Origin of the sequence: Mesorhizobium sp. M1423, from assembly GCF_040317575.1 — a bacterium.
Taxonomy (GTDB): Bacteria; Pseudomonadota; Alphaproteobacteria; order Rhizobiales; family Rhizobiaceae; genus Mesorhizobium.
Window position 1 is genome coordinate 278,425 of record NZ_JAMYKU010000003.1, and the last position, 57,671, is coordinate 336,095.

General features: G+C 60.2%; 51 protein-coding genes (2 of these 51 only partly in view). 18 read left to right on the top strand and 33 right to left on the bottom strand.

Features of this window, described 5'->3' with window-relative positions; genetic code table 11:
• The 6 genes from NKG95_RS06135 to NKG95_RS06160 form a co-directional block, all read right to left on the bottom strand.
• On the bottom strand, window positions 1-346 hold the start of the coding sequence (locus NKG95_RS06135) for an ABC transporter substrate-binding protein (protein WP_352856504.1). Its footprint begins 863 nt before the window's first position; the window shows 346 of its 1,209 coding nt (coding positions 1-346); it begins with the start codon at window positions 344-346; the stop codon falls past the left edge of the window.
• 345 nt (window positions 347-691) lie between these two features.
• Complete coding sequence (locus NKG95_RS06140) at window positions 692-1,678, bottom strand: ABC transporter ATP-binding protein (protein WP_352639398.1); 987 nt, start codon at window positions 1,676-1,678, stop codon at window positions 692-694.
• Window positions 1,675-2,697, bottom strand: coding sequence for an ABC transporter ATP-binding protein (locus NKG95_RS06145; protein WP_353040194.1), 1,023 nt, complete (start codon window positions 2,695-2,697; stop codon window positions 1,675-1,677). The genes NKG95_RS06140 and NKG95_RS06145 overlap by 4 nt, the downstream gene beginning before the upstream one ends.
• Window positions 2,687-3,661 (bottom strand): ABC transporter permease, encoded by a 975-nt coding sequence (locus tag NKG95_RS06150; RefSeq protein WP_023718540.1) that lies wholly within the window; start codon window positions 3,659-3,661, stop codon window positions 2,687-2,689. Before NKG95_RS06150 ends, NKG95_RS06145 begins: the two co-directional genes overlap by 11 nt.
• The gene (locus NKG95_RS06155; RefSeq protein WP_352484598.1) at window positions 3,661-4,689 is read right to left on the bottom strand and encodes an ABC transporter permease; all 1,029 of its coding nucleotides are present in this window, start codon (window positions 4,687-4,689) and stop codon (window positions 3,661-3,663) included. Before NKG95_RS06155 ends, NKG95_RS06150 begins: the two co-directional genes overlap by 1 nt.
• Window positions 4,690-4,796: 107 nt before the next feature.
• Complete coding sequence (locus tag NKG95_RS06160) at window positions 4,797-6,470, bottom strand: ABC transporter substrate-binding protein (RefSeq protein WP_353040195.1); 1,674 nt, start codon at window positions 6,468-6,470, stop codon at window positions 4,797-4,799.
• 301 nt (window positions 6,471-6,771) lie between these two features.
• Here NKG95_RS06160 and NKG95_RS06165 point away from each other — a divergent pair, with 301 nt between their 5' ends.
• From NKG95_RS06165 to NKG95_RS06200, 8 genes are all read left to right on the top strand, one after another.
• Window positions 6,772-7,497, top strand: a complete 726-nt coding sequence (locus tag NKG95_RS06165) for a helix-turn-helix transcriptional regulator (protein WP_353040196.1) — start codon at window positions 6,772-6,774, stop codon at window positions 7,495-7,497.
• Between the two features lie 172 nt (window positions 7,498-7,669).
• Window positions 7,670-8,569, top strand: a complete 900-nt coding sequence (locus NKG95_RS06170) for a proline iminopeptidase-family hydrolase (protein ID WP_353040197.1) — start codon at window positions 7,670-7,672, stop codon at window positions 8,567-8,569.
• A gap of 545 nt (window positions 8,570-9,114) precedes the next feature.
• A complete protein-coding gene (locus tag NKG95_RS06175; RefSeq protein ID WP_353040198.1) occupies window positions 9,115-9,363 on the top strand; it encodes a hypothetical protein in 249 nt (82 codons plus the stop codon).
• 265 nt (window positions 9,364-9,628) lie between these two features.
• Complete coding sequence (locus tag NKG95_RS06180; protein ID WP_353040199.1) at window positions 9,629-12,367, top strand: AMP-binding protein; 2,739 nt, start codon at window positions 9,629-9,631, stop codon at window positions 12,365-12,367.
• The gene (gene nadE, locus NKG95_RS06185; RefSeq protein WP_031193946.1) at window positions 12,364-13,347 is read left to right on the top strand and encodes an NAD(+) synthase; all 984 of its coding nucleotides are present in this window, start codon (window positions 12,364-12,366) and stop codon (window positions 13,345-13,347) included. The genes NKG95_RS06180 and nadE overlap by 4 nt, the downstream gene beginning before the upstream one ends.
• A 3-nt stretch (window positions 13,348-13,350) precedes the next feature.
• A complete protein-coding gene (asnB, locus tag NKG95_RS06190; RefSeq protein ID WP_023718548.1) occupies window positions 13,351-15,372 on the top strand; it encodes an asparagine synthase (glutamine-hydrolyzing) in 2,022 nt (673 codons plus the stop codon).
• A complete protein-coding gene (locus NKG95_RS06195) occupies window positions 15,369-16,925 on the top strand; it encodes a class I adenylate-forming enzyme family protein (RefSeq protein ID WP_353040200.1) in 1,557 nt (518 codons plus the stop codon). Before asnB (NKG95_RS06190) ends, NKG95_RS06195 begins: the two co-directional genes overlap by 4 nt.
• Before the next feature lie 56 nt (window positions 16,926-16,981).
• Window positions 16,982-17,248: an acyl carrier protein gene (locus NKG95_RS06200; protein ID WP_023718550.1), complete on the top strand. Its 267-nt coding sequence runs from the start codon at window positions 16,982-16,984 to the stop codon at window positions 17,246-17,248.
• Window positions 17,249-17,335: 87 nt separating this feature from the next.
• Here the strand turns inward: NKG95_RS06200 and NKG95_RS06205 are convergent, their stop codons facing one another.
• Window positions 17,336-18,028, bottom strand: coding sequence for a N5-glutamine methyltransferase family protein (locus NKG95_RS06205; RefSeq protein WP_023718551.1), 693 nt, complete (start codon window positions 18,026-18,028; stop codon window positions 17,336-17,338).
• A gap of 408 nt (window positions 18,029-18,436) precedes the next feature.
• Here NKG95_RS06205 and NKG95_RS06210 point away from each other — a divergent pair, with 408 nt between their 5' ends.
• Window positions 18,437-20,188, top strand: coding sequence for a type I secretion system permease/ATPase (locus NKG95_RS06210; protein ID WP_023718552.1), 1,752 nt, complete (start codon window positions 18,437-18,439; stop codon window positions 20,186-20,188).
• A 242-nt stretch (window positions 20,189-20,430) separates the two neighbouring features.
• On the top strand, window positions 20,431-21,729 hold the full coding sequence (locus NKG95_RS06215; protein ID WP_352589441.1) for an HlyD family type I secretion periplasmic adaptor subunit: 1,299 nt from the start codon (window positions 20,431-20,433) through the stop codon (window positions 21,727-21,729).
• 47 nt (window positions 21,730-21,776) lie between these two features.
• Here the strand turns inward: NKG95_RS06215 and NKG95_RS06220 are convergent, their stop codons facing one another.
• The 5 genes from NKG95_RS06220 to NKG95_RS06240 all read right to left on the bottom strand — a co-directional run bounded on the left by NKG95_RS06220 (window position 21,777) and on the right by NKG95_RS06240 (window position 26,762).
• Entirely contained in the window at window positions 21,777-23,039 is a 1,263-nt protein-coding gene (locus tag NKG95_RS06220) for a polysaccharide biosynthesis/export family protein (RefSeq protein WP_352964319.1), read from the bottom strand.
• A gap of 66 nt (window positions 23,040-23,105) precedes the next feature.
• Window positions 23,106-24,110 carry an SDR family NAD(P)-dependent oxidoreductase gene (locus NKG95_RS06225; RefSeq protein ID WP_353040201.1) on the bottom strand — a complete coding sequence of 335 codons (1,005 nt, stop codon included), beginning with the start codon at window positions 24,108-24,110 and terminating at the stop codon, window positions 23,106-23,108.
• Window positions 24,111-24,184: 74 nt separating this feature from the next.
• Window positions 24,185-24,859: a sugar transferase gene (locus NKG95_RS06230; RefSeq protein WP_031193846.1), complete on the bottom strand. Its 675-nt coding sequence runs from the start codon at window positions 24,857-24,859 to the stop codon at window positions 24,185-24,187.
• Window positions 24,856-25,992 (bottom strand): DegT/DnrJ/EryC1/StrS family aminotransferase, encoded by a 1,137-nt coding sequence (locus NKG95_RS06235; protein WP_023718557.1) that lies wholly within the window; start codon window positions 25,990-25,992, stop codon window positions 24,856-24,858. The genes NKG95_RS06230 and NKG95_RS06235 overlap by 4 nt, the downstream gene beginning before the upstream one ends.
• Before the next feature lie 47 nt (window positions 25,993-26,039).
• Window positions 26,040-26,762 (bottom strand): nucleotidyltransferase family protein, encoded by a 723-nt coding sequence (locus NKG95_RS06240; protein WP_031193847.1) that lies wholly within the window; start codon window positions 26,760-26,762, stop codon window positions 26,040-26,042.
• Window positions 26,763-27,273: 511 nt separating this feature from the next.
• Here NKG95_RS06240 and NKG95_RS06245 point away from each other — a divergent pair.
• The gene (locus NKG95_RS06245) at window positions 27,274-27,948 is read left to right on the top strand and encodes a LuxR C-terminal-related transcriptional regulator (RefSeq protein ID WP_353040202.1); all 675 of its coding nucleotides are present in this window, start codon (window positions 27,274-27,276) and stop codon (window positions 27,946-27,948) included.
• A gap of 182 nt (window positions 27,949-28,130) precedes the next feature.
• Here the strand turns inward: NKG95_RS06245 and NKG95_RS06250 are convergent, their stop codons facing one another.
• Complete coding sequence (locus tag NKG95_RS06250) at window positions 28,131-29,870, bottom strand: sensor histidine kinase (RefSeq protein ID WP_353040203.1); 1,740 nt, start codon at window positions 29,868-29,870, stop codon at window positions 28,131-28,133.
• Between the two features lie 289 nt (window positions 29,871-30,159).
• Between NKG95_RS06250 and NKG95_RS06255 the strand changes: the two genes are divergently transcribed.
• A complete protein-coding gene (locus NKG95_RS06255; RefSeq protein ID WP_031193850.1) occupies window positions 30,160-30,870 on the top strand; it encodes a helix-turn-helix transcriptional regulator in 711 nt (236 codons plus the stop codon).
• A gap of 305 nt (window positions 30,871-31,175) precedes the next feature.
• On the top strand, window positions 31,176-32,258 hold the full coding sequence (locus tag NKG95_RS06260) for an NAD-dependent epimerase/dehydratase family protein (RefSeq protein WP_353040240.1): 1,083 nt from the start codon (window positions 31,176-31,178) through the stop codon (window positions 32,256-32,258).
• A 182-nt stretch (window positions 32,259-32,440) separates the two neighbouring features.
• On the opposite strand, the gene NKG95_RS06265 is transcribed toward NKG95_RS06260, so the two are convergent.
• The 9 genes from NKG95_RS06265 to NKG95_RS06305 all read right to left on the bottom strand — a co-directional run bounded on the left by NKG95_RS06265 (window position 32,441) and on the right by NKG95_RS06305 (window position 43,611).
• On the bottom strand, window positions 32,441-33,982 hold the full coding sequence (locus tag NKG95_RS06265; protein ID WP_352484590.1) for a lipopolysaccharide biosynthesis protein: 1,542 nt from the start codon (window positions 33,980-33,982) through the stop codon (window positions 32,441-32,443).
• Window positions 33,979-36,201, bottom strand: a complete 2,223-nt coding sequence (locus NKG95_RS06270; protein ID WP_353040204.1) for a GumC family protein — start codon at window positions 36,199-36,201, stop codon at window positions 33,979-33,981. Before NKG95_RS06270 ends, NKG95_RS06265 begins: the two co-directional genes overlap by 4 nt.
• A 1-nt stretch (window position 36,202) precedes the next feature.
• A complete protein-coding gene (gene asnB / locus NKG95_RS06275) occupies window positions 36,203-38,200 on the bottom strand; it encodes an asparagine synthase (glutamine-hydrolyzing) (RefSeq protein ID WP_353040205.1) in 1,998 nt (665 codons plus the stop codon).
• Between the two features lie 4 nt (window positions 38,201-38,204).
• Window positions 38,205-39,461: an O-antigen ligase family protein gene (locus NKG95_RS06280; RefSeq protein ID WP_352844749.1), complete on the bottom strand. Its 1,257-nt coding sequence runs from the start codon at window positions 39,459-39,461 to the stop codon at window positions 38,205-38,207.
• Window positions 39,458-40,681, bottom strand: coding sequence for a glycosyltransferase family 4 protein (locus NKG95_RS06285; protein ID WP_031193856.1), 1,224 nt, complete (start codon window positions 40,679-40,681; stop codon window positions 39,458-39,460). The genes NKG95_RS06280 and NKG95_RS06285 overlap by 4 nt, the downstream gene beginning before the upstream one ends.
• Window positions 40,682-40,762: 81 nt before the next feature.
• A complete protein-coding gene (locus NKG95_RS06290; RefSeq protein WP_353039221.1) occupies window positions 40,763-40,924 on the bottom strand; it encodes a hypothetical protein in 162 nt (53 codons plus the stop codon).
• A 94-nt stretch (window positions 40,925-41,018) separates the two neighbouring features.
• Window positions 41,019-41,252: a Trm112 family protein gene (locus NKG95_RS06295; protein ID WP_352844750.1), complete on the bottom strand. Its 234-nt coding sequence runs from the start codon at window positions 41,250-41,252 to the stop codon at window positions 41,019-41,021.
• 278 nt (window positions 41,253-41,530) lie between these two features.
• A complete protein-coding gene (locus tag NKG95_RS06300; protein ID WP_352844751.1) occupies window positions 41,531-42,811 on the bottom strand; it encodes a hypothetical protein in 1,281 nt (426 codons plus the stop codon).
• Window positions 42,812-42,900: 89 nt separating this feature from the next.
• On the bottom strand, window positions 42,901-43,611 hold the full coding sequence (locus NKG95_RS06305) for an AAA family ATPase (RefSeq protein WP_353040206.1): 711 nt from the start codon (window positions 43,609-43,611) through the stop codon (window positions 42,901-42,903).
• Window positions 43,612-44,039: 428 nt separating this feature from the next.
• Between NKG95_RS06305 and NKG95_RS06310 the strand changes: the two genes are divergently transcribed.
• The 3 genes from NKG95_RS06310 (at window position 44,040) to NKG95_RS06320 (ending at window position 48,701) form a co-directional block, all read left to right on the top strand.
• Entirely contained in the window at window positions 44,040-44,888 is an 849-nt protein-coding gene (locus NKG95_RS06310; RefSeq protein ID WP_353040207.1) for a class I SAM-dependent methyltransferase, read from the top strand.
• 27 nt (window positions 44,889-44,915) lie between these two features.
• Window positions 44,916-46,061, top strand: a complete 1,146-nt coding sequence (locus tag NKG95_RS06315) for an acyltransferase family protein (protein ID WP_353040208.1) — start codon at window positions 44,916-44,918, stop codon at window positions 46,059-46,061.
• Window positions 46,062-46,631: 570 nt separating this feature from the next.
• Entirely contained in the window at window positions 46,632-48,701 is a 2,070-nt protein-coding gene (locus NKG95_RS06320; RefSeq protein WP_353040209.1) for a serine-rich family protein, read from the top strand.
• 167 nt (window positions 48,702-48,868) lie between these two features.
• Here the strand turns inward: NKG95_RS06320 and NKG95_RS06325 are convergent, their stop codons facing one another.
• Together NKG95_RS06325 and NKG95_RS06330 are read right to left on the bottom strand one after the other, a co-directional pair.
• Entirely contained in the window at window positions 48,869-49,852 is a 984-nt protein-coding gene (locus NKG95_RS06325) for an aldo/keto reductase (RefSeq protein ID WP_353040210.1), read from the bottom strand.
• Window positions 49,853-49,862: 10 nt separating this feature from the next.
• The gene (locus NKG95_RS06330; protein WP_352494508.1) at window positions 49,863-50,018 is read right to left on the bottom strand and encodes a YjiS-like domain-containing protein; all 156 of its coding nucleotides are present in this window, start codon (window positions 50,016-50,018) and stop codon (window positions 49,863-49,865) included.
• Between the two features lie 235 nt (window positions 50,019-50,253).
• Here NKG95_RS06330 and NKG95_RS06335 point away from each other — a divergent pair, with 235 nt between their 5' ends.
• Window positions 50,254-51,123, top strand: a complete 870-nt coding sequence (locus NKG95_RS06335; RefSeq protein ID WP_353040211.1) for a LysR family transcriptional regulator — start codon at window positions 50,254-50,256, stop codon at window positions 51,121-51,123.
• 98 nt (window positions 51,124-51,221) lie between these two features.
• Window positions 51,222-51,323: a DUF2274 domain-containing protein gene (locus NKG95_RS34250; RefSeq protein ID WP_156948055.1), complete on the top strand. Its 102-nt coding sequence runs from the start codon at window positions 51,222-51,224 to the stop codon at window positions 51,321-51,323.
• 82 nt (window positions 51,324-51,405) lie between these two features.
• Here NKG95_RS34250 and NKG95_RS06340 read toward each other — a convergent pair whose 3' ends face one another.
• From NKG95_RS06340 to NKG95_RS06380, 9 genes are all read right to left on the bottom strand, one after another.
• Window positions 51,406-52,221, bottom strand: coding sequence for an MBL fold metallo-hydrolase (locus NKG95_RS06340; RefSeq protein ID WP_353040212.1), 816 nt, complete (start codon window positions 52,219-52,221; stop codon window positions 51,406-51,408).
• A 184-nt stretch (window positions 52,222-52,405) separates the two neighbouring features.
• Entirely contained in the window at window positions 52,406-52,597 is a 192-nt protein-coding gene (locus NKG95_RS06345) for a YdeI/OmpD-associated family protein (RefSeq protein ID WP_352856643.1), read from the bottom strand.
• Between the two features lie 70 nt (window positions 52,598-52,667).
• On the bottom strand, window positions 52,668-53,462 hold the full coding sequence (locus NKG95_RS06350) for a helix-turn-helix domain-containing protein (RefSeq protein ID WP_353021270.1): 795 nt from the start codon (window positions 53,460-53,462) through the stop codon (window positions 52,668-52,670).
• 75 nt (window positions 53,463-53,537) lie between these two features.
• Window positions 53,538-53,882, bottom strand: coding sequence for a hypothetical protein (locus NKG95_RS06355; RefSeq protein ID WP_023718579.1), 345 nt, complete (start codon window positions 53,880-53,882; stop codon window positions 53,538-53,540).
• 144 nt (window positions 53,883-54,026) lie between these two features.
• On the bottom strand, window positions 54,027-54,797 hold the full coding sequence (locus NKG95_RS06360; RefSeq protein WP_352639351.1) for a type 1 glutamine amidotransferase domain-containing protein: 771 nt from the start codon (window positions 54,795-54,797) through the stop codon (window positions 54,027-54,029).
• Window positions 54,794-56,293, bottom strand: coding sequence for an aldehyde dehydrogenase family protein (locus tag NKG95_RS06365; protein WP_353040213.1), 1,500 nt, complete (start codon window positions 56,291-56,293; stop codon window positions 54,794-54,796). The genes NKG95_RS06360 and NKG95_RS06365 overlap by 4 nt, the downstream gene beginning before the upstream one ends.
• Window positions 56,290-56,931, bottom strand: coding sequence for an NADPH-dependent F420 reductase (locus NKG95_RS06370; protein WP_353040214.1), 642 nt, complete (start codon window positions 56,929-56,931; stop codon window positions 56,290-56,292). Before NKG95_RS06370 ends, NKG95_RS06365 begins: the two co-directional genes overlap by 4 nt.
• Window positions 56,932-57,228: 297 nt before the next feature.
• Window positions 57,229-57,435, bottom strand: a complete 207-nt coding sequence (locus NKG95_RS06375; RefSeq protein ID WP_352589407.1) for a hypothetical protein — start codon at window positions 57,433-57,435, stop codon at window positions 57,229-57,231.
• A protein-coding gene (locus tag NKG95_RS06380) for an NAD(P)/FAD-dependent oxidoreductase (RefSeq protein ID WP_353021258.1) crosses the window boundary here: on the bottom strand, window positions 57,422-57,671 show its 3' portion. The gene runs 1,073 nt beyond the window's last position; the window shows 250 of its 1,323 coding nt (coding positions 1,074-1,323); the start codon falls outside the window, past its right edge; its stop codon occupies window positions 57,422-57,424. Before NKG95_RS06380 ends, NKG95_RS06375 begins: the two co-directional genes overlap by 14 nt.

A 57,671-nucleotide genomic window follows, 5' to 3' on the forward strand; every position in this document is an offset into this window, starting at 1 on the left:
TGGAAATCCCCTGGACGGCCAGCGCCACCGAGGAGGTGGTCAGTTCCATGATGGAATCGACCTGTTCGGTATCATACCACTGCCGCGCAATGTTGGAGGCGATGTCCGGCTTGTTCTGGTGGTCGGCGCTGACGATCTCGATCGGCGCGCCTTGTACCTTGCCGCCGAAATCCTCGACCGCCATCTTGGCGGCCTCGACCGACCACTTGCCGCCGAAATCGGCATAGACGCCCGACTGGTCGTTGAGAATGCCGATCTTGACCTTGCCGTCAGAAATCTCGGCGGCTGCGGCAGGCATCGCAGTCGCTGCAAGAAGCGCGGCCGAGGCCAGGTACGATATCTTCATTGGTGACTTCCTCCCTTATGGTCGACAACCGAGCAACATGTCGGCGGCTGCCTGCTGCGGCACGAAGAGTGGCCTCCCATATTCCGTCCTCTCCGGCGGAAAATCGCAGCGCTGTACGGCCGCCTATGCCCGTCCCTCAAATCGTAGCATCGCGCGGCAACGCGAGAACAGTTACTTTAGTATTAGGCTCGCGGTGCCCATGCCGCGGACGTCGAAGCGCAACATAGGGCCGGATCGTGCAGGGTCCAGATGGCGTCTGATCTCTCTGAAGCCGACGTGCCGTGATGAAATCCCGGCCCGAGCGGTCGTGATCAGATGATGCAGCTGAACGAGAAACGTGTGTTCTCAACCGCCGGCTGGATGATGGCATGCAACCAGGCGGCCATCGCCGATGCTTTGAAGAAGCGGACGCTCGCTGCGGCAGAGGGAGGTGGCGGCTGGGCAGCGGGTGTGGAACCGGCATCCCGAAGGTGGGTTCATCGGGCTGGGCAGGTCGCCCTTGAGTACCAACCGCCCGCGCCGCGCCCGGTCGATGCTGGGTATCGGCACGGCGGAACGCAGCGCCGCGGTGTAATGGTGTCTGGGCGCCGCAAAGACCTCGTCGGTCGGCCCACTCTCCACGATCGATCCCAGATACATTACCGCCACACGGCTCGAGATCTGACGCACCACGGAAAGGTCGTGAGCGATGAACACATAGGTCAGGTTGAACTCCTCGCGCAGATCGGCGAGCAGATTGACGATCTGCGCCTGGATCGACACGTCGAGCGCCGAGACCGGCTCGTCGGCCACGATCAGCCGTGGCCGCAGCGCCAGCGCACGGGCGATGCCGATACGCTGGCGCTGGCCGCCGGAGAATTCGTGCGGATAGCGCGATGCGTGCTGGGGCGACAAGTCGACCCGGCGCAGAAGGTCGGCCACGCGATCCGCCATTTCCGATGCCGAGAGGCGTTCATGGATACGGAATGGATCGGCCAGCAGATCGCCGACCCGCCGGCGCGGATTGAGCGAAGCGCTGGGATCCTGAAAGACCATCTGCATCTGCCGCCGCAACGGACGAAGCTGGCGCTGGGAGGCATCGCTGATGTCGCGGCCCTCGAATTCCAGCGACCCCGAGCTGATTTCGGTCAGACGCACCAGACACCGGCCAAGCGTGGATTTGCCGCAACCGGACTCACCGACGATGCCGAGCGTTTCCCCGGGCCAGATGTCGAGAGACACCTTATCGACCGCATGTACGGTCCGGCGCTGTGCCGGGAAGATCGAGCGGCCGACGCTATAACGTTTCGACAGATCGCCGGCGCGAAGCAGCGGGCGCGGCACGGCATTCATCGTTGCATCTCCACGCCGCCAGCCTTCTGGACAGCGGATTGTCTGCGCATGGACTCCGGCAACACGCAGGCGGCGCGATGGCTCTCGCCTTGCATGATCGGCAGCTGGACCAGACAGGCGTCGTGGCGAAAGGCACACCGGGGGCCGAAGGCGCAGCCTTTCGGCAGGTTGGAGAGCGAGGGCGGAATCCCCGGGATAGCGGCAAGCCGGGCCGGACGTGGTCCCCCCATCGGCGGGATCGAGCCGAACAAGCCCCATGTGTAGGGATGCAGCGGCGCCCGGAACACGCTGCTCTTGCCGCCCTCCTCGACAAAGCGTCCGCCATACATCACCAGCACCCGGTCCGCGACTTCGGCAACGACGCCAAGATCATGCGTGACCAGGATCACCGCCGAGCCGAACTGGTCGCGCAATCGTCCGATCAGCTCGAGGATCTGCGCCTGCACGGTAACATCGAGGGCTGTGGTCGGTTCATCCGCGACGAGCAGCGCCGGGTTGCAGGAGAGTGCCATGGCAATCACCGCGCGCTGGCGCATGCCGCCGGAAAGCTGGTGCGGGTAGCTGTCGACGACCCGATCCGGATTTGCGATGCCGACCGCATCCAGCAATTGCACGGCCCGCGCCCGCGCGGCTTTCGCCGACACTTTTTCATGCGCGCGCACCTGCTCGCCGATCTGGTTGCCGATCGTATGCACAGGAGTGAGCGCCGACATCGGATCCTGGAAGATCATCGCGATCTGGCGGCCGCGAATGGCATCGAGCGCACGCCGGCTGAGCCCGATCAGCTCCTGTCCCATGAAACGGATGGAACCGGAGACGATAGCGTTGGGGCTGTCGATCAGCCCCATGATGGCGAGCAAGGTCTGGCTTTTGCCCGAACCGGATTCGCCGACCACCCCGATGATCTCGCGCTGCTCGACGGCAAACGAGACGCCTCCCACCGCCCGCACCAGGCCCTCGTCGCTGCGGAAGGAGACGGTGAGGTCCTTGACCACCAGAAGAGGAGCATCAGCCGACATTGCGTGCCCTCGGGTCGATGATGACGAAGACGACGTCGACGATGAAGTTTGCCATCACCACGAAGAAGGCGGCGTAGATCACCGTGGCCAGGATCATCGGCAGATCGAGGGTCTGCAGTGCCTCATAGGTCAGTTTCCCGACACCCTGCAATCCGAAGACCACTTCGGTCAACAGTGCGCCGCCGCCGACCAGGGCACCAAAATCGAGGCCGAACATGGTAACGAACGCGACCAGCGAGGTCCTGAGGCCATGATGCAGCAACACCCGGCGCTCGCCGATCCCCTTGGCCCGGGCGGTGCGGATGAAATCCTCCTGCATCATCTCGATCAGGCTTGCGCGCAGCACCCGTCCATAGAGGCCGACATAGAGGGTTGCCAGCGTGAACCACGGAATGACGAGCGCCTTGAACCAGCCCCAGGGATTCTCGGTCAGGGGGATGTAGCCGAGCGGAGGAACCCAGGAAAACAGCCAGCTGTCGTGCCAGCGGCTTTGTGTCAGCAGGTTGGCGACCTCGCCCAGCCAGAAGACCGGGATCGACACGCCGACCAGGCTCAGGATCATCAGCGCGCGATCAACGAATGTACCGCGCGTTGCGCCTGCGATCACCCCGACAATCAGTCCACCCAGCACCCACAGCACTGCCGCGCCGCCGACCAGCGACAGCGTCACCGGAATGGCGCTTATCACGGTCGGGATGACGCGCTGCCCGCGATTGACGAAGGAGGTGAGATCACGGCTGACAAAAAGCCGGTTCATCATCAGCCCATATTGCACAGGCAATGGCCGGTCGAGACCGAAATCGTGGCGCACCTGGATCAACGTCTCTTGCGAAGCATTGCGGCCGGCAATGCGCGCCGACGGATCGGCGCCCGGCGTCGCAAAGAAAATCAGGAAAGCAACGACACTTATGCCGAACATGACCAGCACCATCTGGCCAAGCCGGAAGCCGAGCGCGGCAACCACTAGACGCCCCTCGGCGAGGATTTCGGATCGAGCGCGTCGCGTACGCCGTCGCCCAGAATGTTGAGGGCCAGGACCGTGATGACGATGGCCAGCCCCGGCGCCAGTGCAACGACCGGCCGCGAATAGAGCAGGCCCTGGCCGTCCTGGATGATGGTGCCCCAGCTGGCATCCGGCGGCTGCACGCCGATCGACAGGAACGACAGCGAGGATTCCGTCATCATGTTGAGCGCCAGGATCAACGGCACGAAAACGATGATCCGGGTCACCACATTGGGCATGATGTCGCGCAAAAGGATGCGCCAGGGCGACGCGCCCAGGCCGATCGCAGCGGTCACGAATTCGGCATGCATCAAGGTCAGGACATGGCCACGGATCGGCCGCGCCACATAGGGCACATAGACGATGCCGATGATGAAGACCGGTAGCCACAGGCTGCCGGAGCGGATTTCGAATGGACCGATCTGGATACTCTGCGCAATCAGCACGATCGACAGCGAGATCGCCAGCAGGAAAATCGGGAAGGCCCAGAGCACGTCGAGAATGCGCGACAGGCCGATGTCGACGATGCCACCGAAGAACCCGGAGACGACCCCCAGAAACGTCGCGAGGACGAGGCACAGCGCGGCTGCAGCACCCGAGATCAACAGCGAATCCCGTCCGCCGTAAAGCAGCCGCGCCGCGACGTCGCGGCCCTGGTTGTCGGCTCCGAGCAGGTAGGGACCGATGCGCCACGTCGGCCCGATCGGCGTCATGCCGAGGCCAAGGCCTTCTGTGGAGGGCTGCAGCACCGGCTGGGTCACCCCATCGACGACGACCTCGCCATTGAGATTGGTCACAAATGGATCGGTGCCGGAGACGTACCGCGCATAAAGCGGCGCCGCGAGCGAGGCGATCACGACGACGACGAGCACGGCGAATGCCGATATTGCCGAACGATCGCCTTTCAGCTTGCGCCATGCCGTGCGCCACGGGCCATCGGTGGCCCGGCGAACCGAGATGGCGGGCTGATCCGCAATGACATTGACCATGAACAGGATTGCCTAGGAAAAATCTCGGCCTGAAAGATGCGCTGATCCGCCGGAAAAGGAAATGCGACGGAGAGCCGGCGGCGCTCCGTCGCATTGGCTCCGGGAGGTTATTCCACCCAAGACTGGCTGACGATCCAGTAGAATTGTGGGCTGAAGGTGAAGTTCGTCAGCCTGGACGAGATGACATCGACCCGCTTCGGCGTGAACAGGACGGCGACCGGCGCCTTGTCCGTCACCGCCTTGTCGATGGCGGTCCAGAGTGTCGCGCCCTTGGCCGGATCGGCGATGGTGGCTGCCTCTGCCTCGTCCATCGATGCGTCGATCGACTTGTCGCAGAACCCCGAAATATTGACCGAGGCGTCGGAACCTGGCGTAAACGAGGCACAGCTGAACAAGACCTGCAGGAAATTCGATGGCGCCGGGTAATCCTGGAACCATTGCGAGATCGAAATCTGCACCTTGTTGTTGGTGTTCTGGATGTAGGTGAACTGGATGTTCTGCGAAATCGGCTTGACCGACGTCTTGTAGCCAAGCTGGTTGAGCACGTCCTGCAGATAGACGCCGATCGCCTTGGAGACAGTGGTGTCCTCGGTGATGATCGTCACCTCCTGACCTGCGGTTCCCGATTCAGCAACCAATTGCTTGGCCTTATCCATATCCGGCGCGGACCACTTCTCACCCGGATTGGCAGTGAACGGGCAATAGGCTGCGAATGACGGGAAGCCCGGCGGCAGGATCTGACAGGCCGGCTGCGCCAGATTGCTGCCGCCGAAAAGCTTGACGATCGCGGCGCGGTCGATGGCGAAGTTCACCGCCTGGCGAACGCGGATGTCGTTGAACGGCGCCAGATTGGTGTTCATCGGCGCGTACCACATCGCCGTCAGCGGGTGAACCGTGACCTGCTTGGCATATTTGGTGCCGAGTTCGGCGAGACGGTCGGACGGCGGCGGATCGAACATCCAGTCCGCCTGGCCATTCTCGACCGCCGTCACCGCCGCCTCGTCGGTAAGGCCGAATTCATAGTCGATCTCGTCCGGATATCCGGCCGGCTGCGCTTCCTTGCTCCATTCCTTGAAGTGAGGGTTGCGCACAATCTTCATCAGCTTGTTGGGGTCGTAGCTGGCGATCATATAGGGTCCGGTGCCCGGAATCGGATCGGTGCCGGCGTCCTTGAGCGGCGCGCTCGCCGGCAGGATCGACGCGTGTGGAACGGCAAGCTTCTGCAGGAACTCGGCATCCGGCTGGACCAAGTTGAAGGTAATGGTTCCGGCCGCATCGTCGACAGACAGGCCACCTTCGAGGGAGCATGTCGCGGGCGCCTTCAAGCATGCATCCGCGCCGATGATGCCTTTGTAGAAGGTCCCGGCCGTCGGCCCGCTGATCTTGAAGATGCGCTGGAACGAAGCGACCACGTCTTTGGTCGTGACGTCCGAGCCATCGGCGAACTTGATGCCCTTGCGCAGCTTGAAGACATAGGTCTTGCCGCCGTTCTCGACCTGCGGGAGGCTTTCCGCCAGGTCCGCGACGACCTCGAAGCCGGTCTTGTCTCCGGCCTTCCTGTAGGTCACCAGGCCATCGTAGAGGACATAATTGATCTGGAAATACTGCAGCGTGTAATTGATGTGCGGATCGGCGGTGCCTGCCGCGGCATTGGCCAGCAATCGGAGCGTGCCGCCTGGCTTGCCCTCGGCGGCCAAGGCACTGCTTGCCGGCGACATCATCGTCACGCCGAGCAGAGCCAGGCCGGGTATCAACGCTGCAAATGCTTTTTGAGGCCGCATATTTGTTCCCTCATGGAGGCGTGTCGCTTTTTGCCGTGCTGAACCCGGTCGATCGACCATCGCGCGGCTGAAAACAGTCTTGGGTTTGCGAACGGCGTCCGCTACTTCGCCCAATCGCAAAAGACTACGTCGAGCGAAGCCGGACGGGATAGCTATTAAGATAGATAGGGTCGAACAGGCTTATTCCCGCCTATTTGTTGAGCAGCCGACCGACATGGCTATTTGACAAGCAATGACCAGCGGGTAAGCTTGCCGGATGCAAAGCCTTCCAGGCGATCTAGAGAGCCGGTTCCGAACGGGAATGAGCATCGACGCTGCCATGGCGGTGGCGACGGAGGTGCTGGAGCCCGTCGGTTTCACCGCGCTCATCTACGACTATACGCCGGTGCCGGTCAGTCACAAGGGCGAGCTTATCACGCCTTCGCTGATGGCTCTGCGCAACGTGCCGCGCGACATGCAGGATCTCTGGTGCAAGGGCGGATATTATCAACTCGACCCGGTGCAGGAGGCCGCGCTCGCCGTATCGAGACCGTTTCTCTGGTCGCACAACGGCGTTCAGAGCACCGTCATGCAGCGTGTGCTTCAGTCCAAGCACGATCCTGTGGTCAGCTATCTGCTTGACACGAGGATGACCTGCGGCGTCACCGTACCCATTCGCCTTGCCGGCGGCGATCTCGCCACCTTCACCGCTATCCGTGCCGATCCGGAGGCCGGATTCGAGGCCGAAGCCAGACCCTTCATCGCCGAGATCGGCGATCTGGGTCATCTGCTGCATGATTCCGTCTATGCCGGTTTCGATGCTGGAATCCGCACCTGCCAACATGTCCATCTGACGTCGCGCGAACGCCAGTGCCTGCGCCTGGCCGCTGCCGGACTGACGGCCAAGCAGGTCGCGCGTGAGATTGGCCGCGCGGTGCCTACCGCAACGCTGCACCTCAACGCGGCGACGCGAAAGCTTGGCGCGCGCAACCGCTTCCATGCCATCGCGCTCGCCGCCCATTACCGGCTGCTTGAACCGGAGCATTGAGGCTCTCGACCTGCGGGCGATCGGCCTTGCCTCGGGCAAACTCATAACCGGCAAACCTATAAATAGTGCTAGCTGTAAATGCGCCGGGCCGCTTAGTACCGTCGGCCGCAAAACAAGGCTTGGGAGGGTCCACACTTCGGCTCCTGCCGCGCCATGATGCGGAGCTTTGATTGTGACGGCGCATGCGATCACCGAAGGATTTAGCCAATACCAGGGCTATCGCACCTGGTACCGAGTGACCGGAGACCTCACCTCGGGCAAGCTGCCCCTGATCGTCGCTCATGGTGGACCGGGCTGCACGCACGACTATGTGGATTCATTCAAGGAGCTTGCCGAAACCGGACGAGCCGTCATCCACTACGACCAGATCGGCAATGGCAAATCGACCCATCTGCCGGATAAGGGCGGTGACTTCTGGACCGTCGATTTCTTCCTGGGCGAACTCGATGCGCTGCTCGCCCATCTCGGCATTGCCAGCCGCTACGCCCTGCTGGGCCAATCCTGGGGCGGCATACTTTCGGCCGAGCACGCGGTGCGCCGCCCGGAGGGGCTCAAGGCATTGATCCTGGCCAATTCGCTGGCCTCGATGGTGCTGTGGGTGGAAGGAGCCCGGCAATTGCGCGCCGGGCTGCCAGTCGATGTACAAAGCGCGCTCGACCGGCACGAAGCGGCAGGAACCACCGATCATCCGGAATATGTTGCGGCGACGAAGGCTTTCTACGACCGCCATGTCTGTCGCGTCGTTCCGATGCCGCCAGAGGTCGCCCGGACATTTGCGGCAATCGAGGAAGATCCGACCGTCTATCACACCATGAATGGTCCCAATGAGTTCCACGTCATCGGCACGATGCGGAACTGGACCGTCGTCGACCGCCTGCATCAGATCGAGGCGCCGACCCTGGTTTTCCGCGGCTTCTACGACGAAGCGACCGAGGCCTGCGTCCAGCCCTTTCTCGATCGTATTCCCCACGTCGAAGGTTTGGTCTTCCCGAATTCCAGCCACATGCCGCATGTCGAGGAAAAGCACGACTGCCTCGCCGCCGTCGGGCGCTTCCTGGCCAAATACGACTGACGTTCCAGCAGCACGCCCTTCAGCCTGCGGTGGCCGAAGACGAGTGACAGTCCGCTCTCGGCGAGGTCGGCGAGCAACTCCTCGTTGCCGCCGCCGGTGCCATGACGATGCCGTCGATGCGGCGCTCCAGCACCCGGTCGATCTCGCGCGCTTCGCGTGCCGTGTTTCTCCTCGGTGTTGAACAGCAGAATATTATAGCGCTCGGCGCGCTGGTGGGCTGCGTCCCCAGTCCGCGTACGAACTCGGCGAAAAAGGGGTTGGTGACGTCCGAAATCGGCGCGGCGATGGTGCCGGTCTGGGCGGCGCGCAGGCTGCGCGCTCAGCCATCCGGCCGATATCTCAGCCCGCTGAGCTGTCTTGAGCTTCTTTTGGTCTCGACGCTCAGGGCGCGCGAACCGTTGCCGACAGGCGAGACCATCGCGGTCGACGCCGAGTGCGAAGGTGCCTGCAGGTATGGAACGTGTCCACCCCAAGTTTCGCCAAGCACGTTGCAACCGAATCTATTAGCCGGCGTTAAAGTGCGGGTGGTTTAGCGGGAGGCTTTCATGCAGACGTATCTCGTCGAGCGTATGGACGGCGACGATGTGATCTCGGTGCGCGTCGTCAACGCGCCGAGTCCGTTCAAGGCTGCGGCCATGGTGACCGATGGACATATTACCTTCCGAAAGTGGGAAAAAGACTGGATCCGCGTGACTGATGAAAATCGGGGACAGATCTATGCATATTGTTTTGTCGTCGGCAGCTACTCCGATACCGAACCATTGCCGGTATCGCCCGGGAGAACCACAGAATAGGCAATCTGCCTGAATAGCGGCGATTCCGTCTTCGATCCACCTTGGCATATGTGCAGCAGCGTTGCCAACCTGGCACGAACGCCGGTGCTCGCCGCGTCATGCGCACCACGCGAGCCCGGCATGATTGGCTCTGCCGGCGGCTTGCGAAACAGGCGAAGTGACTAACCAAGCGTCCTTGGGCGAAGATCGGGGCATCATCAGAATGATCGATGAAAAGATTGGGGCGGGAGGCGATAAGTGATCCTAATCTTAGCGTGGGCAACTCATGTCTTCGGCATATTTGGGATCAGAAGTCGCGGATCAGGATCTAGCGGTGGATTGTCAGACAACGACCTCCAATAAATGGTCAAGTGTTCCACAATACGCACTGGATCAGGGTGGTCCGGTACTGCGCCCATTTCAAGGATTGGGCACCGATTTTACCAACGTTGCCGTATTCGATCACCTGAGAAATATGGTCCGCCAGTACCCCGACAAGCTTGCAATCAGCGACGGCGCCAATCGTCTGACTTATTCCCAGCTTCTCCGGGCAGTTGAGACGCTGTCCTACCAGATCGCTGCCGCCGTCCCAGACGGACAGGCGATAGGGATTCTTCAGGCCAACTCGGCCTGGTATCCCATCGCCATGCTGGCGAGCATGACGGCTGGGCGACTTTCGGTGCCACTCAACGCGCGAGATCCCAGCTCGCGGATCCTAGAAATCGTGGCGGGGGCGCGGCTCTCGGCCATCCTGGGCGAGGGCAATGTCCGACCCGCCGGTTTGCCTCACCAGGTCAGTTGGATCGATGTGCCCACCAGTGCGGCCTCGCAATCGGTACAAGTGCCTCAGCCCTACCCCGTCTCGGTCGATGCGCCCGCCATCGTGCTTTATACGTCAGGGAGCACAGGCCGCCCCAAAGGCATCGTTAACAGCCAGCGCAGCTTGCTGTGCCGGGTCCAGCAATATGTCGATGCATGCCACATCAACTCGGATGATGTTTTCCTGCCATTGACCGGACCCGCCACAATCGCCGGGTACCGGGAGATTCTTGCAGCCCTTCTCACCGGAGCCACTTTGCATCTGGTCGAAGTCGAAGCGGTCGGCTTGCGCGCCGTTCAGCGCCTGGTGCGATCCGAAGGCGTGACAATCACCTATCTTGTGCCGGCGCTGCTTCGCGCGCTCATGGCCGACGGACCTGCTGAAGCGTTCCATTCGCTTAGAGTCGCCCGGATCGGTGGCGAGAAGGTGCCCTGGACCGACATCGCACTGCTGCGCAAGGCCGTCTCCGATACGTGCCTCATCCAGATCGGTTACTCGTCAACCGAGACCACCGGCTCACAATGGTTCTTGCCGCGAGACTGGCCGGAGCATGGAGATTCGGTTCCAGTTGGTTGGCTGCTGCCTGGAATCACCTTCGCAATTGTCGACGAAGCGGGCCGCTGCGTTCAATCGGGCCGCAGCGGAGAGCTTCTGATCAGGAGCCCGTATGTCTTGCTTGGCCATTGGGAGGACGGGGCGGTTATGCCGGCGACATCAGACCCGGACGATCCAGGCCTTCGGATTTTCGCGACAGGTGACCTCGTCCGACTTGATAATCAAGGCTTACTGCACATCGTCGGTCGCAAGGGACGGCAGGTAAAGATCAACGGTCGACGCGTCGAGCCAGCCGAACTCGAACGGGTGCTGCGTTGCGCGCCTGCTGTTGCGGATGCCGTGGCAATCGTGACTGCGGCCAATGAGCTTGTCGCCTTTGCCGTTCCTCGGCGCTCGGCCGAAGCGAGCTTTTCGGACGAGCTTCGCCAGCTTGTGAGGACCAATCTGCCACCGCCGCTGCGTCCCTTGCGGTTACACACGATCGCCGAGATCCCGCGTCTGCCAAGCGGCAAGGTGGACATCTCGACACTTGCAGAGATGGATCTTTCAGCCAGAGGGACGGCAGCGACGGCGCGTCCGCTCGAGCCGCGAGGCAAGCTGACGGCGCAGCAGATCGTCCAGCGGGCGTGGACCAGCATCCTCAATACGCGCGTAGCGGCGGGACGCTGGGATGACGCCGGAGGAGACTCGCTGAAGCTGCTGCACTGCGTCATGGAAATCGAAAGCGCCATCGGGCAGGAACTCGGCCTTGAGGCGTTCACCGTTGGAATGAGCCTGGACGAGATGGTCAAGGCGGTCGCGTCTGCACAGGCAGGCGACCAAAGCGCGCGCGCCCAGAAGCATGATCCTCCAATTCTTTTTCTGTTCCCGGGATCCGTCGGCTACGGCCCGAGCCTTGCTGCCTTTGCAGCAGCGATGGGCAAGATCACCCGCGTTGCCCCGATCAGGTACCCAGCCCTGACCATGATCCTGCGCGGGCAAAACAGCCTCTCCGACATGGCCGATGCCGCCGTCGAGCAGATCCGCCGCGCTCAACCCGCGGGTCATATACGACTTCTCGGTCATTCGCTCGGCGGTGCTGTCGCTTTCGAAGTTGCGGCGCGGCTGCTGGCCGCGGGGCGGACCGTAAGGTTCCTTGGCATTCTCGACACCAGTCTTGTCGGCGAGCGAAGCGCTCGCTGGGAGACGTTTACGCGCACATTCAATCGAATCCGAACCAACCGCGTATCCGCTTATCGGATGGCTTGCCGGGCCCTCGCGAAAGTCGCCGTGGCAATGCGGCGCGAGGCGCAACTGGTCCGGTTTCTCGATCGTTTCGCTCAGGGACAGTTCAACGCGACGAGTTTTAGAACCAAACTGGAACTGCAAGAGGTTTTGCGCGCGCGAGCCTTCTTCCAGTGGGTGGCCGAGCCAAAGCCGGCGCTGCCGATCACAGGCACCCTGTTCCGCTGTGCTCGACCCGGAATGCCTCTGGCCATCGGCTGGGATCGCGCTTTCGGACATCTGGACGTGATTCCGATCGTCGGCAGCCACATCGATCTGGTCGTAGAACCTCACCTCGCCACCAACCGCCCGCTTATCGAGAAAGCGGTGGCGCAAACCTATTCGCCAACCGAGTCTCGCAAACTGGAGTACAAGCTATCGACCTGATCTCAACATTCAGCAAGGACGCGCTTGTGCTCGACGCTGCTGCGGAGGTCGATCGCATCGTCCAGATCCTGCGCCAGCAGGTCCTTGGCACGCTGCGACGTCGAGGCGCGGTTGTCGGCCTCTCAGGCGGCATCGACAGCTCCGTCGTCGCGGCGTTGTGTGTTCGCGCCTTTGGGAAAGACAAGGTCCTCGGAATATTCATGCCGGAGCGCCACTCCTCCGGTGACTCGCTAAGGCTTGGCCGCACTGTCGCCGCACAGCTTGGCATCGATGCGATCCTGGAGGACATAACACCGGCCCTCGAAGCGATCGGCGCCTATTGTCGGCAGACCGAGGCAATCCAGACTGTCGTTCCCGACTATGGGGACGGCTGGAAATGCAAGCTGGTGCTGGCCTCAGTTCTCGAGAGCAATGGTCTCAACATCACGCGCCTCACGGTTCAGGACCCTGAGGGCAGGACCGACACGGTGCGTCTGCCGTCGGCAGCCTATCTGCAGATCGTCGCCGCAACCAATTACAAGCAGCGCCTGCGCAAGATGACCGAGTACTATCATGCCGACCGCCTCAACTACGCGGTAGCGGGCACGCCGAACCGCCTGGAATACGACCAGGGCTTCTTCGTCAAGCAGGGCGACGGAATCGCCGACCTGATGCCAATCGTTCACCTCTACAAGACCCAGGTCTACCAGTTGGCCGAATATCTTGGGGTGGAGGAAGAGGTCCGGCGCAGACCGCCCACCACGGACACCTTCTCGATGGCGCAGAGCCAGGAGGAGTTCTACTTCGCACTGCCTTATTATCTGATGGATTTGTGCCTCTACGGGTTAAACCACGGGATCGCTAGCGAAGACGTCGCCGAGGCCACCGGTCTCACCGTGGTGCAGGTTCAGAAAGTTTTCAAGGATATCGACAGCAAACGGCGCGCCGCACGCTATCTTCACGCGCGGCCGTTGGTGTCCTCTTCAATGGGCGAGGGCTAGGCGATGTGCGGCATCGCCGGAATTGTGTCGCTGAGCGCCGCCGCGGCGCCCCCTTCCCGTGATGCGCTGATGCGCATGGTAGGCACACTGGCGCATCGCGGCCCGGACGAGCGCGGTCTTTACCGGGACAAACGTGCGGGATTGGCGCATGCCCGTCTGTCCGTCATCGATCTCGCCAGTGGCCAGCAGCCACTCGCTGGCGCGGGCGACACAATGTGGATCGTCTTTAACGGCGAAATCTTCAATTACATCGAGCTGCGACAAGACCTGGTCGCGCTCGGTTATCGCTTCCGCACACGCAGCGACACGGAGGTCATCGTCCATGCCTATCATGCCTGGGGCGAGGCCGCCTTCGAGCGGATGAATGGGCAATGGGCAGTCGCCATTTGGGACTCCGTGGCGGGTCGACTCGTCTTGTCGCGGGATCGGTTCGGCATCTGTCCGCTGCATTTTTGCGAGCACGGCGGACGGCTTTACTTCGCCAGCGAGGTGAAGGCCATTTTCGCGGCCGATGCGGATATACCCCGCGCCTTCGATCCAGCCGGCATCGATCAGACTTTCACGCTCTGGACCGTCGTGCCGCCACAAGGCGTGTTTGGAGGAGTAAGCGAACTCACTCCAGGGCACATTCGCATTTATGACAGTGGCATCGTTCGCGAGCGGGCTTTTTGGAAGCCAAGCTATCCAGAGGTTGACGGACCCGGCGATGACGAATTCGCCGGTTCACTTGATGACGCGGTGGAGGAAGTGCGCGGCGCCCTGGAAGCCGCTACGGCGCTCAGGATAGTACGCGCCGACGTGCCGGTCGGCTGCTATTTGTCCGGCGGGCTCGACAGCTCGCTGGTCGCCGCGCTTGGAAGACGCTTCGCCGGCGGGCGCTTCCAGACTTTCTCCCTGCGTTTTGCCGACGCCGAGTATGACGAGACTCATTTCCAGCGCCTGGTTGCCGGCGTGGCGGGAAGCGAGCACCATGAGGTGGTTGTTTCGCGCAGCGATATCGCTGGCATCTTCCCTGAGGTGATCTACCACACCGAGCGGCCAATCCTCAGGACCGCGCCGGCGCCGCTGTTCCTGCTATCGAGACTGGTGCGTCAGCATGGCATCAAGGTCGTGCTGACCGGCGAAGGGGCCGACGAAATGTTCGCCGGCTACGATCTGTTCCGCGAGGGCAAGGTCCGCCGTTTCTGGGGACGCCAGCCCGCCTCGACGCGACGCTCCCGGCTGCTGGAGCGCCTCTATCCCTATCTCAGCCGCTCGCCGGTGCAACAGCAGGCGATGGCACGCCAGTTCTTCGGGCGCGACATCCACGCCCATGACGCGCCTGGTTTTGCGCATGGCACGCGCTGGCGTACCACGAGCGCTATCAAGCGGCTGTTTTCGGCAGACATGCGGGCCCAAACGGAGCGCCGCAACGCCGTGTCCGAGCTGCTTGCCCGCCTGCCGGCGGAGTTTTCGCGATGGGGCTCCCTTGCGCAGGACCAGCATATCGAGATCCAGACGCTGATGTCGGGATACCTGCTTTCATCGCAAGGGGACAGGATGCTCTTGGCCCATTCCGTCGAGGGGCGCTTCCCATTCCTCGATCATGAACTCGTGAGGCTCGCGAATTCGCTTCCGGCCGCCTATAAGCTGCGCGTGCTCGATGAAAAGCATGTTCTGAAGCGTGTGGCGCAACCGATTGTGCCGTCGGAAATCGTCACTCGCAAGAAGCAGCCCTACCGGGCCCCCAACGCGCTTTGCTTCGTCGCCGATGGCGCTCCGGCCTATATTCGCGAAGCACTTTCGGAGGCGGCGCTGCGCGAGGCAAACGTCTTCGATCCTAAGTCGGTTGCCCGTCTCCTGAGCAAGTGCCAGGCCAGCGCCGGCGGCGCCGACCTGTCCAACTCCGATAATATGGCGCTGGTCGGGGTGCTGTCGACGCAGCTTCTTCATGAGCAATTTATCGCGAGCCGACCAAGTGGAGCTCGCACGCTCAAGCTCAGCGTCGATATCGACCGCGAGCATCGCGCAGAGGTGCTCGCATGATGCATGGCACCGTACCGCTCCTGCACGACTATCTCATCCACTCTGCCAGCCGGCTCGGCGGGAAGGTGGCCCTGGTGTGCGGTAATCAACGTGTCACCTACGGCGATCTCGATATGCGCTCGAACGCCATAGCGCATCATTTGAGCCAGGCCGGAATCGCGCGCGGCGATCGGGTGGTGATCTTCGCCGACAACACTGTCGAGGCCGTCGTCGCTTTCTGGGCCGTGCTCAAGGCCAACGCCGTGGTGTGCATCGTCAATCCACTCACCAAAAGCGACAAGCTTGGTTATCTGCTCAACGATTGCCGCCCGACGGCACTGATCACCGACAACCACCTGCATTCGATTTTCAGGGAGCCGGCGCGGAATTGCCCATCGTTGCGCTGCATGATCGTCTCCGGGCCGATCGAACGCGACGACCTGCAAGAACTGCCGCATGCTGTGCGCTGGGAAACTGCGGTCGCGGCAGCCCGCAGCACGCCGCCCGCGCGCCGCTGCATCGATATCGATCTTGCTGCAATCATTTATACGTCCGGCTCGACGGGCGAGCCCAAGGGCGTGATGCTGACGCACCGAAACATGGTTGCCGCGTGCGCCTCGATTTCCTCATACCTGGCGCTTGCTGAAGACGAGGTGATCCTCAACGTCCTGCCGCTCGCCTTCGACTACGGCCTGTACCAGATGATCATGGCATTCGGCGCGGGCGCCCGGCTGGTGCTTGAACGCTCGTTCGCCTTCCCCGCGCAGATCCTTGGGCTGATCAAGCAAGAAAGGGTGACGGGCTTTCCCGGCGTACCGACCATCTTCGCCGCACTCGGGGAGCTCAAGTCTCTCAGGGATCAGGATTTTTCGAGTATTCGCTATGTCACGAACACTGCGGCCGCTCTGCCGCTCAAGCACATTCTCCTGCTTCAGGAGCTATTTTCTCGTGCCCGTATCTATTCGATGTACGGCCTTACCGAATGCAAGCGCTGTACCTACCTGCCGCCGGAGGATCTCGAGCGAAAGCCGTTGAGCGTCGGGATCGCCATCCCCAATACGGAAATGTGGATTGTCGACGAGCATGACAGGCGGGTCGGCCACGGTGTCGTTGGCCAGCTCGTCATCCGCGGAGCGACGGTGATGAAGGGTTACTGGGGCAAGCCGGAGGCGACGGCCAGGAAGCTCAAGCCCGGACCGCTGCCGGGCGAGCAGGTCCTGTACACCGGCGATTACTGCCGGATGGACGCCGAGGGCTACCTCTACTTTGTCGGTCGCGGCGACGAGATCATAAAATCGCGGGGCGAGAAGATAGCGCCGAAGGAGGTGGAAAACGTGTTGATGGAGATTGCGGGCGTACGGGAAGCCGCGGTCATCGGCGTTCCGGACGAGTTGCTTGGACAAGCAGTGAAGGCATTTGTCGTGATGGAGCAAGGAAGCATGATCGGTGAAAAGCAGTTGCAGAAAGAGTGCCAGAGACGACTGGAAAACTTCATGGTTCCAAAGTCGATCGTCATCGTACCCAGTCTGCCGATGACCGACACGGGCAAACTCAAAAAAACCGCCCTGTCATGAGTCGGTATCAGGGCGAAGTTGATCAGCATTCATTTTTTGTACCGGAGGCGAAATCAATGTTGTCTACCAAGGATAGAACCGATACCTGCAGCGATCAAATTCGCGCTTTCCTGGCGTCGAATTTCTATATAGCCGATCCAGAGAGCCTGGAGAGCGACACCTCGCTTCTCGACCAAGGCATCGTGGACTCGACGGGGGTGCTCGAGGTTATCGGCTTCATCGAGGAGACCTTCGGCATCACGGTCGAAGACAGCGAGCTGCTGCCCGAGAATCTCGATTCCATCGAGGGAATTGCGCAATATGTCATGCGCAAGAGAAACTGATTTGCCGACATCTCGCGCAACTCTGTTTCAAGTCCCCGACCGTTTCCGGTTGCGACAGCGCGTCTAGGCCTGTCGCGACGGCGGTGCTTACGCCTGCGCCTTCGTATGCCCCACAACCACCCTGCCCTCGCCGGCCTGGTTGGTGACTGCCCGGATACTCTCATAAGCCTTGGAACGCTCGAGCAAACTCATGACCTGCCGGTCCTGGCCAAGCCCAACCTCGAAAAGCAGGATGCCTCCGCGCCGCAAATAACGCGGCGCGTCCTTGAGCACTCGCATATGGATGCTCAGACCGTAGGGTCCGGCTGCGAACGCTTCACGCGGCTCGAGCTCGACCAAATGCGAACGATCGCCCTCGAGCCGTTTTTCCGAAATATAGGGCGGGTTGCAAACGATCACGTCGATCGTGCCGTCAAGCTCCAAGCCGGAGAAGGCGCCGAACAAGTCGCCCTGAAGCACCGTTACCCGCTCCTCCATATCAAGATGGGTGACGTTGCGGCGCGCGACCTCCACGCATCCGTCGGTAAGATCGCTTGCCCACACGCGCGCGGTGGGAGCGTGGTGCGCGATGGCGCACGCCAGATTGCCCGCCCCACAGCACATGTCGACAACGCGAGGCACCGGCAAGTTCAGTTGGCTCAGAACATCGAGAGCGGCGTTGCCGAGCAGTTCCGTTTCCGGCCGAGGAACAAGCGCACCGGGCGAGACCAGCAGCTGCAATCCCATGAAGGTGCTGCGGCCCCTGCCGTAGGCGTCGGCAACATTGATCTCTTCGCTCACGACACTCGCCTCCCCGTTTTAGCCGGCGTTGGTGGCCGACAATTGCGTTCCGATGAAGTGTATCTCAAAACCGTTTAACTCTCGATCGACAAAATCAAAACCCATCCGTCCCCAGACGCTTCGACGCCTTGATGCTACAAAGATGACCATAAGCTTCTGCGCTGTGTCATGATTAGGAATATCTCCTTACCAGACCCGGTTATCCCCAGCCTGGCGAGCCAGTTGCCGAATTCTCAGCCTGGCGTCACGATTTTGCTACATTTTAATCAAAGAAGGCACATATGTAAGCAATTCGTAATGTTCCAGCAGCGAAGGGCGGAGCTGCTGCTTCCCGGAAGGTTAAAGTTTGTCCCTCATCGAAAGAACCGACGAGATTGCGCGGCAATTTCGCGTCAAAGAGCGCATATCATGAAGTCAACCAAAGGGCGCTCGCTCGATCTACGATCCGCGATGTTCGGCTGTGTGCACGGCCTCGTTGGCGTAGGCGTTTTCTCCGCATTGATAAATATCCTCGCCTTGACCGGCTCCGTCTACATGCTCCAGGTCTACGATCGCGTGCTGCCTTCGCAGAGCGTGCCGACTCTTGTCGGATTTACAGTCGGGATGCTGGGACTTTACGCGGCCTACGGGCTCCTCGATTTCGTGAGGCTTCGCCTGTTGGTCCGCATCGGCAGCCGCCTGCATAGAAATCTGCAGCAAAAGGCGTTCGCAGCCTCGCTTTCCCTGCCCCTCGTTGCCGGGCCGGATGCGAACCGGGTACATCCGCTTCGTGATCTGGACCAGCTACGTGGCTTTCTTTCCGGACTGGGGCCGACAGTCTTATTCGACGCTCCCTGGATACCATTTTATATGGTGGTCATCTATCTGCTGCACCCTGCGCTTGGCGTGCTGGCAACGCTCGGCGCATGCGCCGTTGTGCTTTTGACGGTGGCTGCGGAGATCATCGGCCGCAAACCTGCGGCTCGTGCGTCTGAAACACTCGTTGCGCAGCGGCTTCTGGCCGATTCCGGCCGCCGCAACGCAGAGGTTGTTCAGGCTATGGGCCTGTCCGCCCCGCTTAGCCGGCGCTGGAACGAGGTCAGTCATCTTTATCTGAAGAACCAGGAACGGCTCTCCGACGTCGTTGGCGCAGCGAGCTCACTGTCGAAGACGCTCCGAATGGCCTTGCAATCATGCGTGCTGGGGCTTGGTGCCTACCTCGTGATCGGGGGCGAGGCCTCGCCGGGTGTGATCATAGCGTCGTCCATATTGCTGGGCCGCTCACTGGCGCCGGTCGATGTGGCGATCGCAAATTGGAGAGGGTTTCTGGCAACCCGCAAAAGCTATTCCGAGCTGGCGGCAGCGCTGGATGCTTTTGATAGCCAGCAAGAGCCAATGGAACTGCCACGCCCAAAGGCGGAGCTTGCGGTCGAGGAATTGACGGTCGCGCCACCAAGTCTGCAGAAGCCAACAATCTTCAATGTAAGCTTCCGCTTGGCGAGGGGCGCAGGGCTGGCGGTCGTCGGCCCGAGCGGCTCCGGCAAGACCACGCTCGTGCGCGCTTTGGTCGGGGCATGGAAGCCGCTTCGAGGAACGGTAAGATTGGACGGCGCCTCGCTCGATCAGTGGAATTCAGAGCTGCTCGGCATTCATATTGGCTACCTGCCGCAGGACGTTGAGCTGTTCGACGGCACGATCGCCGACAACATTTCAAGGTTCGGCGGCAAAAGCGACGCAAGGGGCGTGTTGGCAGCTGCCAAAGCTGCGGGCGTGGACAAGATGATCATGCGTCTTCCGCAGGGTTTTCAAACACGCATCGGAGAAGGCGGCGCAGCCCTGTCGGCTGGGCAGAGGCAGCTCGTCGGACTTGCCAGGGCACTTTACGGTGATCCATTCCTCGTCGTTCTTGACGAACCAAATTCCAATCTGGATGCAGACGGCGATGCTGCTTTGGCCGGCGCGATCCTGGCAGTGCGTCAGCGCGGCGGTATCGTGATCGTCGTTGCGCATCGCCCCTCCGCTCTCGTCAACATCGATCAGGTACTCGTCCTGTCGAACGGGATGCTCCATTCGTTCGGTTCGCGCGAAGACGTTCTGGCAAATGTGATCCGGCCCTTCCCGCGTCCGGACAAGCCAAACATTGTCGTTCCGCTGCAGCACGGTGCAAGCGGGCATGCGTGAGGTATTGCTTAGTGTCTAACGTGACCATGTCGTCATATGCTGCGGTCGCTGGCGAAGGCCAGCCGACCGGGGCGAAGCCAGAGCCGGATGGCATTCGAGCCAATTTACCCTGGGGCAATCTGCTCCGGAGCCTGGCAGAACATTCTCGTTCCGCTGCACAGAGGTGCAGCCGGGCATATGTGAGGTATCGCTCTACTGTTACCGTGTCGCCATACGCCGCGCCCGGTGGCGAAAGCCGTTCGTTGGAAACGAAGCCGGATCCGGATGGCATCCGGGCCAATCTGCTCTTGGGCTTGGCAACCAGCTTGCTGTTGATCTTTGGCGGAGGGCTGTGGTTGGGATTGACCAAGATTGCCGGCGCGGTGATTGCGCCTGCAACTGTGGTGGTCGAAAGCAACATAAAAAAAGTCCAGCATCAAACCGGCGGCACCATCGGCGGAATCTTCGCGCAGGACGGCGATCACGTGAAGGCCGGCGACGTGTTGGTCAGGCTGGACAACACATTGACCCGAGCAAACCTGCAGATAATCACCGAGGACCTCAATCGAGCCACCATTCGTCTGGCCCGGCTGGAAGCCGAGCGCCAGGGTCTGCCGGAAATGCAGATCCCGCCTGGCCTTCGGGTTCAAATGGGTGACCCGCAAGTGGCGGCGCTTGTCAGTGGCGAACGTGCCTTGTTCGAAAGCCGTGCTGCGGCGCTGGCTGGCCAGAAGGCACAATTGCAAAGCCGCGCGAAGCAGCTGGAACGTCAGATCGATGGCCTCAAATCGCAGCAGTCTGCGACGGATGAGTCTCTGGATCTGCTGACCAAGAACCTTGCTGACGTCGAATCTCTCTACGCAAAGAAGTTGGTCTCCAAGGAGAGGTTGAGCACTGTCAGCCTGGAGAAGACCCGGACTCGCGGCGAATCGGGACGCCTTGTCGCAGCGATAGCGGAGGTACAAGCTCACATCAGTGAAACGGACCTGCAGGTGCTTCAGCTCGACGAACAAATGCGGAGCGACGTGACCAACGAACTTCGCGAAACGGAAGCCAAGCAGACCGAACTCAGTGAGCGCAAGGTGGTGGCCGAAGACGAGCTCGGCAGGACAGACATTCGCGCCCCGCAATCAGGCACGGTACAAGAATCCTCGGTCCACACCGTCGGAGGCGTGATTGGCGCCGGAGAGGTGCTCATGATGATTGTGCCCGATTCCGACAACCTTGTCGTAGACGCTTCCATTCCTCCGTCGCGCATTGATGAGATCCATCCCGGACAGCAGGTGTCGATCCGCTTTCCGGCGTTCGACGCCGGCACTACACCGGCTTGCGAAGGCTCGGTCAACCGCGTCTCCGCAGATCTGATCAAGGATCAGCAACGTCAGCTTTCCTATTTTTCGGCGCGCATCGATGTCGAGAACGAAGCGACCTGCCTGACAGGAGAGAAAATCCTCAAACCGGGCATGCCCGCCGAAGTCCATATAAGAACCGACGAGCGCAGTGTCTGGTCCTACTTGATGAAACCTCTTACCGACCAATTTTCCAGAGCTTTCAGGCAGTAAGCGGCTGCCAACCCAGTGGCGGCCGCTTGGCTCGAGGCGCAGCCGATCTATCGGATCGCCGCGCTCTCGAGAGCGCTGCTGAACCTTACCTCGATCGTGTCTCCCGGCATGACCTCGGTGTCTTCTTGGGCCGGCTGTTTCCGCCATTCTTCGCCGACCCTGCGAACGATCGTGACCTCGGCTTGGATCGTCTCACCGGCAACCGGCAACGGCAGGGCGGCAGCTCCCGTGGGCTGCAACTTCTGGCTGGCGGCGCGAAGTCTTGCATTGATGTCGGCAAGACGCACATTGGTATCTTTCAACTCAGTCAGCAGACCTATCCTTCTTTGGTTGTCATTGCGTTCGTGCTGTCTGGCAAAATCAGCCTGCTGACGTCGTGCTCTCATAAGTTCAACCGACGTTTCGAGTGCCCGGCTGGAAGAGAGTACCAAAGCGCGCCGGACGTCGGCGAGCCGGTTATTGGTGAGATTTCCGGACTCAAACGCTTTCCTTACGCGCGCCAGCTCGTCTTCGTCCGCCTTCACGCCATCCGCTTCGGCCTGCTCGCGTTTGAGCAAGGTCTCGGTTTGTGCAGCGGCATCCTTGCCACTTTTATCGAGAAAGCTCTGCTCTTGCTGGAAGTTGTCCAACGAGAGCTTCAGCCCTTCTGCTTCGGCCTGGGCGATCGCCGATGCAAAAACTGCCGGCAAGGGCGATCCTTGTGGTGGCTGCATGTCGAAGCTCGATTTGCCCTGAAGTTCGGCGCGAATGCGGGCGCTGTGATAGTAGTCTCTCGTGTATTCCCCCCAAAGCGATTCGTAATCGCGCCGCAGATCCACCGGATCGGGGCCAACCTGGTTTGCCCGGGACCGCAAAAGGCTGAAACCACCTGACACGGCAATCGCCTGCCGCACGGTCATCAGCGGCCGGTAGGCCTGCTGTCCGGGAGTGAGCACATCCCCTGTCACATAGATCGGCCGATATTCTGCGACCACGGCGGTCACGTCTGTCGGCTTGATGACGATCATTTGCTCCCGCCCGTCAGGCAGACGATGGTGGAATATCTTGGTTGGCAGGATCGTCTGCATGCGTGTTTGCAGTTCGGCCGGGCTTAGGCCGCCCACCGAAACCATCCCGACTTCGGGAAACGCGATTGTGCCGTCCATCTGGACCACGGCACGTTGCGTTCGCTCCGGGATGGAGGCAATTCCTATCTCGACGGTGTCGCCGGCGGAAAGTCGATAGGCGACCTGCGCTTCCGCTGCAGCGGCCGTATCCATGGCAGCCAGCATGCCGAGCACGACAAGAAGGATTCGGTTAACAAGGACCATTGGTGACAATCTCCTTCTGGTTCGAATCCAGCGACAACTGCGGAGCCAATCCACCCAGGCGAAAGCTCATGTCATGTAATCCATCTCATGGCGCACCCGGCCTTCGCTGAGGCGTCCCTGCCACCATCCGATGGTCCGCTCCAACCCTTCGCGCAGGCTGGTCTGGGCGCGCCATCCAGTCTTGCTTTCGAGGAGCGAAGAATCAGCCAGCAAGGCACGCACCTCTGAATTCTGCGGCCGCAGGCGGCGCTCGTCGCGGTGAATTGGTTTCTTGCAGCCACTCAACTCGACCACCAGATCCAATATGTCCGAGATCGTCACGGCGCGCTGGCTTCCGGCATTGAAGGCATGGCCAAATTCGAGCTCGGCCGAACCTGCGGTCAAAAACGCCGCCGCAGTGTCTTCCACGAAAGTAAGATCGCGGATCGGGCTGGTGTCTCCCACCATGATCGCCGAGCATTTCTTGTCGAGAGCCTGACGTATGATGGTCGGTACGATGGCTCGCTCGCTCTGGCGTGGGCCATACGTATTGAAGGGCCGCATGATGACCACGGGGACGTCGAACGATCTGGCGTACGACTCCGCCATCATGTCCGCACCGATCTTGGATGCCGAATATGGTGACTGTCCCTGCAACGGGTGTGATTCGCTGATGGGCATTGTCAGCGCGGTGCCATAAACCTCGCTTGTCGAGGTGTGCACCACCCGCTCCGTCTCCCATTGCCGCGCCGCTTCGAGGACGTTGACCGTGCCCAGGATGTTGGTTTCTACATAGGACTGGGCCGCGGCATACGAATATGGGATCGCGATCAGTGCGGCGAGATGAAACACCACCGCCTGGCCACGCACGATCCGGTTAAGGAACGCGCTGTCACGAACATCACCGCGGATGAGGTTCAGCTGGCTTCGAATGGTGTCCGGCAAATCGTCCAGCCAGCCGTGGCTGTCGAACGAATTGTAGAGAGCCAGCGCAGTGACGTCCGCGCCGCTACGGACGAGTGCTTCGGTGAGATGCGACCCGATGAACCCATCGGCACCGGTAACCAGAACTTTCCTGCCCTTGTATGCCATGACCCAAGCGTTCCCCCTATGACGTGAGGCACTGACTTTGCAAATCCACGAGAGCGCGGGTATTCCACCTGCTCTCACGTTCCGATCGGCGGCGGCGAAACGACGCCAAGCACCGCCAGCAAGCCGCGCACCATCCAGACGACATCAGAGACGATCGTGCGCTGCGGATAATAGGAAAGGTCGAGCCTGGCCTTGGCAGGAAACAGAACCTGGCGGTAGAACAATAGCGGGTCCACGGATCGCGGATAAAAATGCGCTTCATTCCGGAAGAGAACCTGGGCCGGACCCAACAAGCCTGGCTTGTATTGTAAAATGTCCTCAAAGCCCCCACGAAAACAATCGGCAAAGGCAAGGCTCTCCGGGCGTGGACCGATGATTGCCATCTCGCCTCTGAAGACATTCCATAGCTGCGGCAGCTCGTCGAATTTGGTGGCGGCGAGGAACCGCCCGATTGGCGTCATGCGGCTGTCATCGGCCATGGTCAGCGCCAGGCCACCGGGATCGCATCGCACTCTGAATTTGCGGAATTTGTACATGCGGAATGGGCGAGCACCGGCCCCGACGCGGGTCTGCGTAAAGAAGATTGGCCGACCGCCTTCCAGCAGCAGCGCCAGGGCAATCAGCAGCATCAGCGGAGCGAAGACGATCGCCGCGGCTGCAGCAATGACGAGATCGATTGCTCGTCTCACAGCCCCATGGGCGGCGCTCGAGACGTTAGGCCGGTGAATGGCTAGGTCCAGGGCATTCATGCGGCTGTTCCTGTCTGAGCGCAGTTATTGACCGCCGCGGCAAGAGCGACCACTACCGTTTCGACCAAAGGTGCGGTGATCTGCGGATGCAGCGGTACAGTGAGTTCGCGCTGGGCGAAATCTTCCGTGCGCGGTAAATGAGTACCGGGAATGAGCTCACGATAGAGCGTCATCTGGTGCACCGGCGGGTAGTGGATAGTGGTTTGTATCCCTTGCGCGCGCAGTGCGTCGATGACGTCTTGCCTGTCGGCGTAACGCGGCAAAAGGATAGGCATGATGTGGTAGGCCGACGTCCGCGGCTCGTGGAACGGGATGGTCACGGCCGGGCAATGCTTCGCGATGAGACGGCGATACAGCATCACCAGGATACGCCTGATCTCATTCCACTCCTGCAGATTTTGCAGCTGGACCAATCCGATCGCAGCCCGCAATTCATCCATGCGATAATTGAATCCGAGCATGGTGACATCATACTGCGGGGTGCGGCTGTTCAGCCTTTGACGTGTCCCGGTGGTCATCCCATGTCCACGCGCCTGGCGGATCGTCTCGAGCAGACCGGCATCCCTGGCAATCACCGCCCCGCCTTCCGCCGTGGTCATGTTCTTGTTGCCGTAGAAGCTGAAGGCGGCCGCGGCACCAAATGTCCCCACCTCCTTCAGGCCGGGCGCATGCGCCGCGTCCTCGACGATATGCAGCCCACGGGCACGGGCGAACTTCTGCCATTGTTCCCGATCGGCGAGGTAGCCGGCGAAATGGACGAGAATGACTGCCTTGGTGCGGGCCGTGCATTTCGCTTCGGCTTCCGCGATGGACATCAGCGGCACATCGACCGACTCGATGTCGACGAAAACGGGGGTCGCACCAACATAGAGGACCGCATTTGCGGTCGCCACGAAAGTCAAGGATGGGACCAGCACCTCGTCGCCCGGGCCGATACCAAGTGCGTGCAAAATGAGATGAAGCGCTGCGGTACAAGAACTGACCGCGACGCAATCCTCCGCACCATGCACGTCGGCAAAGGCTTGTTCGAAGGCTCGTACCTGCTCCCCCATGGTCAGCCAGCCGCTGTCGATGACCTTGGTCAAAGCAGTCTTCTCCGGCACACCCAAGATCGGGGCACTGACCAAGAGCATCACAACCTCCTAGACTGATAACTGTGGGAACCGCGCTGGTGACTTCATCATGCAGCCGTCGCAGTGACCTCGATCGAGGCCGACTGGTCTTCCCAGGAAATGGTCTGTGCGTTCTGAAAGTCGTCGACGCGCCCGATATCGAGCCAGAGACCTTCATGCTTGTACACGTGCACGGTTGTGCCGTTCTGCATCATCTGGAGCATCAGGTCGTCGAACCCAAAGGGTATGCCGGACGGGATGAACTGCAGAACGTCTGGATTCATGCAGTAAATCCCCATGCTGACCAGATGCGACAGCGTCGGTTTCTCGCGAAAGGTCTGCACGGTATTGTCGACTTCGTCGATGACGCCGAAATCCATCTTGATCAGGCGACAGGCTGTTGCGATCGTCACTGGATCGGTGTGCTTACGGTGCGCTGCTACAAATCGACTGAGGCTTAGATCCGTAAGGACATCGCCATTGAGAACGATGAATGGCTCCGTCAGTTCGTCCCTGATCAAAGACAATGGCCCGATGGTGCCCAGCGGCTCCATCTCCTGCGTGTATCGAATTTTCAGGTTCCACTGCGAGCCATCTCCACACACGGTGCGGATCAAGTGGCCGAGATACCCGGTTGTAATATAGACTTCCTGAATACCGTTGCGTCGCAACCATTTCAGAAGCATCTCGAGAACCGGCCGTGCACCAATCGGCATGAGCGGCTTCGGCAAGATCGAAGTGAAGGGGCGGAGGCGTGTTCCCATTCCACCACATTGAATCACCGCTTTCATCCTGGTCCTCCCTTGTTCATTCGGCCTGAACGCCATCGTCACGGGCCGGTTATCCTACCCTGGTCAGCACCCGGGAAACGCGTTCTTGTCCCCTCAGAAGAACCGGTGAGATTTCCCGTAGAAGACCGGTGAGATTTCCCCACCGATCCCTGATCCGGACATTGCATCTGGATGGTATGTGGCCGTCGGGGTGGATGTCGTCGTGCATTCGAATGGTAACAATTCAGCCGTTTTGCTGTTCTATACCTACAGACCTATGGCAGTGCTGAACGACCAGCCGGTCTGTCAGCTTTCCAAGAGGTCAGAACACATGTTCGACGACGTTCGGCGGGTTTCGCTCACAAGGGGCAAAAAAAGAGGAGCGTTTCCCGTCATTTAAGATTATATTAGAAATCTGGCGTTTGCGGCGTTGGGGTGCCGCGGCGTCGGCTGGATGAATCGACGAGTGAATGGCTACGACTTTCAGGCCCATCACCGTTCAATCCATTCAGATACGCGTTGGGGTAGTTCAATGTATCGAATCGTCATCGCCGACGATCACGGCTTGTATCGTCGTGGCTTGCGATTGGCACTGACCGCAGGCATTCCAGGTGTGGAGATATTTGAAGCGTCTTGTTTCGACGCGGTGCTCAGTTTGCTGGCAGAGCAATCGTTCGTGGATCTTGCGATCCTGGACCTGAATATGCCGGGCCTGTTCAATCAGGAGGTGCTCGGCGGGATCCTGTCCGCCTATCCGGACACGCGATTTGCGATCGTTTCCGGAAACGATTCACGCTCGGAAATACTCACGGCTCTTTCGATCGGGCTTCACGGCTACATCGTAAAGTCGCAGACGGACGAAGAGGTCGTTTTGGCTGTCAATGAAATCCTCTCCGGCCGCATCTATGTTCCTGCACTTCTGTCACGCCCGGGTGCAACGCAAACAACCCACACGCATACACACTCCGAGAAAGGCCCACAGCGACGTACCACAGGCCTCAACCTTGGCAGGCTGACCTCGAGGCAAAAGGAAGTCCTCAAGCTGATGGCGGAAGGCTATTCAAACAAGGAAATTGCTCGCGACCTGGAAATCGCAGAGGCGACCACGAAAATCCACGCTGCTGCGGTCCTGCGTGAGTTGGGGGTACGCAATCGGACAGAAGCTGCGGTTATGCTGAAGACATGGCTTTCGAGACATGCCAGCTAGGGCGCCGCGCGTCCTTTTGGACATGCAAACGGCGCCCAAGCTTTCATGCATATACTGCATATACCGAAACTGCGCTGCGGCCTTTGGCCAACGACATCCCTGGAAAAGAACCTAAGCGCATCTCCAAGGCCATTCAGCGCGACGCGTCTTTTAGGTATCTGCTTTTCGATCGGAGCACTGCACTAGGATCCGATTTCCTTGCGTGACAGCCGCAGCGAATACCGCAACCCGTGGTCAGTTATTTCCAGTTTGGGAGAGTGACCGACAAGCGGCGCTCCATCTACTCCGATTATCATGGAACCGAAGCCATGACGGACTACGCTCGAGGTCCGCCGCCGTCCCGATTCCACCCACTCGAACACGATCTCACTGCCTGTGTCTTCAGGTGCAAATGTCCAGCTTACGTCGATCCGGCCTTTTGGATCGCCTAGCGCTCCATATTTCATGGAATTGGTGGCAAGCTCGTGGACGATCATTGCAAAACTCTCGGCGGCGCCTCCCGACATCACCACGGAAGGACCGCTGACCGATATGGCGCGTGTTCCCATATATGGTTGCAACTCTTGAGCAACGAGATCGTTTAGCGCCCCCGATACGCTGCCGTTGCGTGAAAGAAGCAGATGGGTCGCCTCGAGCGCGCGTATCCGGTCGATCAGCATTTCCTTGTATTTGGCAACATTGTTTCCAGGAACATCGACCATTTTCACGAGCGCCGTGATCACCGCGAAAACGTTGCCGAACCTGTGGCGTTGTTCGAGCATAATGCGCTCCCGCTTCTTTGCCGCGGCGCGCAGCAGCGTGGTTTGTCGTCTCTCGCTCAGGTCGGCAGCCACTCCAAGCCGCTGTCCTCCATCACCCTGTCTTTCCTCCCTTCCGCGCAGGGCAACCCAGCGGATATGCCCGTCCGGTCGGCGGACGCGTATCTCAACATCGTAATTCATGACCGATGATGCGGACTTTCTCGATGCCGCCAGCTTTGGCCAGTCCGCCGGATGAACGACAGCTGATAGTTCCTCCAAACTGCGGCTATTGGCCTGGGCCAAGCCGAGAACGTCCCAGAACGTGTCCGAGCCTGTGACTGTCCCGTCTTTAAGGTCGATCCGCCACGTGGCCAAGCGTCCAGCAGACAGAGCGAGGTCTAGCCATTCCTTCTGAGCCCGAAGCGCTTCGTGAACAGCTCGTCGTTCCGAAATATCGTCGACCACCACGAAGATGCTCTCCGAGAGTCCCCCCTCGGGCACGGACGAAGAAAGCGTTAGCCTGGCCCAGAATGCCGTACCGTCCTTTCTTAAAAGACGGACCTCCGAAACGAACGAAGCAATGTCGTTGCCTAGGCTCGCCAACAATTGCGCCAAGGTGTCCCGGTCGTTCGGGTGGGCGAGCGTATCGAGCTGCAATTGGGCAAGCTCCTCCTCCTTGTACCCGGTCATCTCACAAAGGCGTCTGTTGGATTGCAGCAACTCACCTTTCTCGTTGGTGTTCGCGAATCCCATGGCAGCACGTTCGAAGGCCCAACGATAGCGGCTTTCGGTCGCCTCGACGGCAGCGAGCCTGGCCTCCGCGACTTCTAGCAGCTCACGCAAGTCCTGCCGCAGGCGATGGAACGTCATGGCAATCACCCCACCCGAAACCAGAAGCAGGATTGCGCGTGCCCAATCGCCATTTGAAATCTGATCGTATCCTCGCGCCCAAAGGCCGACCGCCACCATCAGAATGGTCGCAGCGAGCGCAGGCACACGATCTTCGAGATAAGCGATAATAATAATAGCCGGAACAAATTCCAGAAAACTGGCGCCTTGCCCAATATAGGCTGACGATTTTATTTCAAATATCAGCGTGGCAGCTAGTACGGATGCAGAGGCAATATGAGTTAGCAATCTGCCCGACGGGTTCGAATTCGACCTGCGCGACTGCGAGCTCATGGACACAGACTACAACCTTCTGACTAGCCCGTCGAGACTAGAGCAAAAAACGTACAGCTTAGTACCACTGCCGGATTGCCATACCGCTATCATAGCGCGCATTTTATCGGATGCAGCAGGGGCTATGAGCTGCCTTAGAACTGTCAGATCATATTGAGTTTTCAAGGTGGTGATGAACACGTTATCCGTCAGCGCATAGAAGACTAGAATCCATCTAAACATAAAAGATTATCCGAATCCCGAATACTTATTTTCGGGCCTGTGTGAAACTTTGGGTTAGGGGTAGAAAATGAATCTGATCGATAGACATGTTGATGCTTCTTCGGGCGGTAGGTACATTGCTACGAGGACCAAGTACGATTTTGACGCGCGGAATACGCGACCCTCTTCTGGTCACCTTCCCGATCGCGCATCGGATCCATTGGACGCAAGGCTCGGGGAACCAAAAGGCCGCAGTCTGGAATCCATAACCGGCGTGCTTGATCGCATTGGCTGTGGCTATCTCGTGCTGAATCGCGAAAGAAAAGTAGTCGAGTGGAACGCAGCCGCCCAAACCACGCTTGAGCGCCAGGGCGAAGCGGCTGACACGGCGAGCGGGCTTACGGCCGCCCTAAGGCGGCTGATCGCGAATGTTCCGGGCCAATTCCTGCCGGGCTCGTTATCCTGGGTGGTAATCCGCAGCAGGGGCGACCGGCCGGTGATACTGAACGAGAACGGAGTTATTGCTCCCGACGGAACGAGCATCGTGGCGTTGCTGGACCGGGACAACAGGTCGGGGCCAAATCCTCGCACGTTGCAAAGAATGTTTGGCTTGACGAGCGCAGAAACGCACCTCGCCTTGCGTTTGGCTCAGGGCGACGCACCTTTGGAGATCGCTCGCAGCTGGCGTCTCAGCCGCACCACGATCCGTTCCCAGCTTGCCTCGCTGTTCGCCAAGACCGAAACGAAACGCCAGGCGGAACTGGTGGCCCTTCTTGGGCGTATTTCGGTCCTGCCATAAGGGCCCGCCACTTAAATGCAATCGCCGGACGCCGGCGTCCGTCCGGGATCCAGACGACGCAATTTGGAGTGTCATGATTTGGCAGGTCGCGCATCGCGTTGCGCGGTTCGTGGCACCGACATTACCTGAACTCCACCAGGTTCGATGCGCTGACGTAAATATCGGAATCTGGAATCTCGGACCGGCAATTCGGTACTGTCGAACGGAATTCGAAAGGCAACAAGTTGGACAACGATCTATGCAGCGAGTCTGTCCTTGCCGCAGCGGAGAAAGTGGAAATCGCCCGATCGCGTTCGGATCAAGCGGTGAAGAGACTTGCACGGACAGGACCGATCGTCGTCACCGGCGCAGCAGGTTTCATTGGTTTTCACGTGGCCTCGCGGCTTTTGCGTCTGGGTGTCAAAGTCGTGGGCGTCGACAATTTCACACCCTATTACGATCTGCGGCTCAAGGAAGCGCGGTTTGCACACCTCTGTAGCGAGGCGGAGTTCACGCCGATACGAATGGATCTGGCGGACGCCGCCCGCGTTCAGTTGCTGTTTTCAAACGTTCGCCCCTCACACTTTGTCCATCTCGCGGCTCAGGCCGGCGTGCGTCATTCACTTGTTGACCCGCACGCCTACGTGCAATCGAACATAGTGGGGTTTTTAAACGTCCTTGAGGGCTGCCGGCATTACGGCGTCAGTCATCTCGTCTACGCCTCCTCGAGCTCCGTCTACGGCTTAAATCGAACCATACCGTTTTCCGAGCACCACGGCGCCGATCATCCCGTCAGCTTCTACGCCGCCACCAAGCGTTCGAATGAATTCATGGCGCATTCATATAGCCATTTGTTCGACCTGCCCGTGACGGGGCTGCGCTTCTTTGCCGTTTATGGCCCCTGGGGCAGGCCCGACATGGCGGTCTATTTGTTCACGCGCGCGATCATCGAGGGCAAGCCAATCGAAGTAGCCAATGCCGGCCGCGTCTGGCGAGACTTCACCTATGTCGACGATATCGCTGAGGGCGTGGTTCGAGCACTCGCTGCACCGCCGCGGCCCGATCCGAATTGGGACCCTTGCACCGCCGACCCTGCTACAAGTTCCGCGCCGTGTCGCGTCTACAATATCGGCAACGACCGGCCCGAGGAGATCAACCGGCTGATTTCGATCATCGAGACCGCCCTTGGCAGCCGGGCGCTTCGCGTGGATGTGCCGTTGCCGCCTGGCGACGTTCTGGAGACGCGCGCCGACGTCAGCGATCTCCGCAAGGCCGTCGGCTTCGCCCCGGCGACGCCGCTTGAGGACGGAGTGCAACGCTTTGTCGAATGGTACCGGGGCTTTCATGGAACGGATGCCGCGGTCAGTATACGGCAACAAACGTCGGTGAATGATGAGGCCACGGTGTAGGCCGTGCCTTGTCGGGCAACGATCTGCCACTCGGCAAATTCGAGATTTCGCATTTTTTTCGGACAGAGAATAAAGCGAGTGTCGGCCCCAAAGCCGCCCCCGCCAGCCTCTATCCGACACAATCTTGGACTCGAAATTCCTGAACGCTGATGCCGTCGAGTATCGGGCGCGATAACATCAGATCAGCGCAGGAACCAATGAGGCGGCTGGCCTTCGACTGCGCGCGTTCTGAGCGACGCCAGCGCAAAGATCAGCCCAGGGATAATTTTCAGCCGTTTGCTGATATAAATCGACATCGCCACATTCCAAATCGCCAACGCAAGCGCGAGGCCCACTGCGGCGCCCGGCGCGCCGTAGAGCGCAATTCCTGCGGCACAGCCCATGATGCTGGCCGCGGCGCCGGCGATCATGGTTGCGGCTGCCGCCCATTCGTTTCCAGTCATCATCAAGAGGAGCATCTGGGGTCCGCATAGCGCGACAAAGACATATCCGAGAATGAGTATCCGCGCGACGGGTGCCGCTGTACTGAAATCTCCGCCGAACCAGCTCAACAGAGGTTCAATAATCGCAAGCATCGGGATGGCCATCGCTATGGCGCCGCCAGAGGAAAGTAGAGCCGCCCGTGAAAAAAGCTGCTGCAGAGCCATCCGATCGCCTCGGGCATGAAGGGCGGCCGCTGTCGGCGCAAACATCGTCGAGACAGCGACCAGGGAAAGGCTCACAAGCAATGCGACGTTCAATCCCAAGGCGAAAATGCCCGCTTCGCGAATGTGATGCGTCCAGCCCAGCACCATGACCCCGGCCCGGCTGATGAAAACATCGAGCCCGGCCATGAGCATCATTGGCGGAACCGCGGACCACCATTCCCGCGACTCGTTGCCTGGCTGAACCTGCCGCAAGCCGGGCGGCTGAAATTTTGCCGCCATGATGAACACCAGGCCGACCGTGATGGCTGAACTTGCCAGCACCGCCTGCATCACCAGCGGTGCGTTGGGGGTCCATGATCCGGATAAGACCGCCATTCCCAGCAACGTCAACAATAGGCCGTCGCGCACGATGCGTTCCGGCATGAGGGCCGAGACACCGCCGCCGAAAGCACGAACAAGTGTTGCGCCCAACGCGTAGGCGGTGACCAAAGGCACTGCTGCCATGCCTAGCAGCTGGCTGGTTTGAAGCTCCTTGTGAGAAGAATCCGAAAAGAACAAGACCAAGGCGGCGCCAATGATGCCGAATAGTGTCGCTGCCGCCAGCGACCTTTGCAGAGCAAACCTGATTACCCCGTGTACCAGGTCAAGCCGCCCTTTGGCACTGTAGGCGGAGACGAAACGCAGCAAGGATACATGGAACCCAAGCGTTGCAAGATAGGCAAGCACCGAGGTCCAGGCCAGAACATAGGAGTAGATGCCATAGCTGGTGGAGCCAACGATGCGCGCAATCAATAACTGCGCCAAGCTGGTCAAGCCCGCACCCCCGATATAGACCAAAAGAGCGAAGATGCTGGCATAGCCGAGACCCCGGCCCGTGTCCTCCTTGTGCGGCAAAACCATATTTGTTGGAGCAACGGAGGCCGCAGGGAAGCGGGCGAGCTTCGGATCGCTGCAATCGTCGATGTCTCTTGCGCCGGCGGGCCCAGCTCCGGTCTGCGAACTCTTCGATATTATCTTCCGCTCGACAGACTGACTGCCGCGACGGTCGTTACGCGGAAGCCCGCATGTGACACTCATGATGTTCTCTCGAGCAAGAGATCTGCGCTGTCCCCAAACCGATAGCCAGCGTGTTTCTGTAGATTGACGTGCGTGAGAACGCTGCCTACGGGGACCTGAGCCGTCTCGTCCTCCGTCAGCAGCTGCAGAACACCGCGCGCGATGCTGCGACGCGTCCTGCCCCAGCGAACGGCGAACAGAACCGCGTCAGCCCAGCCCGTCAGTAGCCTGGCCTCAGGTCCTCCAAGTCCCAGCGGTCCATTTATAATGACGACGCTGTAGATTGAGCGCAGCTCATCTGTGACCAGGGATCCGTCGATCATGGACAGCTGCGGCAGCAGATCCTCTGATGGTGCCAGCGCCATGAAGTCGATTCCAATTTCAGGCATTCCCGTGACCGCGTCGTGCAGGGGACAACGGTCGTTCATATAGTCTCCAAAGGATTTATGCGGCCGGAGCGCGCCGAATTCGTTCAGGAACTCGTTCGTGAGGCGGGCCCCCGTGCTGTCAAGATCGAGAAAAAGCACTCGTCCCCCAAGTCGGGTAGCTGCCAACGCCAGGCTCCATGCAAGCTCGGTCTTGCCATCATGCCGGATACTGGACGTTACGAGGATGACGTGCGAAGCGCGGCCCCTCGCCTTGTTGAGTGTCACGGTGACGAGGAGGGAAGTGATGGCTCGGCTGTAGCTGGACTTTCGTTGGCCAAGAACCAGCTGCTGAAGTCGTTTCGCGTGTATTGTGGGCGCTTCCGGTATCAGCCCCAGGCATGGGACCCTGAGCGCGGCTTCAGCTTCGGCCTCGCCGCACAAGGTCTGATTGAGGCGGCTGCGGACCATCACGAAGATCCCGCCAATGAGACCAAACACGATCATGCCGGGCGGAATAAGGAAGATGGGCGGCAGGGTTTTTGGATTCGTCGGCGGCCACGCCGCTGAAAGGATCGAGACTCCGGGCAAGGGAGTTGCGATACGCTGCACCAGATCCTGTTGTTGCGTGAGTAGCTGGTTGTATCGCTGCGTCAAGATGCTGACCTGCGGCTCGAGCGCACGCAAGCCGGAAAGCCGGCCGGCTGTGTCGGCCACCACCGCATCAAGCACATTCTTGCGCCCCTCCAGAGCCGCAATCTGGGCACGGTAGATGTTCGCCTCCGCAGCAATGCGAGCAGTGCCTTGTTCGATCTCGCGGTTGATTGCAGTACTCAGGCCCGCATCCGCATTGTCGTTGGCTTGGCGAGCCGCTATGTCGGCCAGTACCGGTGACCCGATCGCTTCGGCGAGCGCCGCGACCGATGCTCCTTCCTTTCGCAAAGCCTCGATGTGTTGAAGGCGAGATTCCGTTGCGGAGAGATCCGCCTTCGACAAAGATATCTGCTGGCTGAGCTCGGCTGTCTCCTTGGCAGCGTTGTCCGCCGCACCTTGATCGACCGCGCCATGGCTCAGCCGATACTTTTCCAGGCGGTCGGTTGCTTTCGCCAAGTCGCTTTGTACGACCGGTAGGCTAGCGACAATCGAGGCGAGTTCCAGTCTGTCTGACGCCCTGCGCTTCTGTGCGAGATCGTCGATGTATACTTGGACGAACGTATTGGCCACAAGGGCGGCTCGCGCCGGATCGTTATCGGTAAAGCCGACCGTGATCACTCTTGATCGCAGTTCCTGTCCAACCCTCATGCCCTTCCGTAATGCCTTGAGTTCGTCTTCATCGGCGGCCGCCGGCTTGCCCTGCGGCCAAATGCTTTCCAGCAGACCGGCTGCGAAGGTGCGTATGTTCTGCAAGTCGCCGCCGGCCGGAGCGGGGCGTGAATTTCCGGTTACGACATCCCCTTGCTCAGCAATGTTACCAACCTCCGTCTTGCGCAGGGCTGCCACCACGCGACGCAGATGCCCCTGCGAAGAGAGCATGGTTAGGTGGTCATCAATGCTCGCATCCAGCATCTCTTGCGCAGAATCTGCGCCTCCGGGAGCCGCATTCCTGCCAGGAGCATCGACAATCACCTGTGCGGTCGACTCGAACAGGACGGGACGCGCAAAACCCGCAAGCCCAGCCAACACACCGCCCAAAATCACCATTGCAAGCAGGAACCATTTTCTCCTCGCGACGGTAATAAGGAGCTGATGGAAGGGAGTCTGCGCGTCGATCTGTTCGCGCAGGGATGGCCTCACGCGCGGGTTGATCTCGCGCGTCGGCACGTGCATTTCAGTGGCGCGCGGAAGATGAATGCGGCTGACTATGGAACCTTCCATCTTATACTCCTGTCAGTTCGAGCACTGTAGACATGCCCGTTGCCGGCCCTGGGGGCCGCCCGGCCTCGTTGCGCCAGGCCTGGAACATCAACGCGGGCCACAAATCGCGAGAATGGTCCTGTCTTCCGTCAAGGTGGTCGCGCCAGCACATCCCGACCTTCGCAAAGTCGAAGATCCCATCTCCGGAGAGGCGCATATCGCCGACCAGATCGCTCGCCCAGTCGCGCAACGGGCCTCTCAGCCAGACCGCTATGGGAACATCGAAACCCTGCTTCGGCCGGTCGATCAGCCGTTGCGGAAGATAGCGGCTCAGCAACTGACGAAGGATCCACTTGCCTTTGCCATTGCGAACCTTCGCATGTGCGGGCAGCCGCCAAGCGAATTCGACAACCCGATGGTCGAGAAGCGGGCACCGGCCCTCGAGGCTGTTGGCCATGCTGGCACGGTCCAACTTCACCAGTATATCGTCGGGCAGGTAGCCGGCCATGTCGTCGTACAAGAGACGGGACAGCAGGCCATCAAGCCGGGGTGACTCTTGAATTGATGTGAGCGGCTTGTGGAGTGTGAGGCTCTCGGTCGATACTCCGGTCAGCCGTTGATACAATTCGTCCTCATCTGCTGCGGCGAGCAGCCGAGCGAGGCGGTGCAGCCGATCGCTCCGCAGCGCGAGCCGTGCACTCGCCGAAAGCGGCAGCTTGCTGACGAGATCGTAGCGCGCCGCACGGGCCAGCAATTCGACCCCTGCAGCAAGCGTGTGACGCAGCGGCGACGGCAGCGCATGCTGTCGTTTCAACCGCGCCGCCATGAAGTGGCGGGCGTAACCGGCGAAGCATTCATCGCCACCGTCGCCTGACAGGGCCACGGTAACGTGCTGGCGGGCTAGCCGCGCCACGAGCAAAGTTGGTATCTGCGATTCGTCGGCGAACGGCTCGTCCCAGATCTGCGGCAATTCCGGAATGACCTCGCGCGCAGCGGCGGCCGAAAGGTGTAGTTCAGTGTGATTGGTGCCCAGATGCCGCGCAACCTCCGCGGCGTGGGGAGCCTCATCAAACCCGCCTTCTCCGAAAGCAATCGTGAATGTGCGCACCGGCTTCGGCGACTGAGCCTGCATCAGCGCTACAACGGCGGAGCTGTCGATGCCACCAGACAGAAAGGCACCCAGCGGCACATCGGCTATCATGCGTTCCCGAACGGCAAGTCGCAGCAGGTCGTCGAGTTCATCGGTCAGTTCTTCGTCGGTGCCGGCGATTGGATTCAGTCGACCGTTCGCGGCGACTTCAGGCAGCGACCACCAGTGTCGGACGCGTTGCGAAAGGGATGCGGCACTGCGCGCCTCGGCAAAATCTGCCGCCGTCACAGACAGAACCGAGCCAGGAGGTAACTTGAATACGCCTTGCCAGATGCAACTGTTACCCGGCACCCATCCCTTCGAAAGCATCGTCGCGGCAGCGTCGAGATCGAGCTCCCGACAGAACCCTGGAAAACGATTGATCGCCTTCAACTCGGAGGCAAAAACAAGCGCATCGCGTGTTGCAGCAACATAGAGCGGCTTTTTGCCCATTCGGTCGCGGGCGAGATGGAGGGTCCTGGTCTTCAGATCCCACAATCCAAATGCGAACATGCCAGCGAGGCGCGTCAGTGCGGTGTCGAGACCCCAACTCTCGATTGCGCACAGCATGACTTCGGTATCGCTAGCGCCACGGAACTGATGGCCAGCGCCTTCAAGTTCGCGGCGCAGATCGCGGAAATTGTAGATCTCGCCGTTGAACGTAATGGCATATCGGCCACTTGCCGAATGCATTGGTTGGCGTCCCGCCTCCGATAGATCGACGATAGCCAAACGCCTGTGGCCGAAGGCGATGCCGGCTTCACGGTTGACCCAGAAGCCTTCACCATCAGGCCCGCGATGACGAAGGCCCGTCGTCATCTGCCCTATGGCCGTGAGCGGCCTGGCACTGGCTGCATCGGGTGCAAGGAGAATTCCGGCAATCCCACACATGCCATCACCTCCGGTCGCTCGAGGTTGCCGAAACCGTTCGCGGCGTTCCGGCAACAAGGCAAATGGTCAGCGCAAACCACACGATTGGATGGCGGATGATCAGATGTGGCATCCCGAAGATAACGATCGACACGACGAGCACGAACAGGGCATCGAGCTTTGCACGCCATGCGCATAAAGCCGCCGCGCCGACAATCCAGGCCAGGGCTAGGACCGCAATCAAACCACCTTGAGTGTATAGATCGAGAATCGTGTTGTGAGCCTCGAAAGGCCGGGGCAGAAACTGGCTGTAGGAAATGGGCGGGCGCTCCAGATGCGGCCCAGGACCAAGGCCCAAGGATCCTGACGTCAGGCCCTTGCCCAATGCATCTCCCCAGAGATGGAGGCGAAGTGCGGCGGTTTCGGCGGTCGCGTCGCCGCCCTTGTCCTTGGTGAGACTTAAGGCGAACTGTTCGACGCTGCCCGCTTCCGTGAGAATGTAGGGCGTCATCGACAAGGCCAACGGAAGGAAGCCAATCATCAACAGGAGGGTAACTTGCCGGGAAAAGCTGGCCTTGCCGTCACCGGTTGCGAGCCATGTCCGAACCCGCAGCCCAAGAAATATCAGGCAGGCCAGGACCGTCGTGTACAGATAGGTATCACTCTTCGTCAGCCTTCCGATATAGATGGTCAGGATAAGGCTGCTGAGCCCGGCCAATCTCGCCCACGGATTGCTAGTGGTCGTCGCAAGATGCAAGGCGAATGGGCCAAAGAGTGCACAATACAGCGCGAGCTGGTTCGGGTTCTCGGACCAGCCGCGGAAGCGATCCCAGTACCACGGATCGACGCCGGATTGGTGGATCCAACCCCATCCAAGTGCCAGTTGAACAATAAAGCCTGCATTCGCGATCGCGACCACCCACCAGGCAGTACTGCGCAGATGACGATCAGCCTCGGGCTCCGCGGCGGCCAGGCAGGTGACGCAGATCAGCAGCAGGTAGGCTATCGTATCGTGCATCACCACCGACAGGTACAGCACCGTGGTCAGATAGCCGACGATGGTGCCAATCCCCAGAGCAAGCGTCATGATCAGCCAGAAGCCCGCGACACGGATCAGGGCGGGCCTGACTACCAAGTGACCGCCGGCGAGCACCCGGCCGATCGACAGCATGATCCAAAGCGCGAGAAACAGCTCGCCATAGCCGAGCGGCACTCCCGGAATGGTGAGCTGCGCCGCATAGGACATCGCAACGCCGCAGGCCAGCAACGCGTCGCGGATCATCGGCGCGCTCCACCCAATGCGCGGTTTACAGCAGCCTCTTCAAGCAACGCCGGCGACGCCGGTCGAGCGAAGCCGCCATGGGATTTGGCGCTAAGGACATTGTCGTAGAGATCGCAATATTGCTCGACCACCCAGGGCAGCGAGAACTGCGTCCGGACCAGCTCGACAGAGCGAGCGCCCATGGTCCTTCCTTTCCGGCGGTCGGACAAGACGTCTATAATTCGACACGCAAGGCTGTTCGGATCGTGCGGTGGGACGAGATGGCCGTTCCATCCGTCTTCGACCACCTCATTGCAGCCAGGCATCCTTGAGGCGACGATAGGCAATCCTGCCAGCCCTGCCTCCAGCAGGACGCGCGGAATCCCTTCGCGGTATTGTGTCGGAAAGGCGAACAGATCGGCCATGCCAAGCAGGGCAGGAACGTCGCGTCGTGGGCCCAAGGCGATGACATGGGGCGCATGTCGATCAATCTCCGCCTTGTCCACCGCAAATGGGCCCTCGGATTCCAATGGCCCGACAAGCACGAAACGGGCATCGGGCCTTTCAGCCAAAATGCGAGGGACTGCCTTGAGGAGTGTCGGGATGCCTTTCTGGCGAGTTAGCCGGCCGACAAAAATTACGATCTCGGCGGATTGGAGCCCAAGCTCCTCGCGCATTTTCATCGCCGACGGGCCAAGATGCCTTGCCATGGCGAACGCATCGACGTCGATTCCAGAACTGCGGATCACTCGTCCGCTGCCACGTATGATCAGTCGGTAGCGTTCAAAGAATGACTGATCGTCCCGATTTTGGAACACCGTAGCGGCCGTCCATAAGGACGAAAGCCATTGCAGTCCGCAAAAGATTGGGCGCAGGGCCAGGGCGCGCGGTTCCAGGGACGAGAACGTCCAGCCCAGACCGTTGATTGTGCGCACGACTGGAACGCTCCCGCGCACCGCAAGTGGCGTCACCAGGTTGGGCTTGGTGTCGAAGCTTTGGATAATATCCGGCCGGAGTTCCGCCATCAGCTTTCGAATGGTTTTGATGGCGGCCCATTCCCCGCTGCTGCTGGAAAAGCGGTCGAAACCGTAGCTGCGATGCGGAATGCCATGCCGCAGGAATGCGGCTTCACCGCCGCTCGAAACCGCAGTAACCTGGAATCCCTTCTCTCGCAGCGACATCAGGAAGGGGATTCGCAGGGCGTGATCCTCGCCTCCAACACACACGAGGTGCGGATTCATCCTGCGTCTCCTGACCGTTCGCCGTAGCCCGATCGCGCGAAGTGGCCGGCCGTTGAATTTGCTTTCATAGTATTGGTTTCGTTACCCATCACGCCCAAGATCACGGTAGGGGCAGGCCTTGCCACTGTCCTCGTCTGTTTGAATGACACACACCGTGTCCCGGAAACGGATCGCCGTGCCCAGCCGGTTCAGGTAGCCGCGCGTTGCATCAAAAAGGTCGGCACTGCCCAGATGCCCGAGCACGGAGTGGTCCGTTGACAAACGGCTCGCGCTCCGCGGCACTTTCCTGTCTTGGTGCTGGTTGCCGTCGGAATGCCGCCTAATTTGCGCGGCTAGCTCATCCTCTGGATGCGCGAAGTTTGACCACGCGGGAGATGATCGTCCGTGCCTCCGATGCTAGCAGGATCGGAATGCCGTCGCGTACCGGGTAGGCAAGTCCTGCGCTCTTCGATACGAGTTCGTCGCGATCCCCATCCCAGGCAAGTGAGCCTTTGGTCACTGGGCATACTAACCGTTTCAACAACTCAGGATTGAAAGAGGCATTCTCTTCGGCTCGCCTATCCGCATCCATCTGCTATTCCTTTCTCGGCTCCGACGCGAGCGTCTTTCGCACAAAAGCCATCACCCGACGTTCGAGTCATTTCTGTAAATCGTAGAGTTCCGGCAAGTGTCATAAGCCTTGCAAACTGCACTTTCACGGTAGGTGCAGGCTTGGCCACCTGTCGTCGTCCGTTTGAATGAATTGACATTGAACGGAGCTGCGTGGCGGCGAAGTTGGAGGTGAGGTGTTGAACGCACAATGGGTAAGCACGATCGGAGACAACCGTGATAGGTGACCGGAAGGTTTCGTTATTGAAGACCGCTCGCGGTTAATGCTCTCGAGCCAGTGTTTGACCGTTCCGGCCAGTCAATACGGGCGACGAAATCGTAAACCGGACCGCCGGGTACTCCCCAATTGCTTGACCAGACCACCTGTGAACCGTCTGGGGACGGCGAGGCGTGGGTCTCACTCCAGTAGTCGAATGGAGCGTTCTTCGTCTGCACAATACGTCGAACCTCTCCGCTGCCGTCGATGCGCAGCGCGATGACTTCCCGCGCATACGGCGCCCAATTCGGATATTTCGATACTTCGTCCGGGTCGCCGGAATAGCTAAGGAACACCCAACCCGGCCTGTCCAGTGACCTGAGCGATGCATGCTGTGCTTCGCCATATCTCATCAGCGAGGTGACTTTCCCATCTGACAGCCTTCGCTTGATCACCTGGAATATGTCCGGATCGGATTTACTGATCCCCACATAGATTTCGCTGCCGTCGGCATCGACCGTCATGTCCCCATGGCCAGGCCGATGATGCTCGGTCCATTTTTGGCGCAGAACGCCGTCAACCGAAAAGATGAACGTCTGTTCAGTTTCGTCTTTTAGGTACTGAATGCATAAGATGTTGACGCCTAGCGGCGAAATTGAGCAGGCGCTGTTGGTCCCGACAAGCTGTGCGAGATCGATTTCCGGAAACTTCCGCCGCCGTTTGAGATCGTAGGCAAAGACGACCGCTTTGCCGTCCCCGCGAACCGCGCGCACGGCAATACGGCTGCCGTCACGGCTCGGATTCCCTTTATAAGGGCCGAACTGGAGATCGCTACTGTCAGTCGAAACAAACAGGACCTCCTCATGATTGGTGCGTGGCGCCCACGTCGAGATTTTCCGACCACCGACGCAGATCATCAGGTCGGGATCGCGAGGGTGCCATTCGCATTCGATCGATCGAACACGGCGAAAAAGCGGAGCGTAGGTGCGCCCATCCAGGAAGCATAAGCCGCCGCAGCCGTTGCTGATGACAAGAAGGCTCTGATCCGAATTCCAGGCCTGAGCGCTCGAATAGCGGTGGCTGCAATATTTGCTCCCGCATGCGACGCCGGCGCCGAGGATTCCGGGTTTGGTTATTCGCGTGAAAGTTGTGCCAAATGCCGCATCCTTCGCCGGGTGCAGGTAATCAGGCAGGTCCATGGCCACCGGCGCGACGAACTTTGTCGATGCCACATCCTCTTCACTCACCGCTCCGCGCAGATCTATGGATGTCGCGCTGGCAGCTAGCGTCAACGCCAAGACAATTTGGTAGCGAAAAAAGCGCATGTCGTGTCAACTCACGCGGTTCCGTCTCAATAGTTCGATTTCCGTTTTTATTGGATATCTTCTTCTCGACGCTTCAAAACCGTATCTCTCTAAGCTTCAACCCTTTTAAATTTCGCCCGCGCCGCGCCAAACTTGTCAATTACTCCACGCGCTATTATTTCGGTGGCAGCAGCGAGCCCGTCTGAATCTAAGCTTTCAACGCAGGTTGTGGGTACCGGGAACGAACCAAGCTGTTCCTCTATAAGGTTAACGTGGTCAATATGATCAAGACTGCTCTGCAGATCAACTTCGAGGAACTTCTGAATGATGCCGAGGTTACGTCGGCGTTCCCTCAGCCGCGCCTCTAGTATCTCTCTTGGCGCCTGCAATCGGACAAGCAGGTCCGGTTTGGGTAGAAGCTCGAGGGCGCGCGACACCTTTTCACGATCCGTTATGCCGCTGAACAAAACCAGTGAGCATACGAATTGCACCATACCCTGGTCAAAAATTGAGATCGTGTCCTTGGACGCTATTGCCGCGCGCCAGGCTTGTAGAAGAGCTTCAAGATGCCAGTTCAGACGAGCCGCCCACAGCTCATTCTTGGGTGGAAGAATCTTAAGCACTTCTGCGCCGAGAGAACGCTGTCCAATCCACTTTGAATGCAAGCCGGAGACTAGTTTGAAGGCGGCTCTTCTAACCGGGTGTCGACGATCACCGGTCTGCAAAACAACAGAGTAGCCCTGAGCTCGCAGAACGTGCACCAGCTCGCACGCTAACGTGGTCTTACCAGCACCGGAGGGCCCAAATAGCTCCAAGATCATATTTCAATCCAGACTGAAGAAGCCTTCCGGCAGTGATGTTATGTCCATTAGCTGAAGCGAACGCCTGTCTGTTCCTGGGATGTCTAGCCGACGAGCTGGGAATTCGCGCCATCCGTATGAATGACGGTGTGGTCACGTCAGGGTATCGACGAAGGCCATAATCGTGAACGGAAGGAGTGCGTTTCGGTCACTATTCTTCCGGATCGCCCTTCATCCGTTTGCCGTTCCGTCTCCGACAGGGCTGTGCAGTAGCCCTATTCTCCAGCGCACTTCCACGAGGGCGCGGCAGTCATGAGTTCGGCATGTCTCATCCGTTCGGGGGATGCGAGACACCCAGCCTTCTGGAAACCTTACCTGGGCGATCGACGTACCCAGAACTGATCTTTTGCCGCCTCTATCGCCAATAGAGCAGCTTGGTGGGGCATCCCATGAATATGTTGGACAAAAAATCTTCGATTCCATCTCAGGAGAAATCGTATGAAAGCGGGCAGATGAGTGAGGACCTCAAGTCATATCCGTCAGCAGAGATTACAGCCGCTATGCCTACTAGTTACGACGCCGAAGTCGCGGCCGCGGCCTATGATCTCCCAACAAAGCAGAGATATCAGGATCCGAGCTTTGCGAGTTGGTACCTGAACGGATATGCAGGCCGGTTGAAGCTGTCTACAATTGCATCATACGTCATTGCGCGACGGGAGCAACGCTGCATCGCCAAGGCGCTGGAGAGATGCAGCCCACCTCCGTCTCAGGTGCTCGATATCCCATGCGGAACCGGGAAGCTGGCCGACGTGCTGGGCCGGCATGATTGTCAGGTTCTGGCTGCAGACATTTCGATGGAAATGATGGCCTTGGCCAAGACAGCATATCAAGGTCAGTCCGGATTTCGGGGATTCATCCGATGTGACGTGACGCAGTTGCCGTTCGCCGACGAAAGCTTTGATACGGTGATCTGCCTTCGCCTGATCCATCTCATCCCGCCACATCTCAGGCGCGACATCATCAAAGAGCTGGCGCGCGTTGCCGGCCGTCGTCTGATTGTATCCTACGGCCTTGGCACCCGTCTCCAGAGAATACGCCTGAGGCTGCGAAAGATGGTCACCGGACGGATGTCTGCACCTCATCCCGTCAATTTCAATGTTGCACGACAGGATTTCGCGGAGGCAGGGCTCAAGCTGGTAAGGTCTTTCAGCGTCCTGCGGTTCCTGTCATGCGAGCAACTGTTCGTACTTGAGAAGGTAAAGGCCTGGCCTGCCGACGGTTTGCAGGCTTCGCGTTAGCACTAGCGGCACGGGATCAGGCCACTGATGGTTGTCAAATGGCTAAGCGGCCAGGAGGTGGCGGTGGAACCGGTAGGCAAGGCCATTCCGGCGCGCATGGCATCACTCGACCTGCTGCGTTTGGCTGCGGCCCTCGCGGTCGTGCTCTTTCACTATCTTTTTGGCGGCGCGATCGCGGGAAGTCTCGACGTGGAATATCCTGCCGCAGCACCTTACGCCATCTATGGCTATCTCGGCGTCAATCTGTTTTTCCTGATCAGCGGTTTCGTCATCGCGTGGTCGGCCGAAGGTCGAACCTGGCAGGAATTCGCGGTCGCCCGCTTCGCCCGGCTTTATCCCGGATTCCTCGTCTGCATGACCGCGACGTTTGTTGTTCTCGTCGTCGCCAAAGATCAGCGTTTTCCGACCGATGTTCCAACCTATGTAGCCAATCTTTCCATGTTCGCCCGCCTCTTCGGCAGGCCATCCATGGATGGCGTCTACTGGTCAATCATGCTCGAGATCCTGTTCTACGGCTGGGTTGCAGTGCTGATCTTTGCGGGCGCCTTTCAGCGCTGGAAAATACCCATCGCGGCCATCTGGCTCGCAGTTTCGGCAATCAACGAGTTCTTCTTTGAGAACCCGGTGATACGCATTCTCTTCATTACAAACTATGCGCCTTACTTTGCCGCCGGCATCCTCGCGGAAGACATCGTTGCAAGGGGCCGTTCGCCGGCTGCGTTCCTGTTTCTTGCCGTCGCGTTCCTGGTGTCTTGCCAGACCATAATGTTCTCTCATAACTGGATGCAGGAGCGCTTTGGCGCAGCCATTTCGTATCCTGCTCTCTTCACTGCCAATATAGTGGTCTACGGAGCCTTCGCTGGCGCGATACTGCTCAGCTCCGTGATTGCTCCATCCAAGGCTATCATGATGCTCGGAGGATTGACTTATCCGCTGTATCTTTTGCACCAGTATATCGGCTACATTTCGCTTAACGCGCTGGCGCCGCATGTCGGCAAGAACGCCGCATTATTCGTTGTGTTGGCCGGGACTCTCCTTGCCTCTTTTCTCGTCTGGCGCTTCATCGAAACGCCGGTACGCAGGCCGCTCATCCGCGCCCTGGTGTCTGGGATATATCGCCTTGCACCAGCCTCGCAGCCAATCCGGCCAACCTCTCCTGCACGAACATCATGATCAGAAGCTTTCGGCGGATGTCGCAGAAAATGTTTGAGTCCAACAGTCGCCTCGCGGAAAAGGGCCACTAGGTAGCCCCACGACGCTGCGCAAGAGAATACGTGATCTGTGGGCCAATCCGCAGGCGAGCAGCAGGCCGGCGAGGCCGGCTGCGAGGCGCATTTCGGAGAAGCGTCGTCGAGATCGGCAGCTTCGTCGATGGCGTCACATTTTGTTCTTGCTTTGTGCCGGCAGCTATGCTACTAATTTCGCTATGGTGCAGATTCGCGCCGACGACCCGCCGCTAAGGCGGGTTTTGTTTTTGGTCTGGTTTTCAGATTTCCCGGCCATCCGCGTCGGACGGTTTCTCGACCGCGACCTTCGAGCCAAGCTCCACACGGTCGGATCAAGTCAGCCGAGTCTTATCCCGAATAGAACGTTGCGGAAACGAGTTCGAAGGGAGCGCCCCTCCAAGGCTCAATCCTACTTCAAACCCTCAATATTTCTGTCAAAGGGTGTCGGTATGTGATTTGGCGCTAATATACGCTGTCTGTAGGTAGGGCGCCGTCGAAACAGAAAAAGGAATATTGGATGACAACTCTGCATTACACGTCAGGTGGATCGGGCACGGAAATTGCACAAGCCGGATTCAATCTGGCTGACGTTTCATCCGTTGACCAACTCAATGCGCTGCCGGACGGTACGAAAGGTTTGGTCTACCTCAACGAAACCGACGGAGCGACGTCATCCTTTATCGACAAGGTCACTCCTTTCATCGGCAATCCGAAGCTGTTCGGATTCTTCCTGGTCGACGAGCCGGATCCCACCGGCCAATGGGGTACCTACGCCTCCGCCGCGAATCTGAAGGCAGAATCCGACTGGATTCATTCCAATGTGCCGGACGCCAAGACCTACATCACGATGATGAGCCTGGGAACGTCCGCGAATCCGGATTTTTCGAACACGTACAACCCCGCCAACACCGGCATCGATTACTACGGCGTGGACGTCTATCCCGTCCGCACGGATGGCGCCATCGACTACAACATGATCGACAAATTCGTCGCCGCCGCTCAGGCATCGGGCATCCCGACGAGCCAGATCATTCCAGGCTACCAGACGTTTGGAGGTGGCGACTATAACACCGACATGGGTGGCAAATATGTCGTGCCCACCGCCACCCAGATGGAAACCATGATGGACCACTGGGCCAAGCTGGTTCCGTCACCCGCCTTCGACTACGCATACGCCTGGGGTTCTCAGCGAGGCGACACAGCGTTGGAGAGCTCTTCGGAACTGCAGGCCGTTTTCCGGGAACACAATCTCAGCACTGGAGGGACTGCTCCTTCCGAAGCCGCGGCTACTGATCCCAGTTCTACGGCGAGCATCCCTTCCGAAGCCACCACCGGCGATAGCGCCTCGACGGCCACGGCTCCGTCCGAGGCCACCCCCAGCGATAGCGCCTCGACTGCCGCCGCCCCGTCCGAGGCCACCCCCAGCGATAGCGCCTCGACTGCCACGGCCCCGTCCGAGGCCACCACCGGCGATAGCGCCTCGACTGCCCCTGCCGAGGCCACCACCGGCGATGGCACCCCGACTGCCACGGCCCCGTCCGAGGCTACCCCCAGCGACAGCACCTCGACTGCCACCGCCCCTTCCGGGGCCACCCCCAGCGACAGCACCTCGACTGCCACCGCCCCTTCCGGGGTCATCACCGGCGATAGCAGTTCGACTGCGACTGCCCCTGCCGAGACCACTACCGGCGATAGCAATCATAGCAAGACCGCGCTTTCGCACCTCCTCGCTGGCAATAGCAGTTCGACCGACACCGCCGCCTCCACAAGCGATGGCAGTCATGGCAAGACCGCGCTTTCGCACCTCCTCGCCAGCGACGGCAGTTCCACGGCGGCCGCCGCTTCCGGCGCTACCACAAGCGATGGCAGTGATAGCAAGACCGCGCTTTCGCACCTCCTCGCCGGCAATGGCAGTTCGACTGATACCACCGCTTCCGGCGCCACCATCAGCGATAGCAGTCATGGCAAGACCGCGCTCTCGCACCTCCTCGCTGGCAATGGCAGTTCGACTGATACAGCCGCTTCCGGCGCCACCACAAGCGATGGCAGTCATGGCAAGACCGCGCTTTCGCACCTCCTTGCCAGCGACGGCAGTTCGACTGACACCACCCACGATAGTGCCGGCGACAAGGTAAGCGAGGGCAGCAGCGTTGACCGCATATTGGCTGCGTTGAACCATTCTCTTTCGGCCGGCTCGGAGCTTCTCCCGACCAACGACCCGTCCGACACAACGGCAACCAGCCTGGTTCGCCACGGGTTCGCGCAGACCGTCCAGCCCGATGAAAATGTCGGCGCCCAGGCAAAAAATGGCGCCGCCGAGATCATGTCCGGCCACGGAGGCAACGACGCCTTCGACTTCAGCAAGCTCCAGGACAAGCTCCACCTCGATCAACCCGCTCTTACCGAGCTTAAGTCGGGCGGGCTTTCATTGCATGCTTCCTCTGCTGATACGGCCGCCGATGATGGTTCCCACCACATCATCTTTGACAGTACAACCGGATCGCTCTCTATCGACAGCGATGAAGTCGGCGGCGCAGCTCAAGCGCAGCTCGCTACCCATTTCCCGTGGCAGCATCAGTCTTTGTGATCTGAAAACCCGGAGCGGCGGACCTTCAAATGGAGTCGGGTCCGCCGCTCCGTCTTTGTTCAATTGCGCCACGGAAGCTTGGCCAAGGGAAGATAAGATACCGGCGGACATCGGAGAGATCGAAGTTGGTCGGCATCATCACCAATGCGAATTTCGGATTCGCAACACTAAGCGGTCTCGGCAATTTTCAGCACGGCGTCGATCTCGGCCATCACCGCTGCCGGCAGCGGCCCTTTTTCCAGCGCACCGAGATTGTCCGCGACCTGCTCGGGCCGCGTGAAGCCGGGAACCGGCAAGGCGATTGCCGACTTGGCGAGGATCCAGCCGAGCGCGCCCTGCGCAAGCGAGCGTCCGCCCGAGGTGAGCAGGTCGCGGATTGCCGCGAGCCTTGACAGATAGTGCGGGTTGGCGGCGCCATCCCTGAAAAACACCATCCAATCGGCATTCCCGCCGCGCACGTCATCGGTGGGCAGCCTTATGGCCGGCGTGTATTTGCCGGTGAGCAGTCCCATTGCCAGCGGCAGCCTGCTGAACGAGACGAGGTGCTCGCGCGCCGCAACGGCCATCAGCTCGTTCGCCGGGGTAAACACATTGAAGTCGTTCTCTACGGCGACGAAACCCTCGCGCGGCGCGTAGGCCGCAAGCCGTTCGCAGTGATCGGTGCTCCAGCCGAAGCCGCCTATCTTGCCCTCCTGGCGCAACAGGTCGAGCGTATCGAACACCTCGCCGGCGCGTTCGATCGGATATTCGTTGATGTGTAGCAGCACGACGTCGATAAAATCGCGCTGCAGGCGCTGCCGCGAATTGTCGATCGATGTCCGGATCGCCGCGGCAGAGGCATCCTCGGGAGCGATCTTGCGCGTTTCGGGATCGCCGAAATAGCCGACCTTGGTGACGATGACGGCTTCGTCCCTGCCCTTCAACGCCCGCCCGAGGATTAGTTCGGCATTGCCGGCGCCATAGGCGGCAGCCGTGTCGAACACCCGCGCGCCGATGTCATAGGCCATCGCCAGCGCGGCTTGCGACCTGATATCGTCGACTTCGCCATAGATTGTCGCCGTGTCGCGCCAGCGCGCGGCGCCACCCGCCGCCCAGGTGCCGATCCCGATGCGCGGCACCGATCGGCCATCCCAAAGCTCCATCATCTCCATGCCCGTTTCCTCAACGGCGCAGGCTGGCGTGGCGGGCACGCTCGCGGATCTCATCGCGGGAAATGCCGGCATCCACCAGTGTGCTGTCCGGGGCCTGCCTCAAGCTCGCAAGCGTCTGGCGATAGGCAATCCAGCGGGTGAAACGGTATCGAAGTTCATACAACATGGTCGTCTCCTTTGGCGCGCAGAATGCCCGCGCGCCTGGGTTGATCGAAAGCGCAAAGCATCTGCGCGAATCGCATGCTCGATCGAAAAGATGGCGCTCGCTTCTTGGCCAGCCGAGGCGCTTATCCCTGTCCCGTCAGGCAAGATTATCCAACGCCTCCAATTCCTGCATACTTGCGCGCGATGCCCACTTCGCGCTACAGCCACGGTCGCAAGGAGTTTTTCATTTCTGCAAAATGGATATTGGCTGGGACGATCTGAGGTTGTTTCTCGACGTTGCGCGGCTGGGTGGCTTGAGCGCAGCGACGGGAACCACGCGCCTCAGCGCAGCCACCCTTGGACGACGCGTCACCGCGCTCGAAAAGCAGATTGGCGAACCGCTGTTCGTGCGCCAGCAGACCGGCTACCGGCTGACCCCGGTCGGGGAAGAACTGCTGCGGCGCGCCGAAGACGTCGAGGTAGCAATGCAGTCGCTGACCCGCTGGCGCGAGGGAAACCTGCCAGACCGCATTGTCCGCGTCTCGGCTGGGCCATGGACCTCGGCCTTCGTTTCCGCCCATATCGGCGAGATCTGGACGGTCGATGATGGCATAAGGGTGGAACTCGTCACCACCACCGACCGGGTCGACATCGGCCGCCGCGCCGCCGACATCGGCATCCGCAGCGAGCGCCCGACCGAGCAGTGGCTGGCCGGCCGTCTGAGCGGCAAGGTCGCCCACGCCATTTATTCCGGACGCCACCTGATCAACGGCATCGCCGCCGGATTGTTCGTCGGCGTCACCAGCGAAGGGGCAAACATTGCCTCGGCGCGCTGGCTGCAAGCCCACCACGGCGACCGCATCGCCGTTCGCGGCAACAACACCCATTCGGTGCGCGAACTGGTAGCCGCCGGCGCCGGCCTTTCGATCTTTCCGTGCTTCGTCGGTGACGGTGATCCGCGGCTGGTTCGCGTCGCTCAGCCTATCCCCGAACTCGAAACCGACCAATGGATCGTCACCCATCACGAGGAACGTCACTCGCCGCCGGTACGAAAAGTCGCCGACCGGATTGTCGCCTTGATGCGGGCGCACCAGCCGCTGTTTCGTGGCGAGACGCCGTTCCGGTAAGCCTCAGGTGTCGATCGGCCGCAGTGGATCAAGAATACTTTGGTGGGCCGGACGAGATGCCGCTGCCGTTGATTTAATTGATCTTTTCGTGTGCCAAAATGAAGGTGACGCAAGAGCTTTCGGCGGCGGTGCATCGGGCGTTGGTCACTTATGCTGAAGTCCTGCGCTGGAGCCAGGCAAACACGTCTCCCGTCCCATAAAGCGCATTCCTCCGTGATAGAGCATTTCATGGCCAGGGATCGAGGTTTAGCCAAGGCACAGCGCGACGGGAAAGATGCGGTATCACTTTGAACGCGGCGGCATCGCTCGAGCCGGCTCATAGCCGTATGCTTCGCCCTTACGCACCACGCGACCGATGCCCGGCCAGCCAAGGTGCGCGCCGGCGATCCACGTCCCCGCCTCGGCCGGGTCACTGAAAACCTTTAGGCGGGTTGCTCGCGCGGTCAGCTGATCGTCGTCATAGCTCCAACTGAACGCGGGATTGCCGAACTGCAAGGCCGGCACATGAACGATGTCCCCGAAGAATAGGAAACGGTCCTCGTCCGCGTCGAACGCGTAGCCGGTATGGCCGGCAGCATGACCGGGCAGGGCGACCGCCCTCAATCGCTCACCCACCTGGTCGCCATTCTGGACGGGCTTCAGCAGGGGCCGGAACTGCGCAAGGTGCGCGTAAGCGAAAAAGCTCTCCACAGCCGCCTCGGGAATTACGATCGCCTTCAAGTTTGGAAAGAGCGCTCGGCCGTCGGGGGTCAAAAGTCCGTGCACATGATCCTGATGGGCGTGGGTGAGCGCCAAGACCGTGATCGAAGCCGGGTCAATCCTGGCTTCCGCCATGGCCTGCTCAAGACGCCCCACTGTCGGGGCCCAGCCCCCTCCTCCGCTGTCGATAAGAACGCCGTCAACGCCTGGACCTGCAAGGGCGAAGCAATTGACAGACAGGCGAAGCGCCCCTGCCTGCGCAGCTTGCGGCACCGGATTATCCTGCGGATCCCGCAGAAGGTCCGCCGGCATCTCGATGTAACCGTCCGAGAGCGACCAGACGCGCCACCTTCCCGACGTGCTGCCAAGCACGTTGCTGCTTTGCGATGTCACGATCATAAGGCCACCTGCCGCAAACGAAAATGGAGGATAGGTTCGATTGTCACTATTGGCTCTCTGCACCCTCTACGCAAAGTCGTGGGGAACCCGGTGAAGATCAATCCGGAAAGCATCAGATCTCGATAAGCGACGGATTGGAAAATGATCGTTGACCGACCTGCTAGCTTCGTGGCGATGCCAGCTCTTATTGCATGCCCATGTAGATTCCTCCCTTTGTAAGCTCGTCAATCATCTGATTTATGCGCTTTCGGCGTGTTTCTGGGTGACGGGCGCGCGCGATCCAGTGCAAGTAATCATTGCGCTGATAGGGAGGCCGTTGCTTGAAAGCAGGCATCAGATTTGCGGCCTCGAGCTCTGCACGCAAACTGTCGGGCATTTTAGCCAACGGACGTTTCAGCAAATCACGTCTCCGCTATTCGAATTCTGATGATGGAATAGATCACAAGTCAGCCCTCGCGCCTGCGAGACCGCAGCCGGCCTGGCGACAGCCCTTTCAATCGGGTCACGACGCGATTCATATGGGCCTGGTGAGTGAAACCCGCATGTTGAGCAATCTCGGCCAGCGGCAGATCGCTATTTTCCAAAAGCTCGACCGCGCGATCAACGCGGCGGCGTAAAATGAATTGATGTACCGGCAATTGCGTCGCCTCGCGAAAGGCGGCGGTGAAGGCGCGTCGTGGCATTCCCGAGATTCCGGCAAGATGGTCGATCGAGACCCCCTTTTCCAGATCGCCGTCAATCGCAGCGAGGACCCGGTCGAACCGCTGCGAGGTCAGGAGCGGAGATTTCTGCCGCCGCTGGCGTGCATGCCCGAGACGGAGCAGGTTCACGAAAATCAGGCCCAGCGTCCATTCACGGACGATGGCATTGGCTGGCGGGTCGCCTTCGAGGCGTCGGCACAACTCGGCCACCAGCGAATCGCGTATCGGTCGATCGGTCAGGATCACCAAGTCCTCAAGGGTGCCGGCTGCGGATACCAGGAGCCTTGACGCCAGCGCGGAGTCAACGGTGATCATCGTCAGCTCTCGCGGCTCCTCGATCTTGAACCGCGTGGCCCGCTCGGGAAGACTGAGCAGCAGATCACCGGGGCGCGTGAAGACGCGCCGCAGCCCGCGGCCAAGATCGATCTCTGCATAGGATGAACCGCTGCGAATCACACGCAGCTGAACGACTCCGGCCGGTGCATGGCGATAGTCGCCGGCAGGAAAGAACAACCTCTTTGCACTTGCCGCGGTCACCATCGTTGTACCGGGCGTCCGGACGCAAGTTCCTCCAGGACTTCGATGATCGATCGCCGCATCCTCGATCCTTGACGCCTACACTTTTGCCCGTTTGACTGGTCCACCAGGGGCATCATTTGCTAGGGCAGTCAGGTCACCGATCCGGGGCACAAAGATGTTGTGCAGTGTCTGGGTCATAATGGTCATTTCACGCTGAATTTGCAGTTCCTGTGCGGCGGGAAACAATGTGTCCTGCAAGAAGAGTTCCAGGCCTGCCTTGTCGTCCCATATCTCGATGATGCGATAGCCATCGTCGGTGGCATGCGCGATGTGCTGGTAGATGCCGCCAGCGGGCCGTTTCTCCACGCCGATCCGATCGAGGATGCGGCTATAATCTTCGGCCGTCAGGCCGGCAATATCAAGTGTCGTCACTACGGCCATGGTTCATCCTCGCTGCTGATAGTGGTTGTTTGAAGTGGAGTTCTTGGACGGGCCCCGAATCTATTGGGCCGATGTCGTTTGGCATCGCTGTCCTGACCGCGAGTTTGACTCCCGAAGTTCACCCACAGGAGCGGCCTTTGGTCCTCAGCCACCGAGCGCCTCGATGACAAGACGGGCGGTCGCCGCTCCGGAGAAGTTCTGCTGGCCGGTGATCAAATTGCCGTCGCGCACGGCAAAATCGCGCCACAGCCCGGCCTGAATATAGTTCGCGCCGAGCGCACGCATCTCATCCTCGATCCGCCATGGCATCAGATGCGTACCGTGCGGCAGCGCGCCCATCTCCCAGACGGCATTATCGGCGAAGTCTTCCTCGACATTGGCGAAACCTGTGACAGTGCGCCCTTTGGCCAGCAGCTCGCCGGTTGAGAGGCGCGCGTAGCGCAGCAGCGCGACGCCATGACACAAGGCGGCCGCGACCTTGCCGGCCGCAAAAAAGGCGACGAACAGCCGCTGCAACTCAGTCGCGCCTTGGAAGGTGAACATCGGCGCCTGGCCGCCAGCGACGACGATCGCGTCGAACGCGTCGAACGACAGCTCTGCGATGGGCCGGGTCGTCTCCACCAGCGCCGCCAGTTTCGGCGTCGACAGGAAACCGAGCGAGATCAGATCCGTATCCGAATAGCCGGACGGATCACGCGGGTCGCTCAACGCATCCGCCTCGCATTTGCCGCCCTCAGGCGAGAAGATCGCGACTTCGTATCCGCGCTCCGTGAAGGCGAGCCAGGGATGAGTTAACTCGCTCCACCAAAACCCGACCGGCCAGCCTGTGGTGGTTGATACAGCCGGGTTTGAAAGGACCATCGCGACCCGCTTTGGATGCAGCGGGTCGAGTGGGTTGGGATCACGCACGCTCATCGCGCCATCTCGACTGGTTCGCCAAGATTCGCCCAAATCGTCTTGTATTGGGTGTAGCTTTCCCACGCCTCGCGGCCCTGCTCGCGGCCATAGCCGCTCATCTTGAAGCCTCCGAACGGCGCATTAGGATGGTACTTGTGCCAGCAGTTCAGCCAGACCGTGCCTGCCTTGATCCGGTCGGCGAGCCGCAAGGCGCGGCCGAGATCGCTGGTCTGGATGCCCGAGGCGAGCCCGTAGCTCGTGTCGTTTGCGATCCGGATCGCGTCCTCCTCGCTGTCGAATGGAATCACCGGCAGGACGGGGCCGAAAATCTCTTCGCGCGACATCCTTAGGTCGTTGGTCGCATCGGCGAAGATAGTCGGCTCGACGAAAAGGCCCTTGCCGTTGACCTGGCGGGTGCCGCCGCCCGCGGTCAGTCGCGCGGTGCGCTTGCCCTCTTCGATATAGCTCAAGACCTTGTCATACTCGCCGCGCGACGCGATCGGCCCGATCATCGTCGCAGGGTCCAGCGGATCGCCGAGCGTCGCCGACTTCGCCATGGCGCTCAGCTTCTCGACGACCTCGTCATAGCAGGCGCGTTCGACCAGCAGGCGCGATCCGGCCACGCAGACTTCGCCCTTGTTCCAGAAGATGCCCCAGAAGGCTGCCTGTATCGCGGCATCGATATCGGCATCGGCGAAAACGATATTGGGACTCTTGCCGCCGAGCTCCATGGTCAGGTGTTTCATCGTCCCGGCACCGTTGCGCATGATGCCCTGGCCAACGGCGGTCGACCCGGTGAAGGCGATCTTGTCGACGCGGGCATCGTTGACCAGCGCGTCGCCGATGGTGCCGCCTGGGCCGGTGACGAGATTGTAGACGCCTGGCGGCACGCCTGCGTCGAGGATGACTTGCGCCAAGGCGAGGGCCGTCAGGGGCGTGTCGGTCGCAGGCTTGTGAACGACCGTGTTACCCGCCGCGAGTGCCGGCGCGATCTTCGAACAGGACAGCGCGAGGGGAAAATTGAACGGGGTGATCGCAGCGACCACGCCGAGCGGCTCACGCCGCGTCAGGATCCTGATATTTGGTTCGTAGCTGGTACGATAGGCGCCGTCCATCGCGCTCATGGCGAGCCCGCCATGAAAGCGGAACAGTCCCGAGCAGTGCGGCATGATGATATCGCGGAAATCGCGATAGGGCATACCCATGTCCATCGCCTCGCGCACCGCGAAATCCTCGGCGCGCTCGTCCAACAGATCGGCGATGCGGAACAGGACCTTCGCGCGCTCCTCATGATGCATCCGCGCCCAGGGTCCTTGCTCGAAAGCCCGCCGCGCGGCCGCGACGGCATCGCTTGTGTCGGTGACGCCAGCCTTCGCAATATTGGTGATCGCCGCCTCCGTGGTCGGATCAAAAGTCGTCGACGTCTCGCCACTGACAGCATCGCGCCATTGGCCATCGATCAGCAGACGTCCTACTGGAATCGCCTTGCGCCGCGCGGGTAGATAATCAGTCATGAACCGATCCCGTCCTGTCGAATGAGATTGAAGGAAATTCTCGGCCCCATCCCGCGCCGATAGGCGAGTTGGACCAATAGCAGCATCATCGGCTCGATCAGGCGCGAGGCCGTGAGATCGCCGACATCGACCGGCATTGTCGGTAGATCGGCGAGAAGCCGGCAAATCGCCGCCTTGGCATCTGCGTCATTGCCGGCGACATAGCTCGTTACCGGATCGCCGTTGAGACGCGGATCATCCCTGTCAAGCAATTCGGCAAAGGTCGGAATGCACTTGACGACAAGCGCGCCCGGCGCGAGCCTCTGAACCTCCTCGCCTACCGACGTCGTAGTGCCGACCAGCATCGTGGAAAGATCAGGCGCGACTGCATTGGTATTGTCCCAGACGATCTTGCCCGACAAATCGCCAAGCGCGTCCATTGCCAACTCGAGAGCCGGCCATGGCGTCGCCAGGGCAATTACGTCGGCCCATCTCGCCACTTCGTCAGGGGCACCGAAGTCAACACGGAGGGTTGCCGCGATTGCGCGCAACTTGCCTTCGTCACGACTGAAGCTGAGGCGAATTTCGTGCCCGGCGAGGCCAAGACATTTCGCCAAGGCCTTGCCGAGCGAGCCTGGTCCGATGATCGCAACTTTCACAACTGCCTCCCGACACGCGGTCGGGCTTGCCTAGCACCATTGCAGTCGCGCTTATTTCACGAATTGCCCTTGCACGATCGGGCGCACTCGTCACATGGATCGGCGGCGGAACCGGATGTTTGGACCAGTTCATCAACCTGGTCTCGCGCGAGAATCCTCTTCCGGCGCCTTGCAGCAGACGTTGGCGGTTTCTTCCAGTTCATCGGCTCCGTCGACGGCGCTCTCCAGGTCTTGGGTTGCAATACCGAGCCATGATTTGCCAGAAGACCGCGGCATAGTTGCCAGGAAGATAACGGATCATCTCGCCCATCTTCTGATCGCCTGGCCGCACGTATCCGCGACCGTCAGCTCCTGCAGTGCGAGCTCCCTGCGATGCACCTGTGCGACCGCATCGGCCATAGCGGTCACGAAACGGTCCAGATCGCGCTTGAGCCCGTAGATATGCGGCCAGACCCAGCGCTCTTTGCTGCCGCTACGCGGCAAAATTGCATCAGAAGTCGCCAACTTCAATTTTCGATCTGTCCGTGAAGCGCGACAGGCGGAATGGAGTCGGGTCGACGCTTGCCGCGTCACCTGCGACCAGATCCGCCGCCAGATGGCCAATTCCAGGGCCGACGCCGAAGCCGTGTCCGGAACAGCCTGCGGCGACGAACACTCCACCGATGCTGTCCACCGGTGAAATCACGGGTACGGCGTCCGGTGTGGAGTCGATATATCCACCCCAGGAGGACACGACGCCG

What these genes read in the sequence shown, in the direction of transcription:
- NKG95_RS06140 (WP_352639398.1), bottom strand. Translation starts at nt 1,678, where the DNA reads ATGAATGCCGTGCCGCGCCCGCTGCTTCGCGCCGGCGATCTGTCGAAA.
- NKG95_RS06145 (WP_353040194.1), bottom strand. Translation starts at nt 2,697, where the DNA reads ATGTCGGCTGATGCTCCTCTTCTGGTGGTCAAGGACCTCACCGTCTCC.
- NKG95_RS06155 (WP_352484598.1), bottom strand. Translation starts at nt 4,689, where the DNA reads ATGGTCAATGTCATTGCGGATCAGCCCGCCATCTCGGTTCGCCGGGCC.
- NKG95_RS06160 (WP_353040195.1), bottom strand. Translation starts at nt 6,470, where the DNA reads ATGCGGCCTCAAAAAGCATTTGCAGCGTTGATACCCGGCCTGGCTCTG.
- NKG95_RS06165 (WP_353040196.1), top strand. Translation starts at nt 6,772, where the DNA reads ATGAGCATCGACGCTGCCATGGCGGTGGCGACGGAGGTGCTGGAGCCC.
- NKG95_RS06175 (WP_353040198.1), top strand. Translation starts at nt 9,115, where the DNA reads ATGCAGACGTATCTCGTCGAGCGTATGGACGGCGACGATGTGATCTCG.
- NKG95_RS06180 (WP_353040199.1), top strand. Translation starts at nt 9,629, where the DNA reads ATGTCTTCGGCATATTTGGGATCAGAAGTCGCGGATCAGGATCTAGCG.
- asnB (WP_023718548.1), top strand. Translation starts at nt 13,351, where the DNA reads ATGTGCGGCATCGCCGGAATTGTGTCGCTGAGCGCCGCCGCGGCGCCC.
- NKG95_RS06195 (WP_353040200.1), top strand. Translation starts at nt 15,369, where the DNA reads ATGATGCATGGCACCGTACCGCTCCTGCACGACTATCTCATCCACTCT.
- NKG95_RS06200 (WP_023718550.1), top strand. Translation starts at nt 16,982, where the DNA reads ATGTTGTCTACCAAGGATAGAACCGATACCTGCAGCGATCAAATTCGC.
- NKG95_RS06210 (WP_023718552.1), top strand. Translation starts at nt 18,437, where the DNA reads ATGAAGTCAACCAAAGGGCGCTCGCTCGATCTACGATCCGCGATGTTC.
- NKG95_RS06220 (WP_352964319.1), bottom strand. Translation starts at nt 23,039, where the DNA reads ATGGTCCTTGTTAACCGAATCCTTCTTGTCGTGCTCGGCATGCTGGCT.
- NKG95_RS06225 (WP_353040201.1), bottom strand. Translation starts at nt 24,110, where the DNA reads ATGGCATACAAGGGCAGGAAAGTTCTGGTTACCGGTGCCGATGGGTTC.
- NKG95_RS06230 (WP_031193846.1), bottom strand. Translation starts at nt 24,859, where the DNA reads ATGAATGCCCTGGACCTAGCCATTCACCGGCCTAACGTCTCGAGCGCC.
- NKG95_RS06235 (WP_023718557.1), bottom strand. Translation starts at nt 25,992, where the DNA reads ATGCTCTTGGTCAGTGCCCCGATCTTGGGTGTGCCGGAGAAGACTGCT.
- NKG95_RS06240 (WP_031193847.1), bottom strand. Translation starts at nt 26,762, where the DNA reads ATGAAAGCGGTGATTCAATGTGGTGGAATGGGAACACGCCTCCGCCCC.
- NKG95_RS06245 (WP_353040202.1), top strand. Translation starts at nt 27,274, where the DNA reads ATGTATCGAATCGTCATCGCCGACGATCACGGCTTGTATCGTCGTGGC.
- NKG95_RS06250 (WP_353040203.1), bottom strand. Translation starts at nt 29,870, where the DNA reads ATGAGCTCGCAGTCGCGCAGGTCGAATTCGAACCCGTCGGGCAGATTG.
- NKG95_RS06255 (WP_031193850.1), top strand. Translation starts at nt 30,160, where the DNA reads ATGAATCTGATCGATAGACATGTTGATGCTTCTTCGGGCGGTAGGTAC.
- NKG95_RS06265 (WP_352484590.1), bottom strand. Translation starts at nt 33,982, where the DNA reads ATGAGTGTCACATGCGGGCTTCCGCGTAACGACCGTCGCGGCAGTCAG.
- NKG95_RS06270 (WP_353040204.1), bottom strand. Translation starts at nt 36,201, where the DNA reads ATGGAAGGTTCCATAGTCAGCCGCATTCATCTTCCGCGCGCCACTGAA.
- asnB (WP_353040205.1), bottom strand. Translation starts at nt 38,200, where the DNA reads ATGTGTGGGATTGCCGGAATTCTCCTTGCACCCGATGCAGCCAGTGCC.
- NKG95_RS06280 (WP_352844749.1), bottom strand. Translation starts at nt 39,461, where the DNA reads ATGATCCGCGACGCGTTGCTGGCCTGCGGCGTTGCGATGTCCTATGCG.
- NKG95_RS06285 (WP_031193856.1), bottom strand. Translation starts at nt 40,681, where the DNA reads ATGAATCCGCACCTCGTGTGTGTTGGAGGCGAGGATCACGCCCTGCGA.
- NKG95_RS06295 (WP_352844750.1), bottom strand. Translation starts at nt 41,252, where the DNA reads ATGGATGCGGATAGGCGAGCCGAAGAGAATGCCTCTTTCAATCCTGAG.
- NKG95_RS06300 (WP_352844751.1), bottom strand. Translation starts at nt 42,811, where the DNA reads ATGCGCTTTTTTCGCTACCAAATTGTCTTGGCGTTGACGCTAGCTGCC.
- NKG95_RS06305 (WP_353040206.1), bottom strand. Translation starts at nt 43,611, where the DNA reads ATGATCTTGGAGCTATTTGGGCCCTCCGGTGCTGGTAAGACCACGTTA.
- NKG95_RS06310 (WP_353040207.1), top strand. Translation starts at nt 44,040, where the DNA reads ATGAATATGTTGGACAAAAAATCTTCGATTCCATCTCAGGAGAAATCG.
- NKG95_RS06315 (WP_353040208.1), top strand. Translation starts at nt 44,916, where the DNA reads ATGGTTGTCAAATGGCTAAGCGGCCAGGAGGTGGCGGTGGAACCGGTA.
- NKG95_RS06320 (WP_353040209.1), top strand. Translation starts at nt 46,632, where the DNA reads ATGACAACTCTGCATTACACGTCAGGTGGATCGGGCACGGAAATTGCA.
- NKG95_RS06325 (WP_353040210.1), bottom strand. Translation starts at nt 49,852, where the DNA reads ATGGAGATGATGGAGCTTTGGGATGGCCGATCGGTGCCGCGCATCGGG.
- NKG95_RS06330 (WP_352494508.1), bottom strand. Translation starts at nt 50,018, where the DNA reads ATGTTGTATGAACTTCGATACCGTTTCACCCGCTGGATTGCCTATCGC.
- NKG95_RS06335 (WP_353040211.1), top strand. Translation starts at nt 50,254, where the DNA reads ATGGATATTGGCTGGGACGATCTGAGGTTGTTTCTCGACGTTGCGCGG.
- NKG95_RS34250 (WP_156948055.1), top strand. Translation starts at nt 51,222, where the DNA reads ATGAAGGTGACGCAAGAGCTTTCGGCGGCGGTGCATCGGGCGTTGGTC.
- NKG95_RS06340 (WP_353040212.1), bottom strand. Translation starts at nt 52,221, where the DNA reads ATGATCGTGACATCGCAAAGCAGCAACGTGCTTGGCAGCACGTCGGGA.
- NKG95_RS06345 (WP_352856643.1), bottom strand. Translation starts at nt 52,597, where the DNA reads ATGCCCGACAGTTTGCGTGCAGAGCTCGAGGCCGCAAATCTGATGCCT.
- NKG95_RS06350 (WP_353021270.1), bottom strand. Translation starts at nt 53,462, where the DNA reads ATGGTGACCGCGGCAAGTGCAAAGAGGTTGTTCTTTCCTGCCGGCGAC.
- NKG95_RS06355 (WP_023718579.1), bottom strand. Translation starts at nt 53,882, where the DNA reads ATGGCCGTAGTGACGACACTTGATATTGCCGGCCTGACGGCCGAAGAT.
- NKG95_RS06360 (WP_352639351.1), bottom strand. Translation starts at nt 54,797, where the DNA reads ATGAGCGTGCGTGATCCCAACCCACTCGACCCGCTGCATCCAAAGCGG.
- NKG95_RS06365 (WP_353040213.1), bottom strand. Translation starts at nt 56,293, where the DNA reads ATGACTGATTATCTACCCGCGCGGCGCAAGGCGATTCCAGTAGGACGT.